General features: G+C 68.6%; 61 protein-coding genes (2 of these 61 cut by a window edge). 28 read left to right on the top strand and 33 right to left on the bottom strand.

What is annotated here, in order from left to right:
* Positions 1-595, bottom strand: partial view of an alpha-ketoglutarate dehydrogenase gene (mdeB, locus tag AC07OD_RS01055; RefSeq protein ID WP_494594664.1) — the start only. Its footprint begins 2075 nt before the window's first position; only the first 595 of its 2670 coding nucleotides appear in the window; the start codon lies at positions 593-595; its stop codon lies off the left edge, out of view.
* A gap of 101 nt (positions 596-696) precedes the next feature.
* Between mdeB and AC07OD_RS01050 the strand changes: the two genes are divergently transcribed.
* The gene (locus AC07OD_RS01050; protein ID WP_218340734.1) at positions 697-1164 is read left to right on the top strand and encodes an Lrp/AsnC family transcriptional regulator; all 468 of its coding nucleotides are present in this window, start codon (positions 697-699) and stop codon (positions 1162-1164) included.
* 12 nt (positions 1165-1176) lie between these two features.
* Here the strand turns inward: AC07OD_RS01050 and AC07OD_RS01045 are convergent, their stop codons facing one another.
* On the bottom strand, positions 1177-2190 hold the full coding sequence (locus AC07OD_RS01045; protein ID WP_369641964.1) for an AraC family transcriptional regulator: 1014 nt from the start codon (positions 2188-2190) through the stop codon (positions 1177-1179).
* A gap of 125 nt (positions 2191-2315) precedes the next feature.
* Between AC07OD_RS01045 and AC07OD_RS01040 the strand changes: the two genes are divergently transcribed.
* Positions 2316-3509: an MFS transporter gene (locus AC07OD_RS01040; protein ID WP_492806544.1), complete on the top strand. Its 1194-nt coding sequence runs from the start codon at positions 2316-2318 to the stop codon at positions 3507-3509.
* Positions 3510-3555: 46 nt separating this feature from the next.
* On the opposite strand, the gene AC07OD_RS01035 is transcribed toward AC07OD_RS01040, so the two are convergent.
* From AC07OD_RS01035 to AC07OD_RS01010, 6 genes are all read right to left on the bottom strand, one after another.
* On the bottom strand, positions 3556-4455 hold the full coding sequence (locus tag AC07OD_RS01035) for a DUF3014 domain-containing protein (protein WP_494594661.1): 900 nt from the start codon (positions 4453-4455) through the stop codon (positions 3556-3558).
* A gap of 149 nt (positions 4456-4604) precedes the next feature.
* Positions 4605-5276 carry an alpha/beta hydrolase gene (locus AC07OD_RS01030; protein ID WP_494594659.1) on the bottom strand — a complete coding sequence of 224 codons (672 nt, stop codon included), beginning with the start codon at positions 5274-5276 and terminating at the stop codon, positions 4605-4607.
* A 52-nt stretch (positions 5277-5328) separates the two neighbouring features.
* A complete protein-coding gene (locus AC07OD_RS01025; protein ID WP_494594657.1) occupies positions 5329-6165 on the bottom strand; it encodes a DODA-type extradiol aromatic ring-opening family dioxygenase in 837 nt (278 codons plus the stop codon).
* A 110-nt stretch (positions 6166-6275) separates the two neighbouring features.
* Positions 6276-6698 (bottom strand): alternative ribosome rescue aminoacyl-tRNA hydrolase ArfB, encoded by a 423-nt coding sequence (arfB, locus tag AC07OD_RS01020; RefSeq protein ID WP_218294012.1) that lies wholly within the window; start codon positions 6696-6698, stop codon positions 6276-6278.
* 76 nt (positions 6699-6774) lie between these two features.
* On the bottom strand, positions 6775-7254 hold the full coding sequence (locus tag AC07OD_RS01015) for a type II 3-dehydroquinate dehydratase (protein ID WP_218294011.1): 480 nt from the start codon (positions 7252-7254) through the stop codon (positions 6775-6777).
* A 220-nt stretch (positions 7255-7474) separates the two neighbouring features.
* Entirely contained in the window at positions 7475-7825 is a 351-nt protein-coding gene (locus tag AC07OD_RS01010; protein WP_218340729.1) for a hypothetical protein, read from the bottom strand.
* A 172-nt stretch (positions 7826-7997) separates the two neighbouring features.
* Between AC07OD_RS01010 and AC07OD_RS01005 the strand changes: the two genes are divergently transcribed.
* Positions 7998-9833, top strand: coding sequence for a glutamine--tRNA ligase/YqeY domain fusion protein (locus AC07OD_RS01005; RefSeq protein WP_494594654.1), 1836 nt, complete (start codon positions 7998-8000; stop codon positions 9831-9833).
* A gap of 132 nt (positions 9834-9965) precedes the next feature.
* On the opposite strand, the gene AC07OD_RS01000 is transcribed toward AC07OD_RS01005, so the two are convergent.
* On the bottom strand, positions 9966-10796 hold the full coding sequence (locus AC07OD_RS01000; protein ID WP_494595113.1) for a serine hydrolase domain-containing protein: 831 nt from the start codon (positions 10794-10796) through the stop codon (positions 9966-9968).
* Between the two features lie 636 nt (positions 10797-11432).
* Between AC07OD_RS01000 and AC07OD_RS00995 the strand changes: the two genes are divergently transcribed.
* Positions 11433-11750, top strand: a complete 318-nt coding sequence (locus AC07OD_RS00995; RefSeq protein ID WP_494594652.1) for a hypothetical protein — start codon at positions 11433-11435, stop codon at positions 11748-11750.
* 411 nt (positions 11751-12161) lie between these two features.
* Here AC07OD_RS00995 and AC07OD_RS00990 read toward each other — a convergent pair whose 3' ends face one another.
* The 4 genes from AC07OD_RS00990 to AC07OD_RS00975 form a co-directional block, all read right to left on the bottom strand.
* The gene (locus tag AC07OD_RS00990) at positions 12162-12326 is read right to left on the bottom strand and encodes a hypothetical protein (protein ID WP_494594651.1); all 165 of its coding nucleotides are present in this window, start codon (positions 12324-12326) and stop codon (positions 12162-12164) included.
* 173 nt (positions 12327-12499) lie between these two features.
* Entirely contained in the window at positions 12500-12850 is a 351-nt protein-coding gene (gene rbp, locus AC07OD_RS00985; RefSeq protein ID WP_218294006.1) for an RNA-binding regulator, read from the bottom strand.
* Between the two features lie 122 nt (positions 12851-12972).
* The gene (locus tag AC07OD_RS00980) at positions 12973-13212 is read right to left on the bottom strand and encodes a hypothetical protein (RefSeq protein ID WP_218294005.1); all 240 of its coding nucleotides are present in this window, start codon (positions 13210-13212) and stop codon (positions 12973-12975) included.
* A gap of 187 nt (positions 13213-13399) precedes the next feature.
* Positions 13400-13570, bottom strand: a complete 171-nt coding sequence (locus AC07OD_RS00975) for a hypothetical protein (protein WP_218340726.1) — start codon at positions 13568-13570, stop codon at positions 13400-13402.
* Between AC07OD_RS00975 and AC07OD_RS00970 the strand changes: the two genes are divergently transcribed.
* On the top strand, positions 13569-13898 hold the full coding sequence (locus AC07OD_RS00970; protein WP_218294004.1) for a hypothetical protein: 330 nt from the start codon (positions 13569-13571) through the stop codon (positions 13896-13898). The genes AC07OD_RS00975 and AC07OD_RS00970 overlap by 2 nt on opposite strands.
* Before the next feature lie 151 nt (positions 13899-14049).
* Here AC07OD_RS00970 and AC07OD_RS00965 read toward each other — a convergent pair whose 3' ends face one another.
* From AC07OD_RS00965 to AC07OD_RS00955, 3 genes are all read right to left on the bottom strand, one after another.
* Positions 14050-14676, bottom strand: a complete 627-nt coding sequence (locus AC07OD_RS00965) for a flavodoxin family protein (protein WP_218294458.1) — start codon at positions 14674-14676, stop codon at positions 14050-14052.
* A gap of 79 nt (positions 14677-14755) precedes the next feature.
* Positions 14756-15229 (bottom strand): SRPBCC family protein, encoded by a 474-nt coding sequence (locus AC07OD_RS00960; RefSeq protein WP_494594648.1) that lies wholly within the window; start codon positions 15227-15229, stop codon positions 14756-14758.
* 96 nt (positions 15230-15325) lie between these two features.
* Complete coding sequence (locus tag AC07OD_RS00955) at positions 15326-15649, bottom strand: ArsR/SmtB family transcription factor (protein ID WP_057272387.1); 324 nt, start codon at positions 15647-15649, stop codon at positions 15326-15328.
* Between the two features lie 209 nt (positions 15650-15858).
* Here AC07OD_RS00955 and AC07OD_RS00950 point away from each other — a divergent pair, with 209 nt between their 5' ends.
* Positions 15859-16176, top strand: a complete 318-nt coding sequence (locus tag AC07OD_RS00950) for a DUF2322 family protein (protein ID WP_494594646.1) — start codon at positions 15859-15861, stop codon at positions 16174-16176.
* Between the two features lie 148 nt (positions 16177-16324).
* Complete coding sequence (locus tag AC07OD_RS00945) at positions 16325-16789, top strand: SRPBCC family protein (RefSeq protein ID WP_218294001.1); 465 nt, start codon at positions 16325-16327, stop codon at positions 16787-16789.
* Positions 16790-16917: 128 nt separating this feature from the next.
* Here the strand turns inward: AC07OD_RS00945 and AC07OD_RS00940 are convergent, their stop codons facing one another.
* A complete protein-coding gene (locus AC07OD_RS00940) occupies positions 16918-17700 on the bottom strand; it encodes a transporter substrate-binding domain-containing protein (protein WP_494594643.1) in 783 nt (260 codons plus the stop codon).
* A gap of 400 nt (positions 17701-18100) precedes the next feature.
* Here AC07OD_RS00940 and AC07OD_RS00935 point away from each other — a divergent pair, with 400 nt between their 5' ends.
* Positions 18101-18349 carry a hypothetical protein gene (locus AC07OD_RS00935; protein WP_494594641.1) on the top strand — a complete coding sequence of 83 codons (249 nt, stop codon included), beginning with the start codon at positions 18101-18103 and terminating at the stop codon, positions 18347-18349.
* Positions 18350-18481: 132 nt separating this feature from the next.
* On the opposite strand, the gene AC07OD_RS00930 is transcribed toward AC07OD_RS00935, so the two are convergent.
* A complete protein-coding gene (locus AC07OD_RS00930; RefSeq protein ID WP_494594640.1) occupies positions 18482-19780 on the bottom strand; it encodes a phospholipase D-like domain-containing protein in 1299 nt (432 codons plus the stop codon).
* 148 nt (positions 19781-19928) lie between these two features.
* On the opposite strand from AC07OD_RS00930, the gene AC07OD_RS00925 reads away from it, so the two are divergent.
* Positions 19929-20855 carry a peptidoglycan DD-metalloendopeptidase family protein gene (locus tag AC07OD_RS00925; protein WP_494594638.1) on the top strand — a complete coding sequence of 309 codons (927 nt, stop codon included), beginning with the start codon at positions 19929-19931 and terminating at the stop codon, positions 20853-20855.
* Positions 20856-20929: 74 nt separating this feature from the next.
* A complete protein-coding gene (locus AC07OD_RS00920; RefSeq protein ID WP_494594636.1) occupies positions 20930-21466 on the top strand; it encodes a pseudouridine synthase in 537 nt (178 codons plus the stop codon).
* Between the two features lie 10 nt (positions 21467-21476).
* Here the strand turns inward: AC07OD_RS00920 and AC07OD_RS00915 are convergent, their stop codons facing one another.
* Both AC07OD_RS00915 and gstA read right to left on the bottom strand, forming a co-directional pair.
* A complete protein-coding gene (locus tag AC07OD_RS00915) occupies positions 21477-22190 on the bottom strand; it encodes a glutathione S-transferase family protein (RefSeq protein WP_494594634.1) in 714 nt (237 codons plus the stop codon).
* Entirely contained in the window at positions 22187-22795 is a 609-nt protein-coding gene (gene gstA, locus AC07OD_RS00910; RefSeq protein WP_218293994.1) for a glutathione transferase GstA, read from the bottom strand. The genes AC07OD_RS00915 and gstA overlap by 4 nt, the downstream gene beginning before the upstream one ends.
* A 116-nt stretch (positions 22796-22911) precedes the next feature.
* On the opposite strand from gstA, the gene AC07OD_RS00905 reads away from it, so the two are divergent.
* The 4 genes from AC07OD_RS00905 (at position 22912) to AC07OD_RS00890 (ending at position 25820) form a co-directional block, all read left to right on the top strand.
* Positions 22912-23802 (top strand): LysR family transcriptional regulator, encoded by an 891-nt coding sequence (locus AC07OD_RS00905; protein ID WP_218293993.1) that lies wholly within the window; start codon positions 22912-22914, stop codon positions 23800-23802.
* Between the two features lie 187 nt (positions 23803-23989).
* On the top strand, positions 23990-24400 hold the full coding sequence (locus tag AC07OD_RS00900; RefSeq protein WP_218293992.1) for a PaaI family thioesterase: 411 nt from the start codon (positions 23990-23992) through the stop codon (positions 24398-24400).
* A 41-nt stretch (positions 24401-24441) separates the two neighbouring features.
* Complete coding sequence (locus AC07OD_RS00895; RefSeq protein WP_492255539.1) at positions 24442-25416, top strand: IclR family transcriptional regulator; 975 nt, start codon at positions 24442-24444, stop codon at positions 25414-25416.
* Positions 25417-25418: 2 nt separating this feature from the next.
* The gene (locus AC07OD_RS00890) at positions 25419-25820 is read left to right on the top strand and encodes a hypothetical protein (protein WP_492254925.1); all 402 of its coding nucleotides are present in this window, start codon (positions 25419-25421) and stop codon (positions 25818-25820) included.
* 13 nt (positions 25821-25833) lie between these two features.
* Here the strand turns inward: AC07OD_RS00890 and AC07OD_RS00885 are convergent, their stop codons facing one another.
* The 4 genes from AC07OD_RS00885 to AC07OD_RS00870 all read right to left on the bottom strand — a co-directional run bounded on the left by AC07OD_RS00885 (position 25834) and on the right by AC07OD_RS00870 (position 30841).
* Positions 25834-26808, bottom strand: coding sequence for a Bug family tripartite tricarboxylate transporter substrate binding protein (locus tag AC07OD_RS00885; protein WP_494594631.1), 975 nt, complete (start codon positions 26806-26808; stop codon positions 25834-25836).
* A gap of 32 nt (positions 26809-26840) precedes the next feature.
* A complete protein-coding gene (locus AC07OD_RS00880) occupies positions 26841-28043 on the bottom strand; it encodes a CaiB/BaiF CoA transferase family protein (protein ID WP_494594629.1) in 1203 nt (400 codons plus the stop codon).
* Between the two features lie 8 nt (positions 28044-28051).
* Positions 28052-29191, bottom strand: coding sequence for an FAS1-like dehydratase domain-containing protein (locus AC07OD_RS00875; protein WP_218294456.1), 1140 nt, complete (start codon positions 29189-29191; stop codon positions 28052-28054).
* A 99-nt stretch (positions 29192-29290) separates the two neighbouring features.
* Complete coding sequence (locus tag AC07OD_RS00870) at positions 29291-30841, bottom strand: acetate--CoA ligase (protein ID WP_494594627.1); 1551 nt, start codon at positions 30839-30841, stop codon at positions 29291-29293.
* Positions 30842-31091: 250 nt separating this feature from the next.
* Here AC07OD_RS00870 and AC07OD_RS00865 point away from each other — a divergent pair, with 250 nt between their 5' ends.
* Positions 31092-31634, top strand: coding sequence for a dihydrofolate reductase family protein (locus AC07OD_RS00865; protein ID WP_492245610.1), 543 nt, complete (start codon positions 31092-31094; stop codon positions 31632-31634).
* Between the two features lie 80 nt (positions 31635-31714).
* Here the strand turns inward: AC07OD_RS00865 and AC07OD_RS00860 are convergent, their stop codons facing one another.
* Positions 31715-32152: an Lrp/AsnC family transcriptional regulator gene (locus AC07OD_RS00860; RefSeq protein WP_218293986.1), complete on the bottom strand. Its 438-nt coding sequence runs from the start codon at positions 32150-32152 to the stop codon at positions 31715-31717.
* A 131-nt stretch (positions 32153-32283) separates the two neighbouring features.
* Here AC07OD_RS00860 and AC07OD_RS00855 point away from each other — a divergent pair, with 131 nt between their 5' ends.
* Positions 32284-32823 (top strand): RBBP9/YdeN family alpha/beta hydrolase, encoded by a 540-nt coding sequence (locus AC07OD_RS00855; RefSeq protein ID WP_494594624.1) that lies wholly within the window; start codon positions 32284-32286, stop codon positions 32821-32823.
* Positions 32824-32871: 48 nt separating this feature from the next.
* On the opposite strand, the gene AC07OD_RS00850 is transcribed toward AC07OD_RS00855, so the two are convergent.
* Entirely contained in the window at positions 32872-33408 is a 537-nt protein-coding gene (locus AC07OD_RS00850) for a DUF2242 domain-containing protein (RefSeq protein WP_370627835.1), read from the bottom strand.
* A gap of 362 nt (positions 33409-33770) precedes the next feature.
* On the bottom strand, positions 33771-35807 hold the full coding sequence (locus tag AC07OD_RS00845) for a tail fiber domain-containing protein (protein ID WP_494594622.1): 2037 nt from the start codon (positions 35805-35807) through the stop codon (positions 33771-33773).
* A gap of 485 nt (positions 35808-36292) precedes the next feature.
* On the opposite strand from AC07OD_RS00845, the gene AC07OD_RS00840 reads away from it, so the two are divergent.
* The 4 genes from AC07OD_RS00840 (at position 36293) to AC07OD_RS00825 (ending at position 41200) form a co-directional block, all read left to right on the top strand.
* On the top strand, positions 36293-36727 hold the full coding sequence (locus AC07OD_RS00840; protein ID WP_369641946.1) for a thermonuclease family protein: 435 nt from the start codon (positions 36293-36295) through the stop codon (positions 36725-36727).
* Positions 36728-36933: 206 nt separating this feature from the next.
* Complete coding sequence (locus tag AC07OD_RS00835) at positions 36934-38217, top strand: MFS transporter (RefSeq protein ID WP_218293982.1); 1284 nt, start codon at positions 36934-36936, stop codon at positions 38215-38217.
* Positions 38218-38391: 174 nt separating this feature from the next.
* Complete coding sequence (locus AC07OD_RS00830) at positions 38392-39978, top strand: DUF1800 domain-containing protein (RefSeq protein WP_494594619.1); 1587 nt, start codon at positions 38392-38394, stop codon at positions 39976-39978.
* A 10-nt stretch (positions 39979-39988) separates the two neighbouring features.
* Positions 39989-41200, top strand: coding sequence for a DUF1501 domain-containing protein (locus AC07OD_RS00825; protein WP_494594617.1), 1212 nt, complete (start codon positions 39989-39991; stop codon positions 41198-41200).
* 192 nt (positions 41201-41392) lie between these two features.
* On the opposite strand, the gene AC07OD_RS00820 is transcribed toward AC07OD_RS00825, so the two are convergent.
* Entirely contained in the window at positions 41393-42310 is a 918-nt protein-coding gene (locus AC07OD_RS00820; RefSeq protein ID WP_218293980.1) for a DHH family phosphoesterase, read from the bottom strand.
* 156 nt (positions 42311-42466) lie between these two features.
* Here AC07OD_RS00820 and AC07OD_RS00815 point away from each other — a divergent pair, with 156 nt between their 5' ends.
* Positions 42467-42934, top strand: coding sequence for a tellurite resistance TerB family protein (locus tag AC07OD_RS00815; protein ID WP_218293979.1), 468 nt, complete (start codon positions 42467-42469; stop codon positions 42932-42934).
* Between the two features lie 109 nt (positions 42935-43043).
* On the opposite strand, the gene AC07OD_RS00810 is transcribed toward AC07OD_RS00815, so the two are convergent.
* Positions 43044-43379 (bottom strand): ankyrin repeat domain-containing protein, encoded by a 336-nt coding sequence (locus AC07OD_RS00810; RefSeq protein WP_494594615.1) that lies wholly within the window; start codon positions 43377-43379, stop codon positions 43044-43046.
* A 109-nt stretch (positions 43380-43488) separates the two neighbouring features.
* Between AC07OD_RS00810 and AC07OD_RS00805 the strand changes: the two genes are divergently transcribed.
* Complete coding sequence (locus AC07OD_RS00805) at positions 43489-44271, top strand: pseudouridine synthase (RefSeq protein WP_369641941.1); 783 nt, start codon at positions 43489-43491, stop codon at positions 44269-44271.
* A 9-nt stretch (positions 44272-44280) separates the two neighbouring features.
* Here AC07OD_RS00805 and AC07OD_RS00800 read toward each other — a convergent pair whose 3' ends face one another.
* Positions 44281-44871, bottom strand: coding sequence for an NAD(P)H-dependent oxidoreductase (locus AC07OD_RS00800; protein WP_218293976.1), 591 nt, complete (start codon positions 44869-44871; stop codon positions 44281-44283).
* A 463-nt stretch (positions 44872-45334) separates the two neighbouring features.
* Between AC07OD_RS00800 and AC07OD_RS00795 the strand changes: the two genes are divergently transcribed.
* From AC07OD_RS00795 to AC07OD_RS00780, 4 genes are all read left to right on the top strand, one after another.
* Positions 45335-45847: an MgtC/SapB family protein gene (locus AC07OD_RS00795; protein WP_218293975.1), complete on the top strand. Its 513-nt coding sequence runs from the start codon at positions 45335-45337 to the stop codon at positions 45845-45847.
* A 199-nt stretch (positions 45848-46046) separates the two neighbouring features.
* On the top strand, positions 46047-46964 hold the full coding sequence (locus AC07OD_RS00790) for a DMT family transporter (protein ID WP_369641939.1): 918 nt from the start codon (positions 46047-46049) through the stop codon (positions 46962-46964).
* Between the two features lie 142 nt (positions 46965-47106).
* Complete coding sequence (locus AC07OD_RS00785; protein WP_218293973.1) at positions 47107-47334, top strand: hypothetical protein; 228 nt, start codon at positions 47107-47109, stop codon at positions 47332-47334.
* Positions 47335-47458: 124 nt separating this feature from the next.
* Complete coding sequence (locus AC07OD_RS00780; RefSeq protein WP_218293972.1) at positions 47459-47998, top strand: DUF924 family protein; 540 nt, start codon at positions 47459-47461, stop codon at positions 47996-47998.
* Positions 47999-48040: 42 nt separating this feature from the next.
* On the opposite strand, the gene AC07OD_RS00775 is transcribed toward AC07OD_RS00780, so the two are convergent.
* The gene (locus AC07OD_RS00775; RefSeq protein WP_494594611.1) at positions 48041-48982 is read right to left on the bottom strand and encodes a M14 family metallopeptidase; all 942 of its coding nucleotides are present in this window, start codon (positions 48980-48982) and stop codon (positions 48041-48043) included.
* Positions 48983-49087: 105 nt separating this feature from the next.
* Between AC07OD_RS00775 and AC07OD_RS00770 the strand changes: the two genes are divergently transcribed.
* Together AC07OD_RS00770 and AC07OD_RS00765 are read left to right on the top strand one after the other, a co-directional pair.
* Positions 49088-52222 (top strand): WD40 repeat domain-containing protein, encoded by a 3135-nt coding sequence (locus tag AC07OD_RS00770; protein ID WP_494594609.1) that lies wholly within the window; start codon positions 49088-49090, stop codon positions 52220-52222.
* Between the two features lie 37 nt (positions 52223-52259).
* Complete coding sequence (locus AC07OD_RS00765; RefSeq protein WP_494594608.1) at positions 52260-52505, top strand: hypothetical protein; 246 nt, start codon at positions 52260-52262, stop codon at positions 52503-52505.
* Positions 52506-52553: 48 nt separating this feature from the next.
* On the opposite strand, the gene AC07OD_RS00760 is transcribed toward AC07OD_RS00765, so the two are convergent.
* The gene (locus tag AC07OD_RS00760) at positions 52554-53114 is read right to left on the bottom strand and encodes a GNAT family N-acetyltransferase (RefSeq protein ID WP_494594606.1); all 561 of its coding nucleotides are present in this window, start codon (positions 53112-53114) and stop codon (positions 52554-52556) included.
* A gap of 305 nt (positions 53115-53419) precedes the next feature.
* Positions 53420-53695 carry the 3' portion of a VOC family protein gene (locus tag AC07OD_RS00755; RefSeq protein ID WP_369641936.1) on the bottom strand. 87 nt of this gene lie beyond the right edge of the window, so the window shows 276 of its 363 coding nt (coding positions 88-363); its start codon lies beyond the right edge, outside the window; it ends in the stop codon at positions 53420-53422.

Genomic DNA, 53695 nt, shown 5'->3' with positions numbered 1-53695 from the left:
AGCTCGACAGGCCCTGCGCACCCGCGCCCGGCGCCGTGAGTTCCTGGCGGTAGTGCATCAGGTCCTGCTCGGACAGGCGGCCTTCGAGGAACGCCCGCGCATACACGCCGGGCGCGCTGTGCGGCTGGAAGAACACCAGGTCGCCCCGGTGCTGCCCCTCGCCCAGGCCTTCACGGGCCCGGAAGAAGTGGTTGAAGCCGCTCTCGAACAGGTCGGCCGCGCTGGCGTAGCTGGCGATGTGGCCGCCCAGTTCGCCATAGGCCTGGTTGGCGCGCACCACCATGGCCAGCGCGTTCCAGCGCACGATGGAAGCCACGCGCTCCTCGATGGCGAGGTCGCCGGGGAAGACGGGCTGGTCCTGCACCGCCACGGTGTTCACATACGGCGTGTTCAGGTCCGGCTGCCAGCCGATGCGCTGCGCGCGCGCCAGGCGCACCAGTTCCTGCAGCATGTGCCGCGCCCGCTCCGGGCCTTCGGTGGCGACCAGCGCCAGGAAGGCGTCGCGCCACTCGGCGGTTTCTTCGGGGTCCGTATCGGCCAACGGTGCGGCCGATGCCAGCGTGAGCAGGTGGTGGTGTGCGGTGGGGGCGTTCATGCCGCAACTGTAGCCATTGCCGCCCCGAATGGGATGCCGTTGTAGCCCACCAAAGCGCCCACCACAGCATTTCATGCGGCCAACAGCCTACACTGCAGCACATGAAGCTGGATACCCTGGATTTGCGCATTCTGGCCGAGCTGCAGGCCGACGGTTCCCTGTCCAACGTGGAGCTGGCGCGGCGCGTGCACCTCTCGCCCTCGCCGTGCCTCGCGCGCGTGAAGGCGCTGGAGGCCGCGGGCGTCATCAGCCGCTACGTCGCACTGGCCAGCGCGGCCGCCCTGGGCCTGGGGCTCAACGTGTTCATCAGCATCAGCCTGAAGACGCAGAGCAAGGAGGCGCTGGGCGACTTCGAGCAGCGCATCGCCGAGCACGACGAGGTGATGGAGTGCTACCTGATGAGCGGCGACAGCGACTACCTGATCCGCGTGGCCGTGCCCGACATCGGGGCGCTGGAGCGCTTCATCTTGGAGCGCCTCGCCCCCATCACCGGAGTGGAAAAGATCCGCTCGAGCTTCGCGCTCAAGCAGGTGCGCTACAAGACGGCGCTGCCGCTGCCCCGGGCGTAGGGCCCCTTTTTTTCACTCCGCCCGCGCAGTGCTCGGCGGGTGGCCAATGATGCGCTTGTACGCCCGGCTGAACGAGGCCTCCGACTCGTAGCCCAGCCGGTGGGCCGCCACGGCCACGCGCATGCCGTCGCGCGCGATCCAGCGGCGCGCCTGCGACATCTTGACCTTGGCCACGTAGCGCGCCGGGCTCTCGCCCATGGTGCGCGTGAACGATTCGGAAAAGCTCGAGCGCGAGGCGCCCATCAGGTCGGCCAGCAGCGGCACGTTCCAGTCGCGCTCGGGGTCGGCGTGGATGGCGGCGATCACCTTGCCGATGCGCGGGCAGCGGACGGCGGCGATCCAGCCCGTGGGGTTGTTGCAGCTGCACTCCACCCAGGCGCGGATGATGCTGGCGGCCAGCGCATCGGCCAGGCGCGCGAGGATCGCGCAGGCGCCCATGCGGTCCTGCTCCACCTCGCGCTCCATGGCGTCGAGCAGCACCGGCACGGTGGTGTCGCGCCGGGCCAGGTCGCCGGCCATCATCACCGCCGGCATCATGGCCATCAGCGGGTGCAGCGGGTCGAGGTTGAAGCGCAGCGCGCCGCTGAACAGCACGTCGGGGGCCAGCGGCGGAGGTGGCGCGACGGGGGCCCCCAGGGGCGCGTGGCCCGCATCGCGGCCGTCCACCAGGTAGATGTTCTCGGACACGGGCTTGCGCGCCAACGAATCGATGTCCACCGGCGGCACGTCGGGCGAGCTGGCCAGCACGTGGAAGCTGCCGTGCGGCAGCAGCACCGCGTCGCCTGGGTTCAGGCGCTGCCAGTCGGTACCCGGCGTGCGCAGCCAGGCTCCGCCATGGCCCACGAAGTGAAAGCGCGCCGAGCGCTGCGCTGGGAAGGCGATGGCCCACGGCGGCTGCAGCACGCAGCGGCCATACTCCACGCCGTCCAGGCGCAGGCCGAGCAGGATCTGGGTCAGCAGGTCCGGCGGCTCAGCGAACGGCTGCTGGGGGATCTGGTTGAAGGGTTTGGACAAAAAGTCAAGCATCTCGGCTTTTACGGCATGGAAACGCCGCCATCTTATCCCTACGATGGCTTTCCATCCATCCCAAGGCCTTTCCCGTGTCTTCTGCTCCTTCCTGCTCTGCCTGTCTCGACGCCCCGGTGGGCGCCGTGGCCGATGCCAACCCAGCCCCGCATTCCACCCCCGAGCCCACCGAGGCACGCTGGGCCGCCGTGGCCTCCATGGCGCTGGGTGTCTTCGGACTGGTCACGGCCGAATTCTTGCCCGCCAGCCTGCTCACCGCCATGGCCAGCGACCTGCGCGTGAGCGATGGCGCCGCGGGCCAGGCCGTCACCGTGACGGCGCTGGTGGCCGCCGTGGCCGCCCCGTCGCTGCCGCTGCTCACGCGCCGCATCGACCGGCGCTTGGTGATGATCGCCTTCACGCTGCTGCTGGTGCTGTCCAACGCGATGTCGGCCTTGGCCGGGAGCCTGGCCACGCTGCTGGTGGCGCGGGTGCTGCTGGGCGTGGCGCTGGGCGGCTTCTGGTCCATGTCGGCCGCGCTGGCCATGCGGCTGGTGCCCGCCTCGCTGTTCGCGCGGGCCATGTCCTTCATCCTCACCGGGGTGTCGGTGGCCACGGTCTGCGCGGCGCCCATCGGCGCGTGGATGGGCGACCTGTGGGGCTGGCGCAGCGCCTTCATCGCGGCGGGGGGCATCAGCCTGATCACGCTGGCCGTGCAGCTCGCGGCCCTGCCCGCCCTGCCCCCGCGCGACAACCCCAACCTCAAGGTGCTGGGCGAGCTGCTGCGCCGCCCGCCCGTGCGCGTGGCGCTGCTGGCCGTGCTGCTGGTCATCTCGGGGCACTTCGCAGGCTTTACCTACATCCGCCCGCTGATGGAGCAGGTCACGCACCTGTCGGTGGCCACCATCACGGCCGTGCTGCTGGGCTACGGCGTGGGCGGCTTCTTCGGCAACTTCGTGGGTGGATGGATCGCGGGGCGCAGCGAGCGCCAGGCCATCGTGGCCGGTGGGGCCGTCATCGCCGTGCTGGCCGCCGTGCTGCTGGTGGCTGGGCAGTCGGCGGCCATCACGGCGGTGGCGGTCACGCTGTGGGGGTTTGCGTTCGGCGCGTTTCCGGTGGGCTTTCAGACCTGGATCGTGCGGGCCGCGCCCGACCAGGCGGAGGGCGCGGGCGGGCTGCTGGTGGCGGCGTTCCAGATCGCGATCGCCAGCGGCGCCATCTTTGGCGGGCTGATGGTGGACCATGTGGGCGCGCTGGGCGGGCCGGCATTTGCGCTCGCGGCGCTCACGCTGGGCACCCTGCTGACCCTGCGGCACGGGCCGCGCCCGGCAGCCGCATGATCGGCCCCCACGACCCGGCAACGGGCCGGGTGGTCCCGCCGCCCCCTCACTGCGCGGGTTTGCGTGCGATCTCGCCGGTCGCCACGCGCTTGCGCAGATCGCGGATCAGCGCCTTGGCGCGGGCCTCGTTGGCGGGCCCCATGCGCGCCAGGATCTTCTGTCCGCTGGACAGTGATTCCAGCGCCGGGTCCACGAATTCGTAGCGCACCCAGGGGCGCAGGTTCGGCACATCGGTATTCACCGGCGTGAGCTTCACGCGCAGCGGGCCCTGGGGTTCGGGCGCCAGCAGCAGGTGGTCCAGCACGGCCACCAGGCGGTCGTTGAAGTAGCGCCTGGGGTAGCCCAGTTCTTCATACGCCTGCTGGAACAGCGGATACAGCCGCGCATACAAGGCCACGGCGGACTCCATCGACACGGCTTCGGCAAAGGCCAGAAAAGCGCTGTAGCGCGCGGCATTGGCGGCCGCGATGGTGGTGGGCGCTTCGCCTGTGCCGTCCACCGCAAACCGCTGCGGCATGGGTTGCACGGGCCACATGCGCGAGGGGGCCTGGGCGCGGCCCAGGTTGTCCACCGTGGCCACCAGGCGGCGGACAAAGCCGTCGGTGATCAGGAACGATGCGAGCTTGTCGCGCCCCACCAGTCCAGACAGCAGCTCGACGACGCGCGCGTCAGATTCGGCCAGCGCGGGCAGGGCCGTTTCTGCCGGGGCCAGTGCATCGACCGGGTTCTGCGGCCCCGAGGCTTCGGGCAGGGGCGGTGGAGCCACGGGCGCTTCGGGCGCGGCCGCCACGGGGGGCGGCGCAACCGGCGGCTCTGCCTTGCGCAGCCAGAACCACCAGGCAGCTGCGGCGGCCACCGCGCAGGCCAGCACGGCGGCAATGATCCAGGGGGAGGAGGATGTGCGCTCCGGCGCTGGGCGGAACTCGGCAGTCTCTTGATCGGGCATCGGGTCTCCTTCAAAACAGGAACAACCCTTGTCCGAGCGGCTTCGGCGCCGGGCGTTCCCTGTCCATCCCACGTGGGGATGGGCTTGATTGGAAACCCGCGGGCCACCGCGCCGGTAACGCGATGTAGGCCGCGCGCCGAAACCCGCGCTTAAAACGCCGTGGGGGTGGTGGACAGCGACTCCAGCCACGCCACCGTGGCCGCCAGCTCGGAAGGCCGGATCTCGTGCGCGCTGGGGAACTCGTGGTACGCCACCGTCACCGGCAAGGGCGCCATGTGGTGGGCGATGGCCTGTGCATGGGCCAGCGGGATCACGTTGTCGTGCGTGCCGTGGCTCAGCCACAGCTGTTTGCCGCGCAGGGCATCGGGCGGCGCCGCCAGCGGCACCACCTGCGCCAGCAGGCGGCTGTGCCAGACCATCGCCGCCTGCATGAGCGCTGGCCGGGTGAGCAGCAGCGACAGCGCCATGATGCCGCCCTGGCTGAAGCCCCCCACCACCACGCGTTCGGGCGGAATGCCCAGCTGCTCGGCGGCCGATTCGATGGCCTTGGCGACCAGCGCGCGGCTTTCGGCCTCCTGCGCTTCGTTGATGGTGCGTTCCCCGCTGGGCTCGATGGAAAAGTCGAACCACGCATACGAGCCCGGCCCCATGCGAAACGGTGCACGCAGGCTCAGCACATGAAAGCGCTCGGGAATATGGGGCGCCAGGCTGAACAGGTCCTGTTCGTTGCTGCCCACCCCATGCATCAGCACCAGCAGCCAGGGGCGGGGCGCGGTGGCGGCAGCAGGGCGCTGCAAGAAGGTGAGCGGTAGGTTGAGCATGGACAGGCGCCTCGGGCAGTTTCTATGGAGAACGGATGAAGAAGCCTGCGGGTCAATGGGCCGGTTCCAGGGCGAACGCGTCCATCGACAGCATGCTGTACATCACCTCGCGGCTCAGGTAGTGGGCATGCAGGTCGTCGCCCGCGGCGCCCAGCGCAAAAAAGATGGGCAGGAAGTGGTCTTCGGTCGGGTGCGCGCGGCTGGCATGCGGGGCCTGGCTGCGGTAGTTGAGCAGCGCGCTAACGTCGCCGCGCGCCAGCGCTGCTTCGATCCACCGGCTGAACTCCAGCACGTACGGCGCGGGCTCGCGGGCACCGCCAAAGAACTCGGCCAGGTTGTGCGTCATGCTGCCCGAGCCGACCACCAGCACGCCCTGGCTGCGCAGGCCGCGCAAGGCAGCGCCCAATGCATACACCTCGGCCGGGCCGGCGCCCACGGGCAGCGCCACCTGCACCACGGGCAGGTCGGCCTCGGGAAACAGGTGCATCAGCGGCACCCAGGCCCCGTGGTCAAACGGACGGGCCGCGTCGCCCTGCGCGGCCATGCCCGCGGCCTGCAGCAGGCCCAGCACCTCCTGCGCCAGCGCGGGGGAGCCGCTGGCGGGATACTGCAGCTGGTACAGCGCGGGTGGAAACCCGCCAAAGTCGTGCCAGGTGGCGGGCTGCGGCCCGGTCATGACTTGCAGGGAGCGCGCTATCCAGTGCGGCGACATGATCACCACGCCGCGCAGGCCGGGATATTGCCCCTTCAGGCTTTCGCCCCACTGGGTGAGCGCAGGGCCGGTGGTGCCGGCGTCGATGGCAAACAAGGGTGCCCCGTGCGACACGAACAGCGCGGGAATGGCGCCGTGGGGCGCGGCAGTGGCGGGGGTTTGGGCTGTGGCAGACATGGCAACTCCATCCGGTAATGCCTTGAATGTAGGACCGATGGGCCCCGCTACCAAGCCCTGTACGCCAGACAGATTGTTCTACCCATGGTGCCAATGCGGCGAGACTCCGCTCACGAACCATCCCCCCCACCGCGCACCCTACCCCGCAGCGCCTTGGTCTCGCCGCGCTGGGTCTTGCCCTCCAGGCGCCGCTGTTTGGAGCCATAGGTAGGCTTGGTGGCGCGCCGCACGCGGGGCGGCACCGCGACGCTGTTGACCAGCGCGTTCAAGCGCTCCAGCGCATCATTGCGGTTTTGGTCCTGGCTGCGGTACTGCTGGGCCTTGATGACCACCACGCCTTCCTGCGTGATGCGGGTGTCGCGCAGGGCCAGAAGGCGCTCCTTCACGTCCCCGGGCAGTGAGGAGGCGCCCACGTCAAAGCGCAGGTGCACCGCGCTGGAAACCTTGTTGACGTTCTGTCCGCCCGCGCCCTGGGCACGCATGGCGGTGATCTCCACCTCGTCCTCGCGCACCTCAAGCGGTCGTGGCGCCATGTTTGCCCTGTCGTGCCGGAGCCGGAATGTGCGGTTAACGCGGGAACGGCAGAAGAAGAGTGAACTTCCCGGTGGCTCAGGCCGCGGGCGGCTGCTGCGCCAGCAACTGCGCCAGGCCGTCGATGGCCAGGCCGTAACCCAGCACGCCAAAACCGCACATCACCGCCTTGGCCGCAGCCGCCATGTACGAATGGTGGCGATAGGCCTCGCGCGCGTGCACGTTGCTGATATGCAGCTCGATCAGCGTGATGCCCGTGCCCTTGGTGGCATCGTGCAGGGCGATGCTGGTGTGGGTGTAGGCCCCGGCGTTGATGACCACGCCCGCCAGTTCGCCCGCCGCGTGCAGGCGGCCGGCCTCGTGAATCCAGTCCACCAGCGCGCCTTCGTGGTTGCTTTGATGGAACCGCAACGCGAAGCCGTGGCGATCACACGCGTCGGCGCAGAGCTTTTCCACGTCGGCCAGCGTGGCGGCGCCATACACGGCGGGTTCACGCGTGCCCAGCAGGTTCAGGTTGGGGCCATTCAGGACAAAAACGGTTTTTTTCTTCACAGACATGCAGCACTCCGGGGCTAGGCACCTGCCACGCTGGCGGGCCAGAGTGCGCGATTATGCGGCGGCCCGCAGGCGCCGGCCCCTTCAGGTACGCCCCACAAGAAAAGCGGCCCCGAAGGGCCGCTGTAAAAGGCAGCCTGTGCAAAGACGCTGCCTGTGAGCGACTGGCGCCCAAGAGGTTGGTTGCAACAATCAGCAGACGGGCCCGCGGGCCCGTCGCCGATCAACGGTCCCAATGGCGATTGTGTCCATGGCCACGATAGCCGTGGTCATGGTGTCGATGGTGGCGGTACCCACGGTCACCGTAGTACACCACGGGTGGCGGGGCGTAATACGCTGGGGGCGGCGTGTAGTACACGGGCCGGGGTGGCGCGTAGTACACGGGCGGCGGGGCCACGTACACCGGGGCGGGTGCGTAGTAGCCATTGCTGGCCCCCACCACCACGCCGGGCACGCCAATACCAACGGACCAATTCACGTCGCCGCGGGCCTGGGCTGCGCCCGTGCCGGCCAGCAATGCCAGCGCCACGCCAGCCGAGGCGGCCATGGCATAGATAGAACGGGTTTTCGTCATGGAAATCTCCTGTTTGAGCGAGGGCAGCCAGCCAAATGGACTCACCTCACCGGTACATAACGCACCAAGTAGCCGAAAGGATGGCATAAAACTGTCTTTACGTTGTGTCTGGACGTATACGCGCCTGTTTCCATGCGTAAACCTTCACGAAACCGGCGCCTAAAATGACCCAATGAGCACCCCAAACCCCGCCAATCCTGCCGCCGGCACCCCCGGCGCTGCCCCCGCAGCATCCCTGGAAACCGCCAAGCCCAGCAACTTTCTGCGCCAGGTCATCGAAAACGACCTGGAAAAAGGCACCTATGCCTCCCGCCTCTGGGGCGGCAGCCCGGGCGACGCCGCCCACCACGCCATCGGCCAGCCCGACCCCGCCAGGATCCGCACCCGCTTCCCGCCCGAACCCAACGGCTACCTGCACGTGGGCCACGCCAAGAGCATCTGCATCAACTTCGGCCTGGCGCGCGACTACGGCGGCGTGTGCCACCTGCGCTTTGACGACACCAACCCCGAAAAAGAAGACACCGAATACGTCAACAGCATCATCGACGCGGTGAAATGGCTGGGTTTTGACTGGAACGGCCACCCCAGCGCCCCGCCCTACCAGGCGAGCGACTATTTCGACTTCATGTACCGCGCGGCCGAGTACCTGATCGAGGCCGGCCACGCCTACGTGGACGAACAGACCGTCGAGCAGATCCGCATCAACCGCGGCGACTTCGGCAAGCCCGGCACCGACAGCCCCTTTCGCAGCCGCACCCCGGCCGAAAACCTGGCCAAGTTCCGCGAGATGAAGGCCGGCCTGCACGAAGACGGCTCCATGGTGCTGCGCGCCAAGATCGACATGGCCAGCCCCAACATCAACATGCGCGACCCGGCCATCTACCGCATCCGCCGCGCCACGCACCACAACACCGGCGACACCTGGTGCATCTACCCGATGTACACCTACGCGCACCCCATCGAGGATGCGCTGGAGCAAATCACCCACAGCCTGTGCACGCTGGAATTCGAAGACCAGCGCCCGTTCTACGACTGGCTGCTGGAGCGCCTGACCGAAGGCGGCCTGCTGGCCAGCCCGCCCCCCCGCCAGTACGAATTCGCGCGCCTGAACCTCACCTACGTCATCACCAGCAAGCGCAAGCTCGCGCAGCTGGTGTACGACCACAAGGTCAGCGGCTGGGACGACCCGCGCATGCCCACCATCGTGGGCCTGCGCCGCCGGGGCTACACGCCCGAGGCCATCCAGACCTTTGCCGAACGCATCGGCGTGACCAAGAGCGACAGCTGGATCGACTACAGCACCCTGGAAGGCTGCCTTCGCGAAGACCTGGAGCTCAAGGCCTTCCGCGGCATGGCCGTGCTCAACCCCGTCAAGCTGGTGCTCACCAATTGGGACGACGTCATGGGCGCGGGCCACCTGGAGCCCTGCACCCTGCCCTCCCTGCCCCACCCCCCTGAAGGCGTGGAAAGCCCCGAGCGCCACTTCACCATCGGCAAGGAAGTCTGGATCGAACGCGAAGACTTTGAAGAAGTGCCCCCCAAGGGCTACAAGCGCCTGTTCCCGGGCAACAAGGTGCGCCTGAAGGGCGGCTACGTCATCGAATGCACCGGGTGCACCAAGGATGCCGCTGGCAACATCACCGAAGTGCTGGCCACCGTGGTGCCCGACACCAAGAGCGGCACCCCCGGCGCCGACAGCGTGAAGGTCAAGGCCGCCATCACCTGGGTAGGCGTGGCCGACGGCGTGCAGGCCGAAGTGCGCATGTACGACCGCCTGTTCCTGGACGCCCAGCCCGACGCAGGCGGCAAGGACTTCATCGAAAGCCTGAACCCGAACAGCCTGAAGGTGGTGACAGCCATCGTGGAGCCGTCATTGGCTAATGCACGGCCAGACGACAAGTTCCAGTTCGAGCGGCATGGGTATTTTGTGGCGGACCGGGTGGACCATGCGGCGGGGAAGCCGGTGTTTAACTTGGCGGTGGGGTTGAAGGATTCCTGGGGGAAGTGATTTCTCTGTGAACAAAGAAGGGCCAGCAGACTGTGAGGTCTGCTGGCCTTTTGCTTTTGGACTGATGACAGCTTGGGGCCCAACGCTGTCATATTCGCTTTTTGAAAGCAGACGCTAAGAGGACACGCATCGTCAATCACCAGACTTCAGGGACGCCGACAACCGCTTGACGACCTCCTCCTCTGCAAGGCCTTCGTCGGAACCTGCGTGAAAGACAGCACAAGTCGCCGTGTTAGAACCGTTGGCTCTGCGATAGACGGCCACCACGCTGCCCGGCCCAGCACCGGTGTGCCCACACAATGTCGGCCCCGTATGCAACACGCCTTGCATCAGCCCGAGGCCGTATGCCGGCGACTTCCATGGGCGCCCAGGAAGAGGTCCGCCAAGGGCGCGTGCAGCTTGCATCTCCTGCACCAGCAAATCAGGCAGAAGGTGTCCAGCCATCAGGCGGTCTAGAAAGAGGGCAGCGTCGGAGAGAGAGCCAACAAGCAAGCCGTGATAAACCCATCTCGGGTCATAAGTCGAAATGGCCCCCATGCACACGCCTTCCAAGTCAGCTGGCGTCTTTGCGCTACGAACTCTCAGCAGGCCCAAGGGCGCCAACGCTTGTTGCATAAGCGCTTCCTCAAGTGCGAGACCTGTCGCACGCTCGATAAGTCTCGCTACGTACAAGTAGCCGACGTTCGAATACTGCCACCCCACTCCAGGGGCATAACGCAACCTCGTGGCATCGAGGCGTTGCAACATTTCATCCGCCTGCCAGGGCGCATCGCCGCGAGCAACGGCAGCGTGGTACTCGACAAGTTCACCGTAGTCAGCCAGCCCGGCTTCATGTCTCAGCAGCTGACGCAACGTGAACGGACCTTCAAGGACTACGTCATCGAGTCGAACAATCCCATCACGCACCAGTGACAGAGACGCTGCCGCTAGAACTGTCTTCGTAAAGCTCCACCAAGGAACCATCACATCTTGTTCTCCGTGCCGCACTAGTGAACCGTTTGATACGAGAGAGAAATATGTCAAGGGGCGCATTGGACTGAAAAATTGGGTTGACGCATTGAAGGTCCGATCCTGGCCGTTATGAGCCAAACTATCGAAAGATATGGTCGGCGAATTGGCGCGACCTACATTGGGTTGAAGCTATGCCTGAATATCAATGGTCTTGCTTATCCTGCGGGGCATCGAACAGCCCTGCAGCCTTGGAATGCATCGCATGCAGTTGCCCTGCAGCATGTAACTCTGATGAGCTACTGAAATATCGAGAGCAATATGTTCAGCAAGGCGGTATCGTTGGGCCCGCCGCTGCCCCCACCTTGGATGCAACGGACTATGCCGCACTAAAGGTACTTCTGTCCCTTCCACTTTTTTTGCTAGGTTGGTGGCCATTTGGTCAGCAAAAACGGAAGACAAAGTAGCGTTTCAGCGTCTAACCCACCACTCAAGCGAACCAACATTCTGCGGGCCGCTAGCTCAGTTCATTGAGCGTCCGCTTTCACGATTCACCACCGGCAGCTTCTGGCCGTAGACAGACTTCTGCCTGCCGATTCCCCGCACGGCACCAGGCGGTGGGCGCCGCGCTTTTACGGTACAAACACCGCCATGCCTCACACCCAGCCCTTGTCGGCCACGTTCACTCCCACCTTCGCCCACGTGCCGGCCGGCCCGGTGGCGGGCCCCTTGCAGTTGTTGCCGCTCAACGCCGGGGTGGTGTCAGTGCACACCGCCGATGGCGCGCATGTGGGTTCGCTCAAGCTGGTCGGCGGGGTCTGGAAGTTCAAGGCCATGGGCTACAGCGCTGCCGGTGGCATGGAACCCGGCCACGGCCCGCTGACCGATCAGCACAACATGCAATTCGCCACGCCCGATGCCGCCGAGGTGAGCGCCCGGTTGCTGGGCGCTGTGGGAAGCCCCCCGTAAGAAACCAACAGGCGAGGCTTGCGTGAGTGCCGAAACGCTCAGTCCGGCGCGTCGGCCAGAACATCCCCCAACCCCAACCGAGCACACCACCGCCACTCGCTCCTCGATGCACCGCTCGAGCTTGGCACGCGCGGGGAGGTTGTCCAGGTAAGCCAGCGGCGTCAACACCAACTTGCGCAAGCACGACTGACCGACTGTTCCTCGACGCCCCGCACGACGCGGGCCGCAAGCTCCATCAAGAGCCTGAACCCGAACAGCCCGAAGGTGTGGGTGGATGCCAGGCCATCGTGGAGCCGCCATGGTCCGATGCACGGCCGGATGGCGCTCCAGGTTAAGCGGTACCCCGGGTATTGGTGGGCCGGCCAATTTTTTCTTCAGGGGCGGGCGCCGCTTCCGCGCCCCTTGCGGACATCAATGGGTGCCGTCGTTCGTCTTTTTTCCCGTCAATGCGGAGCAAATCAGCTCCACGGCGAAGGCAAGCCCCAGGACGACCCCGCCTGCGGTTGAAGACCCCAGGAAGAGCAGCGCCAGCCCCAGGACGAGCGCAGCCAGCGAGAACCAATGGATGGATTTCATATGATGTGCTTTCCTGGTTTGCCGTTCTTCAACTCGCTTCTGGCTGGATTCTGCCCCAGTGCACCGCGCGCGCAAGGTGGCCCGCGCCGCTGTGTGGATGGCTCCATGCCGCTGGGCCGGGACGAAAAAAAACCGGCTCCGCGGAGCCGGTTTTTCAGAGGAAGCTGCCGGGTTCAGTAGCGCCCGCCGCCGTAGCCACCCGTGCCGTAGCCGATGTCCGAGCGCTTGCTGGCACTGTAGCCGCCCGCGCTGTAGCCACCCGAGCCGCCACCCTCTTCGCGGGGGCGGGCGAGGTTCACGACAATCGCGCGCCCATCGACGGACATGCCGTGCAGCGCGGTGATGGCGGCCTGGGCGACTTCGGCGGACGCCATTTCCACAAAGCCGAAGCCCTTGGAGCGGCCGGTCTCGCGGTCCATCATGACCTTGGCGGAGGAAACCCGGCCAAACTCGGCAAAGTTGCTTTCCAGGCTGGAATCGGTCACGGAATAGGGCAGGTTGCCCACGTAGATCTTGGTGCTCATGGAGGAGCCTTTCTGAAGGAGGGCGCGCAACGCAGGGCGCACCGTTGGGACAAGGGTGTGCGGACCGGATGTCCGCCACAACGGGGAAGCGTGGATGGGGTCTGCGGTGGGCAGGCCATCCATCAGCACACGGGGGGATGCGGCATGCACGTTTGCAGCCAGCCCTGGGTAACGGCAAAGAGCCGGGCGGCTTCGCGCGAGGCAAAGGCTTTGTCGAAACGGAAGACACGGCAGTAGCTGCCGTTGCCTTGGGAACGATGGACCGAGAAGGAGGCGCGGAAGCGGCCGCAGTCGGTCGGGTGTGTCGCGGGCGAAACGACGTACTGGCCCATGGAAATGGCGGTCTTTGAAATCTGGTTCATTCAGGATCGCAGGCTTGGAAATCGACCTGCGTGAGCATCGAGGGGCTCGGTGGGCTGCAGCTCTACAGATCCACTGGGCGACAAGGGTCGCAAAAGGCGGCTGGCCTGGGGCGGATGGCCGCCACAGAGCAGGCGTTGCGGTGACGGCACGCGTCAAGGGCCGTGACTGCAACCCACTCAGTATATATCAATTCGCATTTGAATTTGAATTAATATTCTTTTTGGTTTTAAAAGGCGCAAAATTGGGCAGTGCCGGAGCATCCGCGCCAGCAATGCGCCGGGTTTTGCTACGCTTGCCGGCGCTGCCTGCGCGTGTTCCCGCTGCGCCGGTGGTTCTTTTTTCCTCCTGTCGCTCCATGCCCCGCCGCAAACTCCACCACCACGTCTATGTCGTCGAGCTTTCGAAGGACGTGCTGAACGAGCCCCGCTTTCGCAAGAACAACCCCGGCTACATCGACGGCAAACCCTGCGTGTACGTGGGCATGACGGGCCTGGACCCGGACGTGCGGTTCGACAAGCACAAGGCAGGCATCCAGGCGAACCGGTTTGTACAGCAGTACGGCCTGCGCCTGCTGCCCGACCTGTACGAAGGCTTCAACCCCATGAGCTACGAAGACGCGGTGGACCGGGAGATCGAGATCGGCATCGACCTGCGCTCGGCGGGGTTTGGGGTGTGGCAGGCCTGAACCGGTGCCCGCGCGCGCAGGGGCCGGTGCGTCTTTCTTCCTGGAATCGGTTGCGCTTCAGTTTTGATAGCTGCCAGCGCTTATCCATCCAGCGCCAGCAGCCCATTTCACTGAAATCTCAGCGCGCTGGCCGGAAGGCCACAAGCCAGCCTCAGTGCACACGCCCCCGCACAAACTGCAGCGTGGTGTGGGCCACGCGTTCCCCCAGGTACCGCGCCGTGGCCAGGTCTGCCTCTGGCGGCACCACGTCGGCACCCTGGTCGGTGTTGGACTGCGCGGCGGCGCCCAGCCAGAAGCCCAGGCGGTTCAGGTCTTCCTCCGACCCGGTGGACGAGCAGTTGCCCGGGGGCAGCGCCAGGTTCACCCAGTGCATGCCGTGCTGCGCGGCGAACAGGGCCATCTGCATCAGGGTGGAAAGCTTGTCCCCCGAGCGCGAGCCGGAGTTGGTGAAGCCCGCGGCGATCTTGTCCTTCCAGCCGAGGCCTTTGGCCATGACCACGTTGGACGTGGCTTCCTGGAAGGCCTTGAACTGCGACGAGGCGCTGGCGACATAGGTGGGCGCGCCGAAGATGATGGCGTCGGCGGACGCGAGGTCATTCCACCGTGAGGGCGCTTCTTCCACCGTCATCAGGAGGGGCTCGGTGCCCTCCACCTGCGCCACGCCTTCTTTCACGGCCTGGGCCTGCCGGGCCGTGTGGCCATAGCCGCTGTGAAAGACGATGGCAATGCGCACACCAGGGGCGCGGGTGGGTTGGAGAGTGGGCGTCGTCAGGGTCATGTTCATGCTTGAGTTCATGGGTTGAGAAACTGTGGGTGAGGGATATGAGGGAGGTTGGCTAGGCCGTGGCAGGCTGGCGTTAGGGGCCTTCGCGGCTGTGCACCACCTGCTCCAGGCGCTCCAGAATGCGCGGCCACAAGCCGCCCATGCGCTCGAAGCTGATGCCATCGTTGGGCCGGAAACCCGCCTGCTCCATGCGCAGCAGCGTGCCGCCGCCGTGCTCCTGCAAGGTCCAGGTGATGTGGGTGATGAGCCCATTGGCCGACTCGGTGCCGTTGCCCCAGCGGTAGGCGAGCTGGCTGGGTTCCTCCACCAGGGTCACCTCGCAGTGCGTCACGCCCGACCAGCCCGGCAGCGGCTGCGCGCGCACCGTGAAGCGGTGCCCCACCTCGGCCACGAAGTCGTTTGGTATGAGCCACTCCTGCATCAGCCAGGACTGGGTGAGCGCGCGCCAGACCTTCTCACGCGGGTGGGGTAGCTGCCGCTCGAACACCAGGGACCGGGTGCCTTGCGCCGTGGGGGTGGGGCCATGGGATCGGGTTGCGTCAGCCATGGCACACCGCCTGCAAGGTGAGCGCGACGGCAGCCTCGGGGCTGGAACGGTGATGGCGGTTCTGCATGGTGTCTTTGCTGGAGTGGAGTTGCGCAGTCATTGGTCCATGCGTCCGAGCAGGTTCTCCAGGTCATCCAGGCGCTGGTTCCAGAAGCCGGCATAGACGCTCATCCAGTCCACCAGGGGCGCCAACCCTTCGCGCCGCACCTGGTAGTAGGTTTCGCGCCCGGCACGGCGGTCTTCCACCAGCCCCGCGCGCTTGAGCACGGCCAGGTGCTTGGACACCGCAGGTTGCGAAATGTGGGAATGCCCCGTCAGCACATTCACGGTCTGCTGCCCCTCCCGGGACAGCTGCTGGAAGATGGAACGGCGCGTGGGGTCCGACAACGCCGCGAAGGTCAGGTCTTCAGGGGATTTCACAGGATATAACTCATTGGTTATGGATAACGAATAATAACCAAACAGCTATGAATTGGTCAATCCTTCGTAAAAAGATTCAGGCGCGCTGCGCGGGACACGGGATCGTTTGTGCGACCCACCGGGTGGCACGACAATGCGGGCCCACACGATCCATCCATTCGCTGCGGGCCGGGGAATCCGCCCGTGGCACCCACCCTTTGTCCTTGCCCATGAATTTCGCAAACCGCCTTCAGCAGCTTCCTTCCACAAGCCACCTCGCCGCCCTGCACCTGCTGGGCGCGGGCGGCCAGGTGCTGGCCACCATCGAGAACAAGCCCGGCCAGACGGGTTCGCTGGCCGTGTATGCCGCGCTGGCGGCGCTGTATGGCGGCCGCATCACGCCCGCGGCCGCCACCCTGGGGCTGGAGTGGTACGCCGAGCATGTGGCCGACGCGCAGGCCTTCCCGGGCAAGCACCCCAACATCGACCGGCTGCTGGCCTGGGCCCAGGGCAGCGAGAGTTTTGGGGCCCGCATGGTTTCCGCCTGAAACGAAAAAAAACCGCGGTGGCAGCGGCGGCTTGTCGAAAACGCGCGGGCCCGTTCGTCGTCAGGGTGTGAACACGTTGAATGAGCGATATGGTTGAGCGGCTCACGCCTTCATCCACCCTGATGTCCACCCCCAAGGAGACCCCAGCATGACCACCAACACCACCCCCACAGGCACCGTCACCCTGCACCGCGTGCTGCGCGCACCGGCCGAGCGCATCTACCGCGCGTTCCTGGACCCCGACGCCATGTGCAAGTGGCTGCCGCCCCATGGGTTCACCGGCCGGGTGCTGAGCCTGGATGCCCGCGTGGGCGGCACTTACCGCATGCAGTTCACCAACTTCAGCAACGGCCAGACGCATGCGTTTGGTGGCGAGTATGTGGAGCTGGTGCCGGGCGAGCGCATCGTGCACACCGACCGGTTCGACGACCCCAACCTGCCGGGCGAGATGCGCACCACCATCCAGCTGAAAAAAGTGATCGTGGGCACCGAGGTGTCCATCGTGCAGGCGGGCATTCCTGCCGTGATCCCCGCCGAGGCGTGCTACCTGGGCTGGCAGGAGTCGCTGCAGCTGCTGGCGCTGCTGGTGGAGCCGGAGATTCCGGCGGAGTAAATCGGTGCCGGCCGGGCCATGCACACGGCCCCGGCGGCGGGGTGAACGGCGGCGCACCGGCAGGCGGTGCCGCGCCACGCGCCCGCCGCCCCAGCCCCTCCCCATCCCTCAATTCACATCACATCACTTCACTTCAGCCACTTGTCGGCGGCTTGCTTGATGGCGCCCCGGCTGTCCACCAGGCCCCACACGAAGCCCATCACGCGCACATAGTCGGCATCGTCGGTGGGCAGCATGAAGCCCAGGTAGTTCTTGAGCGTGAGCGGTGCATCCACGAACGCGGCGTGCAGGCGCGGGTCGGCCTTGGCATAGTGCAGGGCCTCGTACGTCTCGGTGATCATCACGTCGCCCTTGCCCTCGGCGATCAGCGCGGGGATCTCGGCGTTCTTGTCGTGCGTGCTGACCTGGGCTGTTTTCAGGTTGGCCAGCACATAGGTTTCGTTGGTGCCCCCGGGGTTCTTGATGACACGCACCGTGGGCTGGTTCATCGCGTCCACGCTGGTGTATTTGGCCTTGTCGGCCGCGCGCACCAGGGCCACCTTGCCGAAGGGTGCGTAGCCGGGCAGCATGTCAAAGATGCGCATGCGGTTGACGTTGCGCGTGATGCCGCCCACCGCCACATCGAACCTGTCGCCCTGCAGGTCCTTCACCAGGTTGGGCCAGGTGGTGGGCACGTATTCGATCTTCACACCCAGCTCCTTGGCCATGGTCTCGATCACGTCGATGTCATGGCCCGAGTAGCCCGCGTCGGTCTTCATGGCAAACGGGCGGTAGTCGCCGGGCGTGCCCACGCGGATGACCTTGGCCTCCATGATCTTGTCGAGCCGGGGGCCGGCCTGCGCGGCCTGGCTGAAGGCAAGGCTGGCCACCACGGCGGCTGCGGCAAGGGCGAGGATTTTCTTGGGGATCATTTCGAGGTTCTCCAGTGGGTGAAAGGTGGCTTGGCGAAGGGTGTGGCAGCACGGTGCACCGGCCACGCGGGCCGCAGCGGCCGGCACACCCCGTCGCCGCAAACATTACAGCAGGCCCGCGGGCAAAAGCCAGGGGCGTTCATCCGGGGTGGTGCCAGCGGCGCAGGACGGGCATTGCACGCGTGCATGGATGCGCGTTGACGGCAGCGTTTGCACAACACCCCAGCGTCGCAAGCGGCGTGCCATGCAGGCCCGCACCGCGCAGGGGCCGGCATACTCAGGCTCCGTCCACGGCCCATGCTCTATTTTTTATAGCATATTACGCTTGTCCAACAAGCGCTACACGCCCATTTCTTGTCAAACTCGGTTACCCTGCCCGGTTCAGCAACAAGGACTCGCCATGAAAAAACTCAACGTCACCATCCAACTCGAAATGACCGTGCCCGATGACTGGGAGCTGGCCGATACCTCCGAGGGCACGCCCGTCATCAAGCTGCCCGATGGCAAGTACATGGACATCGCCATCGAGCCGCTGTTTGCGGCCGACCCCGAGGACCTGTGGGCCAGCACCGACGACGAGAACGTGCTGGACGACATCCTCGACATGGTGGACAGCGAAGCGGTGACGTACGAGTTTGTGACGCACTGAGCGGTGGGACAGGGGGCAATGCCGGCGTGGGGAGCCCCCGCCCCACCCCGCATTCAAAGCAGAGAACTACACTTTTGATAGCGGCCGGCGCTTTCACCATGAGCGCTGGCGCCCTATTTCACTCAAGCACCGTTACAGCTGCGAACGCAGCCAGCCCGTCAGTTTCTCGTGCGCCTTCTCCCGCAGCGGGCGGTCCCGCCAGGCCTCGTACGTCACGCGGCGTGACCGCCGGATGTCGTCTTCAAACACCGCTGTCTGGCGCCTGGCGAATGCCGTGTCGTACACGTTGAGGTTGGCCTCGTCGTTCAGGCGGAACGAGCGGTTGTCGAAATTGGTGGAGCCCACCGACACCAGCAGCTGGTCCACGATCATGACCTTGCAGTGGTACATGGTGGGCGTGTACTCATAGATCTCGGCCCCGGCCTGCAGCAGCTCGCCCCAGGTGGCGCGGGATGCGGCTTTCACCGTCTCGGTGTCGGTGTGTTCGCCGGGGGTGACCAGGCGCACGCGCACGCCGCGCGCCAGGGCGTCCATCAGCAACTTGCGGGTCAGTTCATCGGGCACGAAGTACGCCACCGACAGGTCGATGCTGCGCTCGGCCGCCGTGATGGCCAGGTGGTACATGAGCTGCATGCTCTCGCTGCCGCTCGAAGGCGAGCTGGAGAACATCTGCGCCTTTTGCGTGCCCGCCGGCGCGATGGCCGGGAAGTACGCCTCGCCATGCAGCACCTTGCCGGTGACCTTGAGCCAGTTGTCCAGAAATGTGGCCTGCATCTGCGCCACGGCGGGGCCGCGCACCAGGTAGTGCGAGTCGCGCCAGTGGTCGGGGTCTTGCGCGTGGCCCGTCCACTCGGGCGCTATGCCCACGCCACCGGTGAACGCCACCTGCCCGTCCGCCACCAGCAGCTTGCGGTGGGTGCGGTTGTTCAGGCGCGCCAGGTTGTACCAATGGGGCTTGTGGAATTTCTCGATCTGTACCCCGGCCTCTTTCATCTCGGCCAGGTAGCTCTCTTCCATCTTGGCACTGCCCACCCAGTCGAGCAGCACATGCACCGGCACGCCGGCGCGGGCGCGCTCGCTCAGGGCGTCGGCAAACTGCTTGCCGATGTCGCCCGACCAGTAGATGTACGTCTCGAACGTGACGCTTTTTTGCGCCGCCTGGATGGCGGCCAGCATGGGCGGAAAGATCTGGTCGCCGTTGAGCAGCTCGGTCACCGCATTGCCGCCCACGATGCCCGGGCCCAGCAGGCTGCCCAGCGCGCGTTCGAACTGCGGGTGGGCGGTGCTGTACAGGCGCGGCAGTTGTTGCTGCACCTTCTTCTCGCCGGCCGTGAAGTTGAGCGCCAGCAACACCAGCGCGCCCGTGGCCAGGACCGTGAGAAAAACCGTGAGCAGGGTGGAAGGGCGGCGGCGGTGGGCGGCTTTCGGCATGGCGCGATGGTAGGTGGCGGCCCGGCGGAGCAATGTAGGCGGACACCGCCAACACCGGGGGCACAATCGCTGGTGCGGGTCGCGACAGCGGCCGCATCGCACCGTCTCCCCAAACACACACCACTGCGCTTTTTATCCCTGCCCTGCCGTGTCTGAATCTGCCCGCCCTGCCCTCGTCCACCCCGCCCTCCCCATCAACCGTCGCAGCGCCCTGGTGGGAGCGGCGGGTCTTCTGGCGCAGCCCGCCATGCTGGGGCTGCTGCACGCCAAGCCCTTGCCACCCGCGCCCACCGTATGGCCCCAGGCGCTGCAGGTGCCGGGGGGCGTGGCGCGGCTGTCGCTCGGGCCCGCGGCCACGCGGCCGGTGGCGCAGGTGCGCCAGGGCGATGTGGATGTGCCGCTGCGGGTGGTGGGCGATGCCATCGAATGGACCGCCCTCGTGGGCATCCCGCTGGCCGCCGCGCCCGGCGATGCGTTCATCACCGTGCTGGCCGAAGGCGGCGGCAGCCCGCGCCTGGTGCACTACACCGTCGCGCACAAGCAGTACAAGGAGCAGCACCTGCAGGTGTCGCCGCGCACAGTGGACCTCTCGCCCGAGGACCAGGCGCGCTACGAGCGCGAGCGCGAGCACCAGGCCCAGGTGATGGCCACCTTCACCGAGCAACCCGCGGGCCAGGCGCCGGCATCGCTGCGCATGCGCGTGCCGGTGCCGGGGCGGCGCTCCAGCTCGTTCGGGCTGCGGCGCGTGTTCAACGGCCAGCCGCGCAACCCGCACAGCGGCATGGACATCGCCGCGCCCACGGGCACGCCCATCGTGGCGCCGCTGGCGGGCCGGGTGATCGACGTGGGCGATTACTTCTTCAGCGGCGGCACGGTGTGGCTCGACCACGGCCGGGGCCTGCTCACCGTGTACGCCCACCTCAGCAGCAAGGACGTGCGCGTGGGCGAGGTGGTGAACGCGGGCGACGCGTTCTGCAAGGTGGGCGCCACCGGCCGCGTGACCGGCCCGCACCTGCACTGGGGCGTGATGCTCAACCGCACCATGGTGGACCCGGCGCTGTTCGTCCCCGTATAGCTATTATTTTGATAGCTAATTGCGCTTGATGGACAAGCGCCAGCGGCCAGTTTCATTCAAACACAATTCCCCGCATGACCTCGCGCCTGATCCGCTTCAACAAACCCTATGGCGTGCTGAGCCAGTTCACCGCCGAAGGCAAGTGGCAGGGCCTGAAGGACTACGTCGACCTGCCCGGCGTGTATGTGGCGGGGCGGCTGGATGCCGACAGCGAAGGGCTGCTGCTGCTGACCAACGACGGGCCGTTGCAGGCCCGCATTGCCGACCCGCGCTTCAAGATGGAGAAGACCTACTGGGTGCAGGTGGAAGGCATCCCGGGCGAAGCCGCGCTGGCCGCGCTGCGCAGCGGCGTGGTGCTGAACGACGGCCCCACCCTGCCCGCCCGCGCGCGCCTGCTGGCGCCCGCGCCTGCCGTGTGGGCGCGCAACCCGCCCATCCGCGAGCGCAAGGCCATCCCCACCGCGTGGATCGAACTCATCATCCGCGAAGGCCGCAACCGCCAGGTGCGGCGCATGACGGCCGCCGTGGGCCACCCCACGCTGCGGCTGATCCGCGCGGCCATCGGGCCCTACACGCTCGACGGGCTGGCGCCGGGCACCTGGGCCGATTGAATCGAGGCAGCTACGCCGTCACCGCATCCATGCGGCGCGACAGTGCCGAGTCGCGCGCCCGCAGGAACACACGCAGCCCTTCGGCATAGTCCGCACTGACGGCCTGCTGCACCGAGGCGCGCGCGGCCAGCGCTGTGCGCCAGCGCAGCACACGTGGCAAGCCTTGCCAGAGACCCAGGCCGTCCACGCCCGGCAACGTGTCGATGACGTCGAAGTACCGGAACACGGGGCCGAACACCACATCCACCATGCCGAAATCCGGTCCCGCAAAGTACGGCCCCGCGCCGCTGAACGCACCCAGCGCTTCTTCGAGCTGCACGAAGCGGCCGCGCAGCTCCTGCGCGCGGGCCCGCAGCGCGGCTTCATCCGGCGCGGCGTAAAAAGCGCCGATGGTGTTGAGCACCGTGGAGCCAAATTCCATCCACGCACGGTGGCGGGCGCGCTGCAGCGGGTCCTGCGGGTGCAGCGCGGGCATGGCCACCTCGTCCAGGTACTCGCAGATCACCGCCGACTCGAACAGGCTCTGGCCGCGCACCTGCAATACCGGCGTCTTGCCCAGCGGCGAGAGGGCCAGGAACCAGTCGGGCTTGTGGGCGAGGTCGATGGTGCGGCGCTCGAACGCCAGGCCCTTCTCGCGCAGCACGATGGCCACGCGCTGCACATACGGGCACAGCGCGTGCGAGACCAGCGTGAGCGCGGGCGCGCCAGCCGCTGCTGCGCTCACGGTGCCAGCCCCTCGGCGCGCAGCGCGGCCTGCACCTGCGGGCGGGCCGCCACGCGTGCCATCCAGGCCTGCAGATGCGGGTAGGCCGTGAGCGGCATGCCCAGCAGGTGGGCCCAGTTGACGATGGTGAAGCCATACGCATCGGCCACGCTGTACGCGCCTGCCAGGAAGTCGCTGCGCGAGAGCACGGCATCCAGCTCCGCAAAACGCGCGGCCAGCTTGGCCTTGGCCGCCTGCCGCGTGGACTCGGCCGTTTCCTTGTGCCACAGCCAGGGGCTGAAGCCCTTGTGCAGCTCGGTGCTGACGAAGGTGAGCCACTCCAGCACGGCCAGGCGCTCGCGCGAGCCGGGCTTGCCGATCAGCGCCTGCGCCGGGTCCAGGTCGGCCACGTACTGCAACAGCGCCGCGCCCTCGGTGTGGCGCGACTGGTCGTCCAGCTCCAGCAAGGGCACGTAGCCGCGCGGGGAGATGTCGAGGTAGCTGGCACCCGCCTCGGTGGTGTGGTGCGCCAGGTCCACCTTGGTCAGGTCGAAGGGGACGCCGACCTCGCGCAGCGCGATGTGGACGGCGAGCGAGCAGGCGCCGGGGGCGTAGTAGAGCTTCATGGCAGTGGCGGGCTTTCTGTGCAAAAAGGGGTTGGGAGCATCGCCGCTGCACACAGCGGTGGCACGGGCGACAGGCAGAATTTATGATTGCATTTACGCAAACAAAATACGCATCCATGAAAACATCCATTGCATCATCGCAATACCGCCTGGGCGCCGCCGAGCTGGAGGTGCTGCTGGCCATGGTGCGCACCGGCACGCTGGCGGCGGCCGGTGAGCGGCTGGGCGTGGATGCGTCCACCGTGTTCCGCGCCATCCAGCGCATCGAGCGCGGGCTGGGCCAGCCGCTGTTCGAGCGCTCGCGCGCGGGCTACCGCGCCTCGGAGCTGGCCCAGGCCCTGGCCGAGCAGGCCGAGCGCGTGGAAGCCGCGCTGGAGGCCGCCCGCACCGCCACGCAGGCGCAGCCCGAGCAGGTCTCGGGCACGGTGCGCATCTCCACCACCGACACCATCCTGCAGGGCCTCATCGCCCCCGCCCTGCAGGTGCTGCAGCCCCGCCACCCGGCCCTGGTGTACGAGCTGCATGCGGGCAATGAACTGGTGAGCCTCACGCGGCGCGACACCGACATCGCCGTGCGCGCCACCAGGCGCCCGCCGCAACACCTGGTGGGCCGGCAGCTGGGCATGATCCGTTCGGCGCTGTACACCGCAGCCTCGAACCCGCTGGCACTGTCCGACGTGGAGGCGGGCCGCGCGGCCTGGGTCGCGCCCGACGACTCCATGCCCGGCCACCCCTCGGTGCGCTGGCGCAAGAAGCAGTACCCCAGGGCGCAACCCACCTACCGCGTCAACAGCCTGCTCACCGTGATGGAACTGGTGGCCCGGGGCGCGGGCGTGGGCGTGTTGCCCACCTTCCTGGCCCAGGGCCGCGGCGACCTGCGCCCGCTCACCGGCTCGCTGCCCGAGTGCGACAACGGACTGTGGCTGCTCACGCACCCCGAGTCGCGCCACCTGCGGCGCATCGCGGCGGTGTACGGGCACCTGGCGGACACGGTGCAGCTGCCCTGAGGGACTCCGGCGATTCCTGCGGCCCGGCCCATTCCGCCGGCCGGCTCCAGGGCTTAGGGCCCGGCCTGCGGATGGGCGCGCAGGCCGGGCAGCTTCAAGCCCAAGGTATTTGTACTAATACAATTTATTTTCGAAAGTACAATTTGCCTCCACCACCTGCCCTGCAGACAGGTGCGAGGAGTTCACATTGCCCGATACCCTCTCTCCCCCAGGCACGGGCTGGAAGGCGCGCAGCCTGGCCGGCTTCATCCAGCACGCGGGGCCGCTGTGGGCCCAGCGGGAAGACCATGGCTGGGCCTATGGCTTCGCGGTCGGACCGCAGCACCTCAACCCCGCGGGGGCGGCCCACGGCGGCGCGCTGATGACCCTGATGGACCACGCCCTCAGCGCCGTGGCCTGGGAAGCCTGCGGCCGCAGCCCCTGCGTCACGCTGCAGCTCGATTCCCATTTCGTGAGCCCGGTGCGGCCCGGCCAGTTCGTCGAGGCGCGGGCCGAGGTGATTGAGCGCACCGGCAGCCTGGTCTTCATGCGCGGCGAGCTGCGCGCGGGCGCGAGCCTGGTGCTGACGGCCCATGCGCTCATGAAAGCCATGAAATGAAGCCGGCCAGCCCCGCACCGGCATCTGCCCGCCGCCACGCCGTGGCCGAAATTCCTTTGTACCCCGACAAGGAGCGCGCCCTGGACATTCCCGCCCACCACAGCCTGATGGCCCTCTTCGGCGCCCGGCCGCACCACGGCGCTGCAGCCGACGCGGCCACAAATGGGTTTACGCTTGCCGGTTTGAAGCTCCAGAACCCGCCCATGGCCTCCCGCTCCAAGCCCGCCCCGCCCCCCGCCGACACCAAGCCGACCAAAGGCGTGCGCGTGCGCCCCGTGCCCGCCGTGACACGCTCCATCGCCATCCTGCGGCTGCTGGGCGAGCACAAGCAGCCGCTCACGCTGAAGACGGTGGCCGAAGCCTTGCACCTGGTGCCCAGCACCTGCCTGCACATCCTGCGGGTGCTGGTGGCCGAAGACCTGGTCACGCTCGACCCGTCGACCAAGCGCTACGCGCTGGGCACCGGCATGATCAGCCTGGCCCGCAGCGTGCTGGAGGGCGGCGGCTTCACGCAGCTGGTGCAGCCGGTGCTCGACCGCCTGGCCGCGCAGTTCGGCGTAACGGCCATGGGGGTGGAGATCACATCGCGCCAGACGGTGATGGTGCTGGCGCTGTCCCGCTCCAGCCAGCCGTTTCGGGTCCACACCGATGTGGGCAGCCAGTTCGAGACGCTGGTCAGCGCCACGGGGCGGCTGATCGCGGCCTACAGCGGCGAAAGCTGGCCCGCGCTCAAGGAGAAATTCGCCCGGGTGGTGTGGGACAAGGCCCCCACCTACACCACCTGGAAGAAGGAGGTCGAGCTCACGCGGTCCCGGGGCTGGAGCCTGGACCGCGACAACTTCATGGCCGGCATCACGGTCGTGGCCGTGCCCGTCTTCGCGCCGGGCGGACGGCTGGTCCATACCCTGGTGGTGGTCGGGCTCAGCAGCCAGATGGGTGCCGCCGTGGTGCAGCAGCTGGCCCAGGTCATGCAGCGGGAGGCGGCCGAGCTGTCTCGCCTGCTGGGCGGGAGCTGACCATGCCGGCGCCCGGTACCGCGGCGGCACAGACCCTGCTCAAGACCATCACCATGCCCGCGGACATCGATGCCAGCGGCCAGGTGCCCACGGGCTGGCTGCTGGCCACCATGGACCTCGCGGGGGCCGTGCTGCCGGGGCAGCATTTTGGAGCGCCGGTCGAGCTGGTGGGGCTGTCCGACGTCACGCTGCTGGCCCGGCCCCGGCTGGGCCAATGTGTGACGTTCACGGGCCGCCTGGTGTCCAGCAGCGGCGAGGATGCGTGTGTGGCCATCGAGGCCTGGTGCGAGGAGCGCGGCCGGACGGGGGGCACCCCGCTGATGCGCGCCCAATTGCGCTATGTGCCCGCCACCATCGAAGTGCCCGGGAATCTCTTCCCGGGCACGTTCCAGGCGGGCTCCTGAGCGGAGCCTTGCGTCAGTCCGCGCGGATGCCCGCGGCCTTGATGATGGGCGCCCAGCGCTGGCGCTCCTTCCTGGCGAACTCGATCAGGGCCGCGGCCGTTCCCCCCGCGGGCTCGAAGCCCAGTTCCAGCAGGCGCTGGCGCACTTCGGGCCGGGCCAGCACCTTGTTGACCGCCGCATTGAGAACACCGGTCACCGCCGCCGGCGTGCCCCTGGGCGCATACAGCGCGTTCCACGCCACGAACTCGAAACCCGGATGGCCCTGCTCCGCGATGGGCTTCACGCCGGGCGCCAGGTTGCTGACGGTTGCCGACGTGACGCCAATGGCACGCAGCTTGCCGGCCGCGATGTGGGGCCGCAGCGCCAGGGGCGTGTCGATGACCGCCGGCAGCTGGCCACCCAGCACATCGGTCACCGCGTTGCCCGAGCCTTTGTAGGGCACGCCGAACAGCGGTGCCGACGAGCGCTCCTTCAGGAACTCGACCACCAGGCGCGCCGAGGTGCTGGGCATCGCGATGTCGGCCGAGCGGGGGGCGCGTTTCACGGATTCGAGCAGTTCCGCCACGGAATGGTGGGGGGCATTGGCCCCCACCGCCAGCACCATGGGAAACGTGCCCACCATGGCGATGGGTTCGAAATCCTTCTCGGGGTCGAAGGCCAGCTTCGCATAGAGAAACTGGTTGAGCACATGGGTGGCGTTGGTGCCCATGGTCAGGGTGTAGCCGTCGCCTGGGGCCTGGGCCGCGAGCTCGGTGCCCAGGTTGCCACCGGCACCGGCCTTGTTCTCGACGACGATGGGCTGGCCCAGTTCCCGGCCGAGCTGCTCGCCCAAAAATCGGGTGGCCACATCGGTGCCCTGCCCCGCGGCATAGGCCACGATGATGCGGATGGGCTTGGTGGGATAGCTGGGGTGCTGGGCCTGCGCGTGGGCAGCGGGCATCGCCCACAGCAAACTGGCAGCGGTCATGATGGCAGCGAAGGTTCGCATGCTTGTCTCCTTTATTTTTTGTGCTCTGCAGATCAGAGAGGGCGGGTGCGCGCGACACCCCGGGTATACAGGTCCCGCCTCTGGGCGTCATTGAATCCGAGATCGGCCAGCACCTCGTCGGCATGCTGGCTGAAAGCCGGGGGCGGCGCTCCCGACAGTGCCGGGGTGCCGTACAGCCGCGCCGGGCCACGCAGCGCCGTGAACGCGCCCTGCCGGATGACCATCTCCCGGTGCGCGCAGTGCGCCTGGGCCAGCGCCTGCGGCACGTCGTTCACCACCCCGGCGGGCACCCCCACACGCATCAGCGCCTCGCACAGCGGCTCGCAGTCTTGCGCGGCAATCGCGGACTCGATGATGTCCTTGAGCGCCTGGCGGTGCGCGATGCGGTCTGCGTTGGCGTGGAACCGGGGATCCTCGGGCAGGCCCGGGCACCCGATGTGCTGGCTGAAACGGCGGAACTGGCCATCGTTGAGGATGCCGATGAACACATGCCCGTCGCGCGCCCTGAACTTGTCGTACGGGGCGATGTTGGGGTGCGCGCTGCCCAGCAGGCCCGGGGCCTTCTTCGACGCGAACCAGTTCGATGCATGCGGCAGCAGCAGGCTCAGCGCCGTGTCGTAGAGCGTGGCCTCCACCCGCTGCCCGGCACCGCTTTTGTGCCGGCTGCACAGGGCCATGAGGATGCCGGTGAGCGCCACATAGCCCGTCAGATGGTCCACGATGGGAATGCCCATGCGCGTGGCGCCCGTGGCCGATTCGCCGTTGATGCTCATCAGGCCGCACTGCGCCTGCAGCACCGCGTCGTAGCCTGGCAGGCCGCCCAGCGGCCCGTCGCGGCCAAAGCCCGAGATGGCGCAGTAGATGAGGCGCGGGTAGCGTTCGGCCAGCACGTCTTCGTAGCCCAGGCCCCATTTCTCCATGGTGCCGGGCAGGAAGTTCTCCACCAGCACATCGGCATCCCGCAGCAGGCGGTGCAGCACCTCGTGCGCGTCGGGCTGGCTCAGGTCCAGGCTGATGGCCTTCTTGCCCCGGTTCAGCGCGGCGAAGTACGCGGAGTGGCCCATGTCGTCGTATGGCGGTCCGAGGTGCCGGGTCTCGTCGCCCCCTGGCGGCTCGATCTTGACCACCTGGGCGCCATTGTCGGCGAGCATCTGGGTGCATAGGGGGCCTGCGAGCACGCGGGTGAGGTCCACCACCCGCAGGCCTTCCAGCGCCGGGGCGCTGAAGCTTGTCATGCTGCTATTCACCCGCGGCGGGGCAACACCACCACGCCACCGCCAAGCACCGACAGCTCGCCGTCCTGGTTGTGCGCCTCCTGTGCGATCTCGACCAGGTGCTTGCCGCCCTCCTCGAACTTGCGCGTGACCTTGCCCTTGATGAAGAGCATGTCGCCCTCGGGGTTGTGGCGGCGAATCTTGCAGCTGGCCTTGTGCAGGAAACCCGTGTCGCCCATCCAGTTGGTGAGGTGGTGCGTGAGCCACGAGGTGCGCTCGGGGCCGTAGTCGTACGCGCCGGGCGCGCCCACTTCGAGCGCGAAGTCTTCTTCCCAGTGCACGCGCTCGGGCACGTCCGGGATGCCGAAGCGGTTCTTGATGCCCACGCCCGGGTGCGCGTCGATCAGCTTCCAGGCCAGCTTGTTGGCGCGGATGTACAGGCCGCCCCAGCCCTGCGCGTAAGCGATGAAGCCGGTCACGGTCATCGGCCCCTTGAACATGGTGGGCAGCTCGTCGCCCACGTTCACGTCGTCCCAGTAGCGGGGCGTGGCGCCGCGCACTTCCTCGTTGCGGTAGAGCTTGTAGGCCTCGTTCAACTCTTCGTCGGTGTACTGGCGCGGGCCGCGTTCGCGCACGTTCTGGTATTTGCTGCCCTGCTCCCGCGCATGGTCGCGCTCGGTGCGAAAGCACCAGCTGTCGGCCTCGGCCACCTTGTCGCCGTCCTGGTTGAAGAAGTCCACGTGGTAGATCTGCTGGATGGCCCGGCCGGCAAAACGCGTCTGGTGCTCGATCAGGTCCTTGAGCGAGGCCTCGGTCGAGATCACGTCGTTGCGGCGCACGGGCTTGTGCCAGGTCCAGTCCGCACCCGACCACATGGCGTGCACGCCCGGCAGGCCGCCCACATAGCCCGACACGATGCGGCTTGTGGCGAACAGGAAGCTGGGCAGCGCGACGATGCCGCCGTAGTGGCTCCTGGCCGCGTAGTCGGGGTCGCACCACAGGGGGTTGTCGTCGCCGATGCCGTGCGCGTAGTGGCGGATGTTGTCGCGCGTGGCCTCGTGGCACCAGGGCTCGGCGGTCTGGCCGATCTTGATGCCGATGCGCTCGCGCAATTCATCGAGGCCGCTGTCGGTGATCTTGGGAAAGCTGCGCTGCGGGGTGGTGGCAATGGACATGGGTGGAGTCTCCTTGGGGTGGTGGTGGTGATGAATGAATGGATGGATGGACGGACAGACGGAGGGAAGAAGGGACCGCGGGTGGCGGGGTGCTCAGGCGCAGGCCACCGCTTCGCGCTCCCGCAAGACCTTGCGGTGCACCTTGCCGGCGGGGGTCTTGGGCAGCTCCGCCACGAACGCGATGTGGCGCGGGTATTCGTGCTGGCTGAGCTTGGTCCTGACAAGGTTCTGGATCTCGTCGATGAAACCCTCGCTGCGCTCGCGGCCTGACACGACGAAGGCCTTGACGACCTGCCCGCGCAGTGCGTCGGGCACGCCGATCACGGCGGCTTCGAGCACGTCCTCGTGCATGAGGATGACGTTCTCGATCTCCACCGCGCTCATGGTCCAGCCCGCGGAAATGATCACGTCGTCGGCACGGCCGCCGTGGAAGAAATAGCCGTCCTCGTCGGTGCGGCCCAGGTCCTTGGTGGGTATCCACTGGCCGCGCCGCAAGACCATGAGCTGCCCCGTGGTGCCCGGCGGGCAGATGCGCCCCTGCGCGTCGTGCACCTCGACCCGGGTGCCGGGCACGGCCTTGCCGAGCGAGCCGCGCTTGACCGGGAAGTCGCTGGCGCCGGGGTAGCTCACCAGCACCACGCCGATCTCGGTCGTGCCGTACATGCTGCACACCTCCAGGCCAAAGCGCTCGTGCACGAAGTCGGCCGTGTCGTCGTCGATGGGCTCGCCGGTGAACGACAGCTTCGTGAAGTGATAGGCGTGGTCGCCCGCCTTGCCGCAGTTCTTCATCATGCGGTAGTGCGTGGCGGCGGCCGACATGTTGTTGAAGCGGTGGGCCGACAGCGCCTGCAGCAGCCGCTCGGCGTTGAACCGGCCGCTGTAGCTGCCGATCGTCAGGCCTAGCGCCAGCGGCGCCAGCGTGCCATGCCACAGGCCGTGCCCCCAGGCGGGGGACGACGGGCACATGAAGCGGTCGCCGGGGCGCAGCCCCGTGCCGTACAGCGCGGCCACCATCAGCGTGACCAGCGCCTTGTGGGTGTGCTTCACGGCCTCGGGCAGCTCCCGCGTGGTGCCGGACGTGTACTGGAACACGGCCAGGTCGTCGGCCCGCGACGTGCTGGCGTAGGTGGCAGGCAGCGCCTGCAGCTGCTGCCACAGCGCGTCATCGAAGACCTCGAACGCGGTGGTGCCCAGGCCCTCGACGACCCCGCGCTTTTCCTCGTTGGTAATGAGCAGGCTCGGCTTGCAATCGCCCACCCGCATGCGCACGCCGTCGGGGCCGAACAGCGTGAACAGCGGCACGGCAATGGCGCCCCGCTTGATCACGCCGAACATCGCCGTGTAGAACGCCCGCGAGGGCTCCAGCATGATCGCCACACGGTCGCCGCGCTGCACGCCGCGGCCTTCGAGGAAGTGTGCGAAACGGGCCGAATCCCGCGAGAGTTCGTCGAAGGTGATGGTTTCGTCCACGCCATCGGCGCGGCAGACGATCACCGCATCGCGGCCCGCACCGGCATGGCGGTCCACGCACTCATGGGCGATGTTGAACGCAGCGCGGTCCCCATCGAAAAGATCCCACAGGCGCTCGGTCGCGAAGTGGCTCTGGGCATCGGCGTAGCTGGCGTAGTCGGTCAGGCGTTTCATGGCTGCATGGGATCTGTGTGTCGGTGCATGCAGTCTCGATTCTTCGACATTGATTGTCAAATACGACTATCAATTGTCTCAATACAATTTTTAAAAATGCACTCCATCGGCTCCTCGCGCTATTCGCGTGCCCGCGCGAACGGGGTTTCAAGGGCCCCGCGAGGCCGCGCGCAACGCACCATTGCTGCCAGTACGCTGTCACCAGCGCGCACTAGAGTGCAGGGCCACCCACCGACCGGAAGGAATCCGCGTGACCACCCAGTTCTATGGCGCCTCCAGCCTCGACGGCTTCCTCGCCACGCCCGACCACGACCTCGGCTGGCTGCTGCAGTTTGGCGAGATCGAGGGCTCCAGCTACCCCGCTTTCATCCGCGATGTGGGCGCGCTGGCCATGGGCTCGCACACCTACGAATGGATGCTCAGAAATGCCGTCGACGCGGGCCAGCCCTGGCCCTACCCGCAGCCCACGTGGGTGTTCAGTTCGCGCAGGCTGCGCGCGATTCCCGGTGCCGACGTGCGCTTTGTGCAGGGCGACGTGCGGCCCGTGCACCAGGCCATGGCGCGGGCCGCAGCAGGGCGCAATGTGTGGATCGTGGGTGGCGGCGAACTCATGGGGCAGTTCCATGACGCGGGCCTGCTGGACGAGCTGATCGTGCAGATCGCACCGGTCACGCTGGGCGCGGGCGCGCCGCTGTTTCCGCGGTCCATCGTGCAGCCCACGCTGCGCCTGAAGTCAGTGGCCACGCTGGGCGGCATCTTCGCGGAGCTGCGCTACGAGGTGCCGCGGCCGTAGAGGCAAGGTTTGCTATATTTTATATAGCACCCAGGCTTGATACTGAAGGCGCCGCAAGCCTTCCCGTCTTGCACGCCCCCTCACGCCAGCGGCACCGCCTTGTGCACGGGATGGGACAGCACCAGCGATGTGGACACGCTGCCATGCGCCGCCAGCGCATCGACCACGCGCTCCAGGTCGGCGGGCTGGCCGAAGGCGCAACGCACCACGAAGCAGTCCTCGCCCGTCACGCGCACGGCATCCAGCACTTCGGGCATGGACTGGAACAGCTGCACGTAGCGCTTGATGTGCTCGTGCGTGGTGCGCACCCGCACCACGGCCTGCAGGCCCAGGCCCACGGCGGCCAGGTCGATGCGCGCCGCATAGCCCGAGATCACCCCCGCGTCCTCGAGCTTCTTCACGCGCTCGCTCATCGCCGGCTGCGACAGGCCGATCTTCTTGCCCAGCGCCGACAGGCTCTGCCGCGCATCGTCCTGCAGGGCCATGAGGATCTGCCGGTCTTTCTTGTCCAGTTCCACGGGGGTGGTTCCTTTGCGATGATTTCAAGGTTTGGGGGCGCGCTTTCCGATGAAGCCCGCTGGCCACGGCGGCATGGTTTTCCTATCGTCGGAGGGCAGTGATGGATCTGCTTTCACGACAAGGAACACCAATGGCGACGCGACCTGTTTTGCTCATTCCCGGCATCCACAACTCCGGCCCCGGGCATTGGCAGTCATTGTGGCAAACCCGGCACGCGGACGTGGCGCGCGTGGAGCAGGCGGACTGGGATCACCCCGTGTGCGACGCGTGGGTACAGGCGCTCGACGACGCCATCGCGGCGGCGGCGCAGCCCCCCATCCTGGTCGCCCACAGCCTGGGCTGCCTGGTGGCGGTGCACTGGGCCGCACGCCACCACCGGCCGCTGCACGCCCTGCTGCTGGTGGCCGTGCCCAACCCCGAGGGCCCGGCGTTTCCAGCCGATGCCCGGGGCTTCTTCCCGCTGCCCGCCGCGCTGCCGACGATGGACAGGCTCATGCTGATGAGCAGTACCAGCGATCCCTACTCCACCCCCGGTTTTTCGGCGCGGTGCGCGGGCGCGTGGAACGCCGAACACGTGGTGCTGGGCGCGCTCGGCCATGTGAATGCCGACAGCGGCCTGGGCGACTGGCCCGCGGGATGGGAGCAGGTGGCACGCTGGCGCGGGCAGTGAGGCCGCCGCCCGGCTTCGCCGGGCCCCGCGCGCATCCCGCAAGGGGCCTCAGCCTCCGGCCGCCTGGGCCTGGTCGATCGCCAGGTACCGTTTGACGAGGTCAAAGAAGCTCTCGTAGAACGTGTCCTTGGAGATGGTCTCGCTCCCCACCTTGACCAGCGATTCGCTGCTGGCGGAAAACGGCAGCGAGACCGAGCCGATGGCGCCCACGCCCACGCTGGCGGAGTTGTTGGTCTTGCGCAGCGCATAGGTGTCCTGCAGCGCGGTCACGAACCCCAGGCTCACCTTGCCATCGCTGGCCTCCGGCAGGCACACCACGCGCACCACCATCTGCAGGTGCGACTCGGCCTCCGGCTGGAAGCTCTTCTTGCCTTCCACCAGCTCCGTCTGGTGGGTGGAGATGATGTAGCCCTGGCTCAGCAGCGCGCGGCGCGAGGCCTCGCAGGTCTGCTGCGGGGTGGCATCGAACAGGCGCGAGTAGGTGGCCACCGATCCGAAGTTCTCCGGCACGGCGAAGGTCTTGGCACCCGTGGCCGAGCAACCTGGCAAAGCCAGCGCCGCGGCTCCTGCCGCCAGGGCCGCCACGAAAGTCCGGGCGCGGCGCAGAGCCGGTGCCCCGCCGGGAAATCCGCGGGAGGAAGGCGCGCCCAGGGCGCCTGGATCAATGGGGGTGGTCGAAGGAAAGCTCAAACCGGCACTCCTTTTGTGTCATGGATCATCATCGGCCGCGCCTGCCCGCAAGCAGGCGCCAGCCCAAGAGGTGGTGTGACGGGCCAGGCCGCCCGCAGTTCCCTTGCGCGAGGCAACGGGGTCGCCGGCGGCGGCCCATTGCGATGGCTTCGCAGTATGGCCCGCATGGCGGGGTGGCGATGTCAGCGGGCAGCCCGTTCCCCCGCACACAAGGTATCAAATTGCTGCGCCCTGGTCCGCACCGCTGCGCCCGCGCCTCAGGGCCTGGCCTGGGAGAGAAGCTTTTCCAGCCGCTGCAGGCGCTGGACCATGGCGGCCAGCGCCTCCTCCTTGGCCTGCAGGTCCTTCTGGAGCGCATCGATCCTTTGCTGCTGCGCCACCGTGCGCTTGTCCAGCGCCTGGACACCCGCCAGCGCCACGCCGTCAGGATCGATGGTGGCAATTTTCGTATCGCTGTCCCCCAGGCGGAAAGCGGCGGAAAAATCCTGCGCCATGGGCCCCATGTGGCGCACCGCAAGGCCTTCTGTCTTGTAGTTCCAGGTGGTCACCGGCACCGCGCGCAGGCGCCGCAACACGTCTTCACCATCGACCGCCGCAAAGTTCTCCTTGAGATTGCGGTCGGAGACGGAGGACCACGAGCCGCCCCCCGCGCCCACCGTGACCCCGGCCGCCAGGCCCGCGTCGGTGTAGATCGTGAAGCCGCCCGAAGACCGGAAGATGGCCTGGTTGGTGCCCGACGGGGTGATCGCGGCATCGCTGGAGCGGTCGGTCCACACGAAGCTGCCGTAGAAATTGGACCCGCCAGTGGACAGATAGCTCATGCGCAGGCCGGTGGTGGCCGCGGCATTCGTATACAGGTTCACGCCGCCCGCGGCCCGCACATTGAAGGAATTGTTCACCCCCGCGCGGAAGTAGGTTTCTGGCGAGCAGGACACGCCGCCGTCGCAGAAGGTGGGAAACGAACGGTCGGCAAAAACGAATGAGCCCTGCCGCGCGTTGGTATGCGCGCCCATCCCCAGCGCCACCGACGCGAAGCCGGAGGCGACGTTGTACAGCCCCATGGCCACGGAATTGCCGTTGGCCGCCACCGTACCCTGCCCCACGGCGAAGCCATAGTCGCCCGAAGCCCTGGCGTTGTAGCCGAACGCCGTGGAATACATGCCGATGTTGGCGTCGTCCCACTGGGTGCCGTCGATCTGCCCGGCGCGCAGGGACGCTTTTTGCGGATACCACAGGAACCGCGTGCCCGGGCCTTCGGCCGGCGCGCCCCCCATGCCGTTGGAAAAGTCGCCCACCGACAGGATGGCGCCGTCGTTGTCCACACGCACACGCTCCTTGTCGTGGTTTTGTCCATCCAGGTACAGGCCGCTGGCAGACAGCGACAGCAGTGGCGTATTGCCGGCCGAACCCAGCGTGGCGGCACCGACCAGCTTGAGGTTGACGAGCGCGCTGGCCGTGGTGGCAGCCTGCTGCACGGCGGGCGCGAACTGGACAGCCCCCGTTAGGTCACCCGTGGCGCCAGTGGCCCCCGTCGCGCCGGTGGCCCCGGCCGGGCCCGTGGCTCCCGCGGGACCGGCCGCACCCGCTGGCCCGGCCGCGCCAGCCGCCCCTGCGACGCCAGCGGAGCCGGTGGCGCCCGTCGCTCCCGTGGCGCCAGCCGCGCCTGCCTGCGCCACCAGCGCCCAGACGGCAGGGCTCACGGAGGGGTCGGCGTTGATCGAGTCCGAAGCCGAGACCTGCAGGTAGGTCGAGCCGCCCTGGCTGACCAGCGTGCCGGAGGCATAGGCCGTGGCCGCGGACCAGGCACCCATGTAGCTGCCCGCAAACGAGCCGGCCGCCCCGGTGGCCCCCGTCGCACCGGCGGGGCCCGCGGTGCCCGTGGTTCCTGCCGCGCCTGCGGGCCCCGTGGCCCCCACAGGCCCCTGAAGCCCCTGAGGCCCCGCACCGCCGGCGGCGCCGGTGGCCCCCGCGGGCCCCTGGGGCCCGGTCGGCCCCGTGGGGCCGGTGGCGCCCGTGGCCCCCACGGCCGAAGCCTGGCACGGACCGAGCACGCCGGCCGCTCCGTAGCACACCCGGTTGGCCACCGCCGGGGAAGCCCCGATCCCCGGTGCGGCGATGGCGCCGCCCTCATCCACGCGAAAGCGGATCTGCGTTCCGCTGGCGTCCTTGACGGCAAACCCCGAGCCCGCCGCCGGCCGGATCGTGACGTCCGCCGCCTGCGCGGCAGGGCCCCACATCGCGGCCGCAAGCAGGCTGAGGAACAACGGGCTGGCATGAACGCGCGGGGAGGACATGGTCGGAAGCTCTTTCTTCGGTGATTTCTTGCCTTGCGGAGACGGGGGATGGCGGCCGCGCGGGCACGCCACTACAGCGGGGCCGCACACCCCGCCTGGAGGGCGGCCGTGGCAGGCTTGCGCCCTCGCCCACCGGCCCGGCCGCGCAGGTGGGCGCTTGCATGCCGAATCACGGTCGCAGGCCCTGGCCCCATGGGTGAAACATTTTCTCACAATGACCACCCAAAACCCTGCCTGAACCCCGCCCCGGCGGTTCAACGGTGGCGCGTTGATGCGTGCCCGCCACAGCGGCCACCGGACGGGCAAAGACGACGCACACGCAGCCGCCACCGGAGTGGGAGCAGAGTGCCGGAAAGCTACACTATTGATAGCTAGAATCCATTGAATATCAAGCGCCACCCTCCAGTCCGTCCATCAAAGTGGCAGGAGGGTGCGCACCGCCGCCGCCCCCTCGGCCCGACCCGCTTCCCCGCTTCGCTCCATCCATGCCGCTCGCCACCCTTTTGTGCCTGGTCGTCGCCATCAGCGACGGCGACACCCTCACCGCGCGCTGCGGTACGCCCGGCGCCTACCGGCAGGTCAAGGTGCGCGTGGCCGCCATCGACGCACCCGAGTCGCGCCAGGCCTTCGGACAGAAGTCCCGCCAGAACCTGGCACGGCTGTGCTTCAGGCAGCGCGCCACCTTGCAGGCCGTGGACCGGGACAGCTATGGCCGCACGGTGGCCAATGTGCGCTGCGCAGGCACCGACGTGGCCACGGCCCAGGTGCGGGCTGGCCTGGCCTGGGTGTACACGCCCTACGCCGCCAGCCACCCGCACCTGGCGCCGCTGCAGCAGCAGGCGCGGGGCGGCGGCGCGGGCCTGTGGTCCCAGCGGCGCCCGCTGGCGCCCTGGGACTACCGGCACCGGCACGGCCGCTGAAGCCTTCCGCGCCCCCAGGGCAAGGTGCACGCTCGCCACGGCGGAGGATGCGGCGGCGCGGTCGGCCCAGCACGGCGCCACTTTGAGGGATTTGCGCGGCGCGGGCCCGGGCGGCGCCGCACAACCGGTAGCATCCAGGGTCCTTCGCACCAGGCCTGGCGGCGCATTGCACCGCACCGGGCCGATCCGTCACCCCTCCCCCGCCCATGTCCACCCCTGAGCCCACGCCCATGGCGCCCGCCGCCAGCGTCTACCGCCATTCCGGTTTTGTTTCCTTTCTGATCGCCCGCGTGGTGGCCGTCGTGGCCACGCAGGTGCAGGCCGTGGTGGTGGCCTGGCAGGTGTACGACCTCACGCGCGAGCCGCTGGCGCTGGCCTATGTGGGCCTGGCGCAGTTCCTGCCCATGCTGTGCCTGCTGCTGCCGGCGGGCGACCTGATCGACAGGTTCGAGCGCAAGCGCATCCTGGCCATCAGCTGGAGCGTGGGCGGGCTGTGCAGCGCCCTGCTGTGGTGGCTGTCGGGCCACGGGGCCAGCGGCGTGGCGGGCATCTATGCGGTGCTGGTGCTGTACGGCTGCTCGCGCGCGTTCTCGGGCCCGGCCATGCAGAGCCTGCTGCCGCAGATCGTGCCGCGCGGCCAGCTCGCGCAGGCCATCGCGGCCAACAGCATGCTCATGCGCGTGGCCAGCATCGGCGGGCCGCTGCTGGGCGGGCTGCTGTATGCGCTCGGCGGCGGCGAACTGACCTACGCCGTGTGCTGCGCCTGCTTCGGGCTGGGCGTGGCGCTGCTCCTGCGCGTGGTGGTGGCGCACGCCACGGCGCCCGGGCCCACGCAGGGGACGATGTTCGAACGCTTCGGGGCAGGCATCACCTTCATCCGCTCGCGGCCGATCATCCTGGGCACCATTTCGCTGGACCTGTTCGCGGTGCTGCTGGGCGGCGTGGTGGCCCTGCTGCCCATCTATGCACAGGAGGTGCTGCACGTGGGCCCCGCGGGCCTGGGGGCGCTGCGCAGCGCCATGGCCGTGGGTGAGGTCGGCGCGGGGCTGTACCTGAGCATGCGCCCCTTCAACCGCCATGTGGGACGCACCATGTTCATCGCCGTGGCGGTGTTTGGCGCGGCCAACCTGGTGTTCGCGCTCTCCAGCTGGTTCTGGCTGTCGTTCGCGGCGCTGATGGTGGCCGGCGCGGCCGACATGGTGAGCGTGTACATCCGCGGCGCGCTGGTGCAGTTCTCCACGCCCGACACCATGCGCGGGCGGGTGAACGCGGTGAACATGCTGTTCATCGGCTCGTCCAACGAACTGGGCGAGTTCCGCGCCGGCACCAGCGCGTCGTGGCTGGGCGTGGTGCCGGCGGCCGTGGTGGGCGGCCTGTGCACGCTGGGCGTGGTGGGCGGCTGGATGCTGGCGTTCAAGACGCTGCGCACGGTGGACCGCTTCGAGGAAGCCGCGCAGGCCACCGGCGCTGCGCCCGCGGGCGCGCGGTAGCAGGCGGGCGGACAGGCCGCGCACGCGCCACGCTGCGCGGCCTGCGGAAACCAATCGACACATCCTCCGGGCCGTTTGTGTCGCGCAGGTAAAACCCACCGCACAGGCTTGCGCGGCGGTGCGGGGCGGCGCACCATGCGCCCACTTGCACCTGGCCTGCCGCCCAACCCCTTCATGACCTCGCCACCACGCCCCGCCCCCTTGCGCCGCCGCACCGTGCTCGCGGGCTTGCTGGGCGCGGCGGCCGGGGCGCTCCCCGGCATGGCTTGCGCGACGGGGATGGAGGCATGGAGCACCGCCGACGGGCCCACCCTGGCCCGCCTGCTGGACCGCGTCACCTGGGGCTGCACCGCCCAGGGCGCGCAGGCGCTGGCCCCCCAGGGCGCACAGGCCTGTCTGGCCGCCCAGCTGCGCCCCCCGCCGGCCGCGCTGCCGCGCGAAGCCCAGGCCCGCATCGACGCGATGACCATCTCCCGCGTGCCCGCCGAGGCGCTGGCCCTGGAAATGGACGCACGCCACCGCGCCGCCAAGGCCCTGCCCACCGAAGACGCGCGCAAGGCCGCGCTCAAGGCCTGGCAGCAGGACATGCGCGCCCTGCAGCAGGAGGCGGCCGAGCGTTTCGTGCTGCGCGCGCTGTACACGCCCGCGCAGCTGCGCGAGAAGATGACCTGGTTCTGGATGAACCACTTCAACGTGTTCGCGGGCAAGGGCAGCCTGCGCGCGCTGGTGGGCGACTACGAGGAGCGTGCCGTGCGCCCCCATGCGCTGGGCCGCTTTCGCGACCTGCTGGGCGCCACCGCGCGCCACCCGGCCATGCTGCGCTACCTGGACAACGCGCAGAACGCAGCCGGCCGCATCAACGAAAACTATGCGCGCGAGCTGATGGAGCTGCACACGCTGGGCGTGGACGGCGGCTACAGCCAGCAGGACGTGCAGGAGCTGGCGCGCGTGCTGACCGGCGTGGGCGTATCGCTGCGCCCGCCCGGCGAAGAGCCGCCGCGCATGAAGCCCGCACTGCGCCGCCATTACGTGCGCCAGGGGCTGTTTGAGTTCAACCCCCAGCGCCACGACTGGGACCCCAAGACGCTGCTGGGCCAGCCCTTGCGCGCCGAAGGCCTGGCCGAGGTGGACGAAGCGCTGGACCGCCTGGCCCGCGCTCCCGCGACCGCGCGCTTCGTCACGCGCAAGATCGCGCTCTTTCTGGTGGGCGACAACCCGCCGCCCGCGCTTTTGCAGACGCTGGCCCGCACCTTCGAACGCACCGATGGCGACATCGCCGCCGTGCTGGAAGCACTCTTCAACGCCCCCGGATTTCGCGCATCGCTGGGCCAGCGTTTCCGCGACCCGGTGCACTACGTGCTGGCCGCCCTGCGCCTGGCGCATGGCGACGCCGTGCTGCCCGGCGCGGAGCCCGCGCTCGCCTGGCTGCAGCGCCTGGCCGAGCCCCTGTACGGCCGCGCCACGCCCGACGGCTACCCGCTCGATGCGGCCGCGTGGTCGGGCTCCGGGCAGATGTCCACGCGTTTCGAGATCGCCCGGGCCATCGGCGCCGGGGCCGCCACGGCCCCCGCCCCGCGCGAGGACGGGATGGCCGGGCCAGCGGCACCGCAGCGCACACCACCGCCGCTGGCGCAAAGCGCCTACGTGCGCGCCCTGCAGCCCGCCTGGTCCACCGCCACGCGCAACGCGCTGGCCCAGGCGGCGTCGCCGCGCGAATGGAACCTGCTGTTCCTCGCATCACCCGAATTCATGCATGGATGAGGAGAACACCATGCAACGCAGACACCTTCTTCAGGCCCTGGGCGCCAGCGCGCTCGGCGTCGCCAGTGCAAGCGTTCTGGCCGCCCCGCGCGCGCAGGACGTGCGGTTTCTGCTCGTGTTCCTGCGCGGCGGCTACGACTGCGCCAGCCTGCTCGTGCCCACGGCCAGCAGCTACTACTACGAGACGCGGCCGAACATCGCCATCGCCCGCCCCGGGCAGGACGGCGGCGCGCTGGCGCTCACGTCCGACTGGGGACTGCACCCCGCGCTCGCGGATTCCATGCTGCCGCTGTACCAGAAAAGCCAGCTGGCCTTCGTGCCCTTCGCGGGCACCGACGACCTCTCGCGCAGCCACTTCGACACCCAGGACAGCATGGAGCTGGGCCAGCCCGTGGGCGGGCGGCGCGACTACCGCTCGGGCTTTCTGAACCGGCTGGTGGCCGAACTCGCCGCCCCGGCGGCCGGCGCAGCGGCCACGCCGCAGCCCATGGCCTTCACCAGCACCCTGCCCCTGGTGCTGCGCGGTGCGGTGGACGTGCCCAACACCCTGCTGAGCGCGGGCGCGGGCCGCAGCGGCGTGGACGCGCGGCAGGCCCAGCTCATCGAATCCATGTACCGGGGCACCCCGCTGGCCACGCCCGTGGCCGAGGGTTTTGCCACGCGCGAGGAAGTGGCCCGCACCATGCAGGGCGAGATGGAGGCCGCCAGCCGCAACGCGCTCAGCACTAAAGGCTTCGAGGGCACGGCCCGGCGCATGGCGCGGCTGATGCAGACGCGCTACCAGCTGGGTTTTGTGGACGTAGGCGGCTGGGACACCCATGTGGCCCAGGGCGCGGCCACGGGCGCGCTGGCCAACCGCTTCGAGGAGCTGGGCCGGGGCCTGGCCGGCTTTGCCGACGAAATGGGCCCCGCATGGAAATCCACCGTGGTCGTGGTGGTGAGCGAGTTCGGCCGCACCTTCCGAGAAAACGGCAACCGGGGCACGGACCACGGCCACGGCACCGTGTTCTGGGTGCTGGGCGGTGGCGTGAATGGCGGGCGCATCGCGGGCGAGCAGCAGGCCCTGAGCGCCGCCACGCTGTTCCAGAACCGCGACTACCCGGTGCTCAACGACTACCGCAGCGTGCTAGGCGGGCTGTTCGTGCGGATGTACGGGCTGAACGCCGCCGCCGTGGCACGGGTGTTTCCGGGGGCAAAGGCGGCCGACTTGCGGCTGGCGTAGCCTCGGGGGTCAATGGCACTGGCCCGACGATGCCCCAGAGCTGCGCAGGGCGTTTGCGCACGCCCGCCCTGGGCCGGGAGAGATCCGTGCAAGGGCCGCCCCGCCGCACTGGCTGCGTTCCCCTTCCCGCATCGCGGAGCATTCGAGAGAAGGGGGAAGGCGCGAAGCGACCCAGCGGCGTTTGCCCCTGCCTCAGGCGTTGAAGGTGCCCGTCAGCAGCTCGGGCAGGCGCTCCACCTTCATCTTGAAACCGCAGGCCTGCGCATGGCCGCCCCCGCCCATGCTCTCGGCCAGCGCGATGCAGTCGAAATTGCGCTGCGCGCGCAGCCCGGCCTTCACGCCCTTGGCGCCCGCGCTCCACATCAGCGCGAAGGTCCCCGTCTTCGCCGACAGCATGTCGCCCACCAGGCTGTGGAACATGCCGGGGGCGTTCACCATCAGGCCCTCGATGCCGTTGAAGACCAGCGGCTGCGCGCCCTCGGCGATGTCGGCCGCGAGCTTGCGGTACTTTTCATCCATGGCCGCGCCGCGCGCCATGAACAGCGTGAGCTCTTGCGGCGTGAAGGATGCGATCTCGCGCCAGCGCTCGAAGGTCTGCGCCTCCATGTCGAGCGCCGACAGGAAGCCCGCGCTCTCGGCGAACTCCCACTTCCAGATGTCGCGGTCTTCCACGTACTGCAGCAGCGCCGGGACGGGTTCGTGCGGGTGGAAGAACTCCCACGCCAGGCGCGCGCCCGACTTGCCCATGTCGAAATGCACCACGCCGCAGCGGCAGGCAAAGCCCGTGAGCTTCTCGGCCGCGCTCTTGTGGTGGTCCAGCATCACCAGCTTGGCCGCGCGCTCGTCGATGGCGCGCAGCACCTCGGCCGAGAAGGAGAAATCAAGGATGTAGACCGCGCGGCCCGCGACGGGCGGCAGGTCGTCCACGGTATTGACATCGCCATGGTCCAGCCCCACGTACTCGGCGCTGTCGCCGTAGTAGAGCCAGGCGGCCAGCGCGGCGCCAAAGCCGTCGGGGCAATAGCGCCCGTGGTACAGGACCAGGGGCGAGGGATCATTCTTGGCGGGGGCAACCAGCAGTTGCAGGGGGAGTATGGTTTTCTTCGTCATGGCCCCCAATTGTCGCCGGGGTGGTGGCGGGGGGCGAGCACTGTATCGCCACGGCGGCCGTCCGCCCGGCCGCACCAGGGCGGGGGAACCAAGACCGCCCGTGCGACCTCCATCCATCCATGCCTGCATGCCGCGGCCCCATCGAAAGCACCCTCCATGTTCCAGACACTCAAAGACCTGCTCGACAGCCTGATGCACCCTCCGGCAACCCCTTCCGCCCAGGAGCAGGCCCACGCCGTGCAACTGGCCGCTGCCGTGCTGCTGGTGGAGGTGGTGCGGTTCGACGCGGCCATGGATGCGGCCGAACGCACGGCCATGGTCACCGCCCTGCGCGGCAAGTTCGCGCTGGCCGACGATGAACTGGATCGCCTGCTGGAGCTGGCCGTCGACACCTCCCGCAGCGCCTACGACTACCAACGCTTCACGGGCAGCCTGAACGATCACTTCACACAGCCGCAGAAGGTGCAACTGGTCGAGGCCATGTGGCAGGTGGCGTACGCCGACGCGCGCCTGGACGAGAACGAGATGCACACCATCAGCAAGGTGGCCGGCCTGCTGCATGTCACGCACGGCGAATACATCGCCGCCAAGATGCGGGCCAAGGAGTCTGCACGCCTTGCCTGAAGACCTTGGGGGGCCACCAGCGGCGGGCAGACAGTCCTGGCATCCGGACACGGCCGCCGCACGCGGATCGGCGGGCCCCTTCGCCGCCGCCGGCGGCTGACCGGCGCCGCTAGATGGGCAGCCAGCGCCACCAGAACGGCTTGCGCTCTTCCTTGCTGCCCCGGGCCCGCAGCAGCGGCACGAACTCGGTGCGCCCGTGGCGGCGCGCGGCCTCCAGCGGCGTCATGTCGTCGAAGTCGGACCTCAGCCCGGCGTCGGCGCCGTGGGCCAGCAGGTAGCGCGTGATCTCGGCATGCCCGTGGATCAGGCTGGCCACCAGGGGCGTGCACAGGATCTCGGGGTGCTGGTAGTTGGGGTTCACGCCCGCACCGATGTGGTAGCGCACCAGCGCCAGATCGCCGGCCACGGCGGCGGCGTACATGTCCTTCCAGTCTCCAGCCGACATACCACTGCATCCTTTGCATGAACGGGATCGGCGCAGTGTAGAGCGCGCGGCGTGCTGCACAATGCGCGCCTTCCCTACCCGGCCTGCGGCACAGGCCACTTTTCTTTCCATGCACCCTCCCCTGCACATCCTCTGGCGCGACGAGCACCTGGTGGCCGTCTACAAGCCGGCCGGCTGGCTGGTGCACCGCACGGGGCTCGATGCCGGCGAAACGCGCTTCGTGATGCAGGTGCTGCGCGACCAGCTGGGCCAGCATGTGTTCCCCGTGCACCGGCTCGACAAGGGCACCTGCGGCGTGCTGGTGATGGCGCTGCACAGCGATGCGGCGCGCGCGCTGTCGCAGGCTTTCGAGCAGCAGGCCACGCACAAGCGCTACCTGGCCATGGTGCGCGGCTGGGCGCCCGAGGCCGTCGCGGTGGACCACGCGCTCCGGCCCGACGACGCGCCGGCCGATACGGCCGTGCAGGAGGCGCACACGCGCTTTCGGCGCCTGGCGCGGCTCACGCTGCCCGAGGCCAGCGACCCCCGCTTCGCCGCCACGCGCGCCTCGCTGGTCGAGGCCGTGCCCACGACGGGCCGGCGCCACCAGATCCGCCGCCACCTCAAGCACCTGGCCCATCCGATCATCGGCGACGCCACGCACGGCAAGGGCCCGCTCAACCGCTGGTGGGCCGAGCGGCTGGGCCAGCAGCGGCTGTGGCTGCACGCCTGGCAGCTCACGGTGCCGCACCCGGCAACGGGCCTGGCCATGACGTTCGAAAGCGGGCTGCCATGGCCCGTGGCCCCGCAGGGCGGCGCGGGCCCCGCGCCGGGTACCGGGGACGGCGCGCAGGCCACGGGCCCCACGGCAGACTGGCAGCGCCTGCTGGCGCGGTTGCCGTGGCAGGACTGAGGGCCCCGCCTACCCCGCCTTGGCGCCGAGCGCCTGCATGCGCGCCGTCCACTTGGCCACGCCGTCCTCGCCCAACTGCTCCACGCTGCCCACCAGCGTTTCATGCACCGGCGCAATGCCCACGAAACCCAGGATGTTGCGCTCCAGCGACTTCACGCTGTGCGCGCGGAAATACCAGCGGTAGACCATCGCGGGCATGCCCATGGTCACCACCACCCGCGCGCTGCGGCCCGTGAGCCCCTTGCGGCCGAACGGGTTGCTGCCCTCGGTGGTGAACGCGAAGCCGGGCCGCGCCACCTGCTCCAGAAAACCCTTGAGCAGGGCCGGCATGTCGCCCAGCCACAGCGGAAAGAACAGCACGATGTGTCGGGCCCAGCTGATGTCGTCCTGGGCGGGCCTGAGCCTGGCGGGCAGCAGGCCCAGCTCCCACTCATGCTGGCTGCGCAGCAGCGCGAAGTCAATGGCGGCCACGTCGATCTGCCGCACCTCGTGGCCAGCGCCGGTGGCCCCCCGGGCATAGGCCTGCGCCAACGCATGGCACAGGTGCGGCGCGCTCGCGTCGGGATGTCCCTGGATCAGAACAATGCGCTGCGGGGTCATGGCGAACTCCTCACTGGGCCGCGCCTGCCCCGTGGCGGCGGCCCGGGCAAACGGTGGCGTGGGGGGCCCGGTGCAAATCGTGACACGCGCCACCCTTGCGTGCAAGCGGCCCGTGGCACAGGGACGGCGCCGGTTCCGGGCGGGGGTCCAAGGTCCGTTCATCGCCACGCCATTCACTACTATTTTCATAGCTATTGGCGCTTTTCCATCAAGCGCTTCATGGCACTTTCATCCTCATTTCAGTGGCTTCCACCATGGCGTGGCCAGGCGTCGCGTCGGCACCGTCCTACCCCCGGGCCCGCCCGCCGCTGGTAGGCACGGCCTGGCGCGGGCGGCACAGTCGTGAACCAGCACCATCGCTGCCGCACCACCTGCCTGCCCACCATGCCAACACTCCGCACCTCCAGCCACCGCCGCGCGGCGGCAAGCGCCCGTCCCGCCACCGGCCACCGGGGCACGCCCCATGGCTGACCTCTGGCAGGAGATCGCCGCCGCCGTGGCGTCCGAGTTTTCGGACGTCTCCGACGCCGCGCAGGCCACGCGCATCGTCGTGCGGCTGACGGTGGCCGCGGTGCTGGGCGGGCTGCTTGGATGGGAGCGCGAGCACGCGGGCAAGGCGGCCGGCGTGCGCACCCACATGCTGGTGGCCATGGGCGCCGCGCTCTTCGTGCTGGTCGCGCAGCAGGCCGGCATCGCGCCCGCGGACAACAGCCGGGTGCTGCAGGGCATCATCGCGGGCGTGGGCTTCCTGGGCGCGGGCACCATCCTCAAGGGCGACGCCGAAAACCAGGTCAGGGGCCTGACCACCGCCGCCGGCATCTGGCTCACGGCCGCCATCGGGGTCGCGGCGGGCCTGGGGCGGGAGACCACGGCCGTGCTCAGCACGCTGCTGGCGCTGCTGGTGCTGTGGGCCGTGCCGCTGGTGCACGACCGCATGGCGCGCGCCAGCACCCGGCCGCAGCACAAGCCGGACTGAGCGGGCGCAGCCCGGGCCAGCCATTTCCGGCACCGCGCGTGCGCTACACTTTTTGGCCCTCAGCCACCTGGGCCCGCGGCGCCACCAGCATGCCGCCGGCATCGCACATGCACACCCCACCCGCGCAGCCTTTTCCCCCGCCCTGCCGCAGCCCGGCGCCCGCACCTCGCGCGCGCCGCTCCCACCTGGCGGCCCGCCCATGACGCAGGCCGGCAACCCCCGCGCGCCCACGGCGGCGCACACGGCGGCCACGGGCAACCTGCGCGGCATCGTCGCCATGGTGGCGGCTGTAGGCTTTTTCTCCCTGATGGACGCACTGCTCAAGACCCTGTCGGCCAGCTACCCGGCCATGCAGGTGGCGGCGCTGCGCGGCTGGGCGGCGCTGCCGCTGGTGGCGCTGTATGTGCTGTGGCGCGGCGAGGCGGGCCGCCTGCTCCAGGTGCGCTGGCCCCTGCACCTGCTGCGCGGCGTGCTCAACGTGACCATGCTGGGCCTGTTCACCTATGCGCTCAAGGAACTGGGCCTGGCCGAGGCCTACACGCTGTTTTTCATCGCACCGCTGCTGATCACGGCGCTGTCGACCGTGGTGCTGCGCGAGAAGGTGCGCGCCGCGCACTGGGTGGCGATCGCGCTGGGCATGGTGGGCGTCGTCGTGGCCCTGCGGCCGAGCCAGGAGGCCTTCTTCACCCTGGGCGCGCTGGCCGTGCTGGGGGCGGCGTGCGGGTACGCCGTGTCGGCCATCACGGGCCGCGTGCTCAGCCGCACGGACTCCAGCGCCAGCCTGGTGTTCTGGACCACGGCCTTCCTGGCGCTGGGCGCGGGGGCCCTGGCCTGGCCCCGCTGGGTGGGTGTGGCGCAAGCGCACTGGCCGCTGGTGGCGGGCCTGGCGGTCACGGGCTTCCTGGGCCAGCTGGCGATCACCGAGGCGTTCCGGCACGGGCAGGCATCGGTGGTGGCGCCGTTTGAATACACGGCGCTGGCCTGGGGCATGGGCCTGGACTGGGTGCTGTGGCAGACCGTGCCGGGCTATTCCACGCTGCTGGGCGGCGCCATCATCATCGGCAGCGGGCTGTACCTGGTGCGGCAGGAACGCACGCAGGCCGTGCTGCCGCCCTGACACCGGGCACGAGGGGTCCGGGATGGGTGGATCTGGGCCACGGCCCGCGCCGATCCACGGCATGGTCTTACAGCGCGGCGGCGCGCTTGGCGGTCCAATGAAGCGACCAGTATTGCGGCGGCACCCCGCCAAAGGAGATCGCATGACACAGCACGCCACCATCGCAGGCCACGTTACCTACACCCCGGGTGACGGCGCGCCGCTCACCATACCCAAGGGCCCCGTGGAAATCGAGCCCGCCAAGGACAGCACCACCCTGAGCTGGACGGCCGACAATGACGCCGTGGGTTCGGCCGCCATTCCCCGCGACCAGTTCAACCAGTACGTGCGGGATGGCAAGATCCGCCTGGACAAGGAAACAGGCAAGTAACCAAGCCATCGACTGCAAGGCACCCTCCCTGCCAGGCCTGCGGCGAACATGCGCGCATTGCATCCATAGCACCCCAGGCACCACGCTCCGGCGCCTGCTGCCCATTTCATCCAGAGAACGCCCCATGCAAGCCGAAGACGTCCTTCATTTCTGGTTCGAAGAACTCACGCCCGCGCAACACTTCGCCCAGGAAGATGCACTGGACGCCACCATCCGCGAACGCTTCGGCGCCACCTGGGAGGCCGCGCGCCTTTGCGAGCTGTGGACGTGGCGCAGCACGGCGCGCGGGCGCCTGGCGGAAATCCTGGTGCTCGATCAGTTTTCCCGCAACATCCACCGCGGCTCGCCCCTGGCGTTCGCACAGGACGCGCAGGCGCTGGCGCTCGCCCAGGAACTGGTGGCCGGCCGGCATGACCGGGACCTGCCCACCGCCCAGCGCGCCTTTGCGTACATGCCCTACATGCACAGCGAGTCGAGCACCATCCACGCGCAGGCGATGGCGCTGTTCGACCAGCCCGGCCTGGAAGACAACCTGCGGTTCGAGCTGCGCCACCGCGACATCATCGCGCGCTTTGGCCGGTATCCGCACCGCAACGCCGTGCTGGGGCGCGGCTCCACCGCGCAGGAAACCGCTTTTCTCGCGCAACCCGGCTCATCGTTCTGAGCCGGCGGGGGCGCCCGAAAACCCTCAGGCCCCTCAGGCCCCTCAGACCGCGAGAGGCCGCGTGAGGTACACCGCCTCGCGGCCCACGATAGGTTCGCGCGTGGGCATCAGCACCGTGCAGTCATCACAGAGCGCGCGGATCTCGTGCGGACCATCGGTGGCGATGAGTTCGTCCTTCGCGAACACCTCGAACCCCTGCACCGGCCGTGTGAACCGGAAACCGGGCGTGCGCACCATGCAGGTCTCCAGCAGCTCGTAGCGGCGCTGGGGACCGGGCACGGGCCGGCCCCCAGCTGCCTCGATCAGGCCGAAGTGCGCCAGGAAATCCAGTGCCACCGCCGTCGCCATGTCGGCCGCCGACTGCAGGAAATGCTGGCCGCACTCCACCACCAAAGCCACCCCCTGGCTGTCGGCCAGCCCATGGCGGCCGTGCTGGATGAGCGGCGTCCCCGACCCCAGCCCGCTGGGCATGACCAGGTGCACGGGCGGGCGTCCCAGGGCCAGCGCCACGTCCGCGTTGCGCGGGTAGGCCGGGTACACCCAGAAGGGCTCCACGTCCTGGCTGGTCGAATGGATGTCGAGGATGTGGTCCGCCGCGGCCACCACGGGGCGCAGGGCGCGCGCGCGCAGCAGCTCGGGGCTCTCGTCCGTGCCGTCGAGCTCGCCGGCCGACCAGATGCGGTTGAGGTTGTGCACGAGCTGGCGGCTTTCGAAGGGGCGCGCCTGGTCGAACGACTCGTACGCCGCCACGTTCGCGAAGCTGATGGTCAGGGTGCCGATGCGCGGGCGCACGCCCGTGTCCAGCAGGTGCGTGGCGGCGACCATGCCGCAAATCTCGTTGCCGTGCGTGAGCGCATTGATGAGCACATGGGGGCCGGGCTGGCCAGATTCGAAACGGTGCACGTAGTCGATGCCCACGTTGCCCTGGCGGTAGGCGGACAGGTCGCGCGGCAGCACTTCGAAGGCGGGGGGATTCTGTGTCATGGCGGTCCATTGATAAGACAACACATGATTGTCCGCGCAAAGCAGGAACCGTGCAGGGCGCGGTGTACGATGCCCGCCGGACGCCCCCCTCCCGCACCGATGCACATGCCCCCCGCCCGACTCTGTACGCTGGCCGATGTGGCCGACCGTCTGCCCGCCGACAGCTGGATCGCCGGGCGCCTGGCGCAGGACCCGGCCGCCCTGGCCGCCGAAACCGTGCTCTGCATCGCGGGCGACGTGCAGCTGGCCGCGCTGCACCTGGATGCGCCCCTGGCCAGCGGCAGCCCGCTGCGGACGCTGCTGCAGGGTGGCGGCGCGCACCCGGCCCACCCTGCCCTCGCGGGCCAGCCCTTTCTGGTCCTGATCGAGGGGCGCCTGCAGATCGACGGCGCGCTCACCTGCGACGGCACCGGGGGCGCCGCCCACCTGGCCGTGCTGGGCGATGCGAGCCTGCGCAACGCCGTGGTGGGTGGCCAGCGGCTGCATGTGCAGGGCGCGCTGCGGGTGGCCGACCTGCTGTGGGGCGACGGCCGCCATGGCGGCCTCACCGTGCGGGGCGGCCTGCAGGCCCGGGTGGCGCTGTTCACGGATGCCTATCCCGTGGACATCACCGGGCCCGAGCAGGTGGAGTTCCTCATGGACGAGGTGCGCGGCATACCGCACCGGGCGGAGTTCTCCAGCGAGATCGCGGGCATCGTGTTCCCGCCCGTGTTCCATGACGGCACGGACGATGGCGAGAACGGCATCGGCTGCATGCTCGACCGGCCCCGCGTGGTGGCCGCCGTGCGCGCGGGCGAAAGCGCCACGCGCAGTAGCGACGACATCCATGCCGCCCTGCCCCTGGAGGCGGGCCTGTTCGCCGATGAAGCGGTCAGCGTGCGCAACATCCTCGCCGCAACACACACGCCGGTGATCGGCCCCAAGGAGCACACGGCCACGGGATGGTTCCGGCAGACCGATTTTTCGCTGTGCCAGCGGCATGTGGACGCGGAGGGCGACCAGCGCGATGACAACGTGTTCATCACCGTGTGGAAGACCTGGGACTTCTACCTGTCGGTGTCGCAGGTGCCCGAGCGCCAGGGGCTGCTGGCACGCCTGGCCGCCGCCGTCCTGGGCCGCAAGGTGCCGACCACCGCGCAGCCCACGCTGGTGTACCGCGCCTACCGCGAAGGCGAGCCCGGCGAGTGGCTGCCCCTGGCCCCCGACACCGCCCCCGAGGCCTGGCGGGCCTGCACGCAGGCCTGGCGTGGCGTGCTGGACTACCTGCGCAAGGCCGTGGGCCAGCACCGCGCCCGCTACCCGCTGCACCAGCGCCTGGTGGCCGCGCTGACCGCAGAACGCATCGAGGACTTCACCAGCCTGCCCGTGTTCACCGAGCGCTACAACGACTGGTGGGACAGCGACCGCAACGGCTGGTGGGAAGGCGACGTGTGGGTGGGCGCGCGCCAGCCCTGCATGCACGGCGGCGAGCCCTGGGGCCGCGCCTTCAAGCTCAGCTGGGAAAACGGCGAAGACGCCCCCGGCGACGAAGAAGACAACGCCCACAGCGCCTACCAGATCAATGTGGAGCCCGCGCTGGACGGGCCCGCCGTGGTGGAGTTCACCTACGCACAGCGCCAGAGCGATGCCCGCGCCCCCTTGCCCCGCGGCGCGGCCGACCACATCGCGCGGCTGCTGCGCTTCGCGGGCGGGGTGGAGACCCGTGTGCGCGCGCGCCACGAACAGGAACAGGCCCGCCAGGCCGAGGCCCAGCGCATCGCGGCGGCCGTGCACCTGCTGGCCGCGCCGCCGCTGGCGCCTGATGCCCCCGATGCGGCGGTCTTCCCCGCCGAGCTGATGGCCCTGTCCGGCCAGTGGCAGGCCGACGGACAAGGCTATGTGGCCGCCATCCGCGCCCACCAGCGCGCCCTGGATGCGGCCGAGGCGCAGACAGGCCACGGCGGCAACCCGGCAGACGGCGACCGTGACGGCGAAGGCGAAGGCGATACCGAGGAAGACAGCCACCTGCCCTCCGACCCGCGCAAGGCGGCTGCCGCCACGGTGCTGCAACTGGCCCGCGTGGTCAACACCCACGCCGACGAGGACCTGGCCGACCGCTTTCGCGAGCGTTTTGCGTTTGCCCCCGATGCTTTTGTGCGGCGCGCCGCCGATGCAGGCAGCTTCATCGGCCCGGTGTTCGCGCTGGGCGATGGCCGCGTGCTGGCGCGCATCGGCGCGCCCTACGACGATGCCGTCCATTGGGTAGAACTGCAGGGCGTGAGGCGCACCCCCCTGCCCGCGCTGCACGGCCTGGGCCGCTCGCCCAACCGGCGCTGCTTTGCCCGGAGCGATGGCCAGCACATCACCACCCACGACGGATTCGACGGCCCGGTGATCGCCCGGTTTGCACTGCCCCAGGGCAACGAAGAGCTGCCGCCCCTGGTGCCGGTGTCGGCTGGCCCGCCGGGCCAGCGCTGCGACGAACTGATCCCCTTCAACGACGGCCAGCGCGTGCTGCTGCGCAACCCCACGGGCATCTACCTGCTGGCCAGCCAGGGCAGTCAGGGGAGCCCCGGCGTACAGCGCCTGCACCCCCAGACCTTCGACGAGGATGGCCCCTACACCTGGCCCAAGAACCAGCAGGAAGAATCGGTAGATGGCACAGAGGTCACGGTGCTGGCGCTCGACATGCTGCACATGGCCCTGTCGCCGGACGAGCGCCACATCGCGGTGGGCGACCAGGACAGCCAGCACATCCTGCTCGATGCACGGGGCAACGTGGTGGCCGAATACGAAACGCTGTCGTCCTACCCGCACCACGCCACCTTCTCGCACGATGGCACGCGCCTGTTCGCCAACTCGTGCCACCTGTACGGGGGCAGCACCCGCTCGGTCCCCCTCGGAGGGCCGCCGCAAGGGGCTGCGGGCGACGAAGACGCCCCGCCGCTGGACGAACGCTGCCGCGTGTACGCCTCGGCCACCCTGCCCGGCATCGTGGTGCTGGGCGATGCCGACGGCTACCTGCACGCCCTCGGGGACGACGGCCGCCCGCTGTGGCGCCACCACATCGGCAGCACCATCAGCGCCATGGAGGCGTCGCCCGACGGCAGCATGCTGTGGGCCGCCAGCTACGGCGGCTATCTGGTGCAACTGGAGCGCCTGGAGACAGGCATGGACCCCTACTCCATCGGCACCTCGCCGTATGCGGAGACACGGCGGTGGATATTCTGGCGTGATGAGGCGGCGCCGTTATGCTGGTAGCCGATGTGGCAATAGCATGCGAGGCGCCGGGGGCACCATGATGAATGCGTTTGGCTTTCTGCTTGCGTACCTGGCTGCAGCGCTGCTGCTGGCCGTTCTGGTCGTCGCGGGCCTTCTTGCCGCCGCGGCGGCGCTTCCGCGCGGCCATGCGGTCGCCGATCAATTGCGAGAGTTCGCCAGCCGAGTTCCTCGTCTTGCTGTCCGCAGCGTCCTGCTGCTCGACGGACTCCTCTTTGTGGCCGGGGTGGTGCTTCTCGCCGTCCTGACCCTCGTCCATTCTTGACCCCATCCTGGGACGACAGGGTGCTCAACGTCGGAGTTGACCGGCCTGTCAGGCCGCACCGCCGCTCCTCCAATCCCGCTTCAGAAGCGAGTGCAGCATCAGGTCATGATGGGACCCCGCCCAATACCCAACCTCTCTGAGGCGCCCTTCCTCCACAAAGCCAAGCTTTCCGAGCACGGCCAAGGAGGCTCGATTGTCGGGATGCACCTGTGCTTCTACACGGTTCAACCCCATCTCTCCGAATCCCCAAGCGAGAACCGAAGCCAATGCCTCTTTCATGTAGCCGCGTCCCTGGTGCAGTGGAGAGATTTCATAGCCCACCACGCACATTCGCCAGTTTCGGTTCCAGCGGAACAGGCCGCAAGTTCCAATCAGGCCGGGGACGCTTCTTAGCTGTATGCCCCAGCGGGTGCCGGACGCAGGTTCCTCACGCCATTTCGCAAACGTCTGGATCAGACTTCTCGCCCCGTCGATGTCTGTCAAGGGATCCGATCCAAACCACTTCATGTGCTGGGCGTCGCCATGAATGCTCAAAAGATCTTCAGCATCAGTGTCAACGATCTCCCGCAAAAGGAGATTCTGAGTCTCGAGCTCCGGGAAGTGGCTCATAGTGCGGTCTAACGTGATGTATCCCGCAAAACTTGCGGGCTAAACTGCACCTTGCGGAATATTCTGGACACTGATTCCTCCTGGAAGTGGCTTGCAGATGGGGCTTGCGGCCAGTGCGCTGTTCAAAAGCACACATATCAAATTTCCGACAAGCCCGGCAGGCATCACCTCGGCAAACTATAGCTTGCCAGTAGGCAGGCGCCGGACACCTGGACAGCGCAGTTTGGGCCGCAAGCCAGCGGGCAGTGAATCAACGCCAGCTTTGGGGTGGTTTCGTCCAGCGGCGGCCTCGGGCCCCAACTCGGTCAATCGCGAAACTTGCGGCTTGAAACGCTGACCGAGTTCCCGTCTGGATCTTTTGTGTTGGCGAATGCGTAGCCGTTTGCTTGATGGATGGCCCCAAAGACAACGCCCGTTGCCTTGGCGGCCGCGACGAACTTTTGCACATCAGTCACCGCAAATGACATCTTGATGGCGGCGGAGCCAAGCCTAAGACTTTTGGCGGCCTGATGGATCAGTATCTCGGCGCCGCCGGCAATCGGGCGAAGTTCGATAAGTCCCTCACTGATTTCGCCACTTGT

This window comes from Acidovorax sp. GW821-FHT10E03, assembly GCF_059415205.1.
The sequence above is the reverse complement of the archived record's forward strand: the minus strand, read 5'-3'. Positions and strand labels throughout refer to the sequence as shown.

Excerpts from the sequence above, each read along its gene's own strand:
- AC07OD_RS00940 (WP_494594643.1), bottom strand. The coding sequence starts at position 17,700 with ATGATCCCCAAGAAAATCCTCGCCCTTGCCGCAGCCGCCGTGGTGGCC.
- rbp (WP_218294006.1), bottom strand. The coding sequence starts at position 12,850 with ATGAGCACCAAGATCTACGTGGGCAACCTGCCCTATTCCGTGACCGAT.
- AC07OD_RS00990 (WP_494594651.1), bottom strand. The coding sequence starts at position 12,326 with ATGAAATCCATCCATTGGTTCTCGCTGGCTGCGCTCGTCCTGGGGCTG.
- AC07OD_RS00945 (WP_218294001.1), top strand. The coding sequence starts at position 16,325 with ATGACCACCAACACCACCCCCACAGGCACCGTCACCCTGCACCGCGTG.
- AC07OD_RS00780 (WP_218293972.1), top strand. The coding sequence starts at position 47,459 with ATGCAAGCCGAAGACGTCCTTCATTTCTGGTTCGAAGAACTCACGCCC.
- AC07OD_RS00785 (WP_218293973.1), top strand. The coding sequence starts at position 47,107 with ATGACACAGCACGCCACCATCGCAGGCCACGTTACCTACACCCCGGGT.
- AC07OD_RS00935 (WP_494594641.1), top strand. The coding sequence starts at position 18,101 with ATGAAAAAACTCAACGTCACCATCCAACTCGAAATGACCGTGCCCGAT.
- AC07OD_RS01050 (WP_218340734.1), top strand. The coding sequence starts at position 697 with ATGAAGCTGGATACCCTGGATTTGCGCATTCTGGCCGAGCTGCAGGCC.
- AC07OD_RS00970 (WP_218294004.1), top strand. The coding sequence starts at position 13,569 with ATGCCCCGCCGCAAACTCCACCACCACGTCTATGTCGTCGAGCTTTCG.
- AC07OD_RS01035 (WP_494594661.1), bottom strand. The coding sequence starts at position 4,455 with ATGCCCGATCAAGAGACTGCCGAGTTCCGCCCAGCGCCGGAGCGCACA.
- AC07OD_RS01000 (WP_494595113.1), bottom strand. The coding sequence starts at position 10,796 with ATGGTTCCTTGGTGGAGCTTTACGAAGACAGTTCTAGCGGCAGCGTCT.
- AC07OD_RS00765 (WP_494594608.1), top strand. The coding sequence starts at position 52,260 with ATGATGAATGCGTTTGGCTTTCTGCTTGCGTACCTGGCTGCAGCGCTG.
- AC07OD_RS00815 (WP_218293979.1), top strand. The coding sequence starts at position 42,467 with ATGTTCCAGACACTCAAAGACCTGCTCGACAGCCTGATGCACCCTCCG.
- AC07OD_RS00800 (WP_218293976.1), bottom strand. The coding sequence starts at position 44,871 with ATGACCCCGCAGCGCATTGTTCTGATCCAGGGACATCCCGACGCGAGC.
- AC07OD_RS01045 (WP_369641964.1), bottom strand. The coding sequence starts at position 2,190 with ATGCTTGACTTTTTGTCCAAACCCTTCAACCAGATCCCCCAGCAGCCG.
- arfB (WP_218294012.1), bottom strand. The coding sequence starts at position 6,698 with ATGGCGCCACGACCGCTTGAGGTGCGCGAGGACGAGGTGGAGATCACC.
- AC07OD_RS00930 (WP_494594640.1), bottom strand. The coding sequence starts at position 19,780 with ATGCCGAAAGCCGCCCACCGCCGCCGCCCTTCCACCCTGCTCACGGTT.
- AC07OD_RS00810 (WP_494594615.1), bottom strand. The coding sequence starts at position 43,379 with ATGTCGGCTGGAGACTGGAAGGACATGTACGCCGCCGCCGTGGCCGGC.
- AC07OD_RS00960 (WP_494594648.1), bottom strand. The coding sequence starts at position 15,229 with ATGGCTGACGCAACCCGATCCCATGGCCCCACCCCCACGGCGCAAGGC.
- AC07OD_RS01005 (WP_494594654.1), top strand. The coding sequence starts at position 7,998 with ATGAGCACCCCAAACCCCGCCAATCCTGCCGCCGGCACCCCCGGCGCT.
- AC07OD_RS00795 (WP_218293975.1), top strand. The coding sequence starts at position 45,335 with ATGGCTGACCTCTGGCAGGAGATCGCCGCCGCCGTGGCGTCCGAGTTT.
- AC07OD_RS00885 (WP_494594631.1), bottom strand. The coding sequence starts at position 26,808 with ATGCGAACCTTCGCTGCCATCATGACCGCTGCCAGTTTGCTGTGGGCG.
- AC07OD_RS00905 (WP_218293993.1), top strand. The coding sequence starts at position 22,912 with ATGAAAACATCCATTGCATCATCGCAATACCGCCTGGGCGCCGCCGAG.
- AC07OD_RS00775 (WP_494594611.1), bottom strand. The coding sequence starts at position 48,982 with ATGACACAGAATCCCCCCGCCTTCGAAGTGCTGCCGCGCGACCTGTCC.
- AC07OD_RS00975 (WP_218340726.1), bottom strand. The coding sequence starts at position 13,570 with ATGGAGCGACAGGAGGAAAAAAGAACCACCGGCGCAGCGGGAACACGC.
- AC07OD_RS00835 (WP_218293982.1), top strand. The coding sequence starts at position 36,934 with ATGTCCACCCCTGAGCCCACGCCCATGGCGCCCGCCGCCAGCGTCTAC.
- AC07OD_RS00950 (WP_494594646.1), top strand. The coding sequence starts at position 15,859 with ATGAATTTCGCAAACCGCCTTCAGCAGCTTCCTTCCACAAGCCACCTC.
- AC07OD_RS00920 (WP_494594636.1), top strand. The coding sequence starts at position 20,930 with ATGACCTCGCGCCTGATCCGCTTCAACAAACCCTATGGCGTGCTGAGC.
- AC07OD_RS01025 (WP_494594657.1), bottom strand. The coding sequence starts at position 6,165 with ATGTCTGCCACAGCCCAAACCCCCGCCACTGCCGCGCCCCACGGCGCC.
- AC07OD_RS00870 (WP_494594627.1), bottom strand. The coding sequence starts at position 30,841 with ATGAAACGCCTGACCGACTACGCCAGCTACGCCGATGCCCAGAGCCAC.
- AC07OD_RS00840 (WP_369641946.1), top strand. The coding sequence starts at position 36,293 with ATGCCGCTCGCCACCCTTTTGTGCCTGGTCGTCGCCATCAGCGACGGC.
- AC07OD_RS00790 (WP_369641939.1), top strand. The coding sequence starts at position 46,047 with ATGACGCAGGCCGGCAACCCCCGCGCGCCCACGGCGGCGCACACGGCG.
- AC07OD_RS00845 (WP_494594622.1), bottom strand. The coding sequence starts at position 35,807 with ATGTCCTCCCCGCGCGTTCATGCCAGCCCGTTGTTCCTCAGCCTGCTT.
- AC07OD_RS00760 (WP_494594606.1), bottom strand. The coding sequence starts at position 53,114 with ATGAGCCACTTCCCGGAGCTCGAGACTCAGAATCTCCTTTTGCGGGAG.
- AC07OD_RS00965 (WP_218294458.1), bottom strand. The coding sequence starts at position 14,676 with ATGACCCTGACGACGCCCACTCTCCAACCCACCCGCGCCCCTGGTGTG.
- AC07OD_RS01010 (WP_218340729.1), bottom strand. The coding sequence starts at position 7,825 with ATGACGAAAACCCGTTCTATCTATGCCATGGCCGCCTCGGCTGGCGTG.
- AC07OD_RS00825 (WP_494594617.1), top strand. The coding sequence starts at position 39,989 with ATGCAACGCAGACACCTTCTTCAGGCCCTGGGCGCCAGCGCGCTCGGC.
- gstA (WP_218293994.1), bottom strand. The coding sequence starts at position 22,795 with ATGAAGCTCTACTACGCCCCCGGCGCCTGCTCGCTCGCCGTCCACATC.
- AC07OD_RS00880 (WP_494594629.1), bottom strand. The coding sequence starts at position 28,043 with ATGACAAGCTTCAGCGCCCCGGCGCTGGAAGGCCTGCGGGTGGTGGAC.
- AC07OD_RS00820 (WP_218293980.1), bottom strand. The coding sequence starts at position 42,310 with ATGACGAAGAAAACCATACTCCCCCTGCAACTGCTGGTTGCCCCCGCC.
- AC07OD_RS00830 (WP_494594619.1), top strand. The coding sequence starts at position 38,392 with ATGACCTCGCCACCACGCCCCGCCCCCTTGCGCCGCCGCACCGTGCTC.
- AC07OD_RS01030 (WP_494594659.1), bottom strand. The coding sequence starts at position 5,276 with ATGCTCAACCTACCGCTCACCTTCTTGCAGCGCCCTGCTGCCGCCACC.
- AC07OD_RS00890 (WP_492254925.1), top strand. The coding sequence starts at position 25,419 with ATGCCGGCGCCCGGTACCGCGGCGGCACAGACCCTGCTCAAGACCATC.
- AC07OD_RS00980 (WP_218294005.1), bottom strand. The coding sequence starts at position 13,212 with ATGAACCAGATTTCAAAGACCGCCATTTCCATGGGCCAGTACGTCGTT.
- AC07OD_RS00805 (WP_369641941.1), top strand. The coding sequence starts at position 43,489 with ATGCACCCTCCCCTGCACATCCTCTGGCGCGACGAGCACCTGGTGGCC.
- AC07OD_RS01015 (WP_218294011.1), bottom strand. The coding sequence starts at position 7,254 with ATGTCTGTGAAGAAAAAAACCGTTTTTGTCCTGAATGGCCCCAACCTG.
- AC07OD_RS00995 (WP_494594652.1), top strand. The coding sequence starts at position 11,433 with ATGCCTCACACCCAGCCCTTGTCGGCCACGTTCACTCCCACCTTCGCC.
- AC07OD_RS00855 (WP_494594624.1), top strand. The coding sequence starts at position 32,284 with ATGGCGACGCGACCTGTTTTGCTCATTCCCGGCATCCACAACTCCGGC.
- AC07OD_RS00770 (WP_494594609.1), top strand. The coding sequence starts at position 49,088 with ATGCCCCCCGCCCGACTCTGTACGCTGGCCGATGTGGCCGACCGTCTG.